This window comes from Butyrivibrio sp. AE2032, assembly GCF_000702965.1.
On record NZ_JNLF01000004.1, the window covers coordinates 634,384 to 692,054 of the forward strand.

Annotated in this window: 47 protein-coding genes and 1 tRNA gene (2 of these 48 only partly in view); 9 read left to right on the forward strand and 39 right to left on the reverse strand. The window is 48.7% G+C overall.

The annotated features are described in order from the left end of the window. From BO18_RS16895 to BO18_RS16905, 3 genes are all read right to left on the reverse strand, one after another. Positions 1–2,306: the 5' portion of a hypothetical protein gene (locus BO18_RS16895; protein ID WP_034448215.1), read on the reverse strand. It extends 1,000 nt beyond the left edge of the window; only the first 2,306 of its 3,306 coding nucleotides appear in the window; its start codon is at positions 2,304–2,306; its stop codon lies off the left edge, out of view. A 179-nt stretch (positions 2,307–2,485) separates the two neighbouring features. Continuing rightward, on the reverse strand, positions 2,486–4,513 hold the full coding sequence (locus tag BO18_RS16900) for a DUF885 family protein (RefSeq protein ID WP_034448216.1): 2,028 nt from the start codon (positions 4,511–4,513) through the stop codon (positions 2,486–2,488). A 90-nt stretch (positions 4,514–4,603) separates the two neighbouring features. Beyond that, complete coding sequence (locus tag BO18_RS16905) at positions 4,604–6,370, reverse strand: AMP-binding protein (protein WP_034448217.1); 1,767 nt, start codon at positions 6,368–6,370, stop codon at positions 4,604–4,606. Positions 6,371–6,582: 212 nt separating this feature from the next. Between BO18_RS16905 and BO18_RS16910 the strand changes: the two genes are divergently transcribed. From BO18_RS16910 to BO18_RS16920, 3 genes are all read left to right on the forward strand, one after another. Further along, positions 6,583–7,767: an LL-diaminopimelate aminotransferase gene (locus tag BO18_RS16910; protein WP_034448218.1), complete on the forward strand. Its 1,185-nt coding sequence runs from the start codon at positions 6,583–6,585 to the stop codon at positions 7,765–7,767. A gap of 72 nt (positions 7,768–7,839) precedes the next feature. After that, positions 7,840–9,258 (forward strand): DNA repair protein RadA, encoded by a 1,419-nt coding sequence (radA, locus tag BO18_RS16915; RefSeq protein ID WP_034448219.1) that lies wholly within the window; start codon positions 7,840–7,842, stop codon positions 9,256–9,258. Positions 9,259–9,276: 18 nt separating this feature from the next. Next, a complete protein-coding gene (locus BO18_RS16920) occupies positions 9,277–10,026 on the forward strand; it encodes an IspD/TarI family cytidylyltransferase (RefSeq protein ID WP_034448220.1) in 750 nt (249 codons plus the stop codon). Positions 10,027–10,029: 3 nt separating this feature from the next. On the opposite strand, the gene ispF is transcribed toward BO18_RS16920, so the two are convergent. From ispF to BO18_RS16955, 7 genes are all read right to left on the reverse strand, one after another. Then, positions 10,030–10,524 (reverse strand): 2-C-methyl-D-erythritol 2,4-cyclodiphosphate synthase, encoded by a 495-nt coding sequence (gene ispF, locus BO18_RS16925; protein WP_185752488.1) that lies wholly within the window; start codon positions 10,522–10,524, stop codon positions 10,030–10,032. 10 nt (positions 10,525–10,534) lie between these two features. Then, positions 10,535–11,056, reverse strand: coding sequence for a thioredoxin domain-containing protein (locus BO18_RS16930; protein WP_034448221.1), 522 nt, complete (start codon positions 11,054–11,056; stop codon positions 10,535–10,537). Next, positions 11,053–11,895: an Mrp/NBP35 family ATP-binding protein gene (locus BO18_RS16935; protein WP_034448222.1), complete on the reverse strand. Its 843-nt coding sequence runs from the start codon at positions 11,893–11,895 to the stop codon at positions 11,053–11,055. Before BO18_RS16935 ends, BO18_RS16930 begins: the two co-directional genes overlap by 4 nt. A 69-nt stretch (positions 11,896–11,964) precedes the next feature. Further along, positions 11,965–12,951 carry a putative ABC transporter permease gene (locus tag BO18_RS16940; RefSeq protein WP_051688871.1) on the reverse strand — a complete coding sequence of 329 codons (987 nt, stop codon included), beginning with the start codon at positions 12,949–12,951 and terminating at the stop codon, positions 11,965–11,967. Beyond that, the gene (locus tag BO18_RS16945; RefSeq protein ID WP_034448223.1) at positions 12,948–13,559 is read right to left on the reverse strand and encodes a class I SAM-dependent methyltransferase; all 612 of its coding nucleotides are present in this window, start codon (positions 13,557–13,559) and stop codon (positions 12,948–12,950) included. Before BO18_RS16945 ends, BO18_RS16940 begins: the two co-directional genes overlap by 4 nt. Next, on the reverse strand, positions 13,556–14,092 hold the full coding sequence (locus BO18_RS16950) for a QueT transporter family protein (protein ID WP_051688872.1): 537 nt from the start codon (positions 14,090–14,092) through the stop codon (positions 13,556–13,558). Before BO18_RS16950 ends, BO18_RS16945 begins: the two co-directional genes overlap by 4 nt. A gap of 2 nt (positions 14,093–14,094) precedes the next feature. Further along, positions 14,095–15,054, reverse strand: coding sequence for a Gfo/Idh/MocA family protein (locus BO18_RS16955; RefSeq protein WP_034448224.1), 960 nt, complete (start codon positions 15,052–15,054; stop codon positions 14,095–14,097). Positions 15,055–15,211: 157 nt separating this feature from the next. On the opposite strand from BO18_RS16955, the gene BO18_RS16960 reads away from it, so the two are divergent. Further along, positions 15,212–16,129: a DMT family transporter gene (locus BO18_RS16960; RefSeq protein WP_081861108.1), complete on the forward strand. Its 918-nt coding sequence runs from the start codon at positions 15,212–15,214 to the stop codon at positions 16,127–16,129. Here BO18_RS16960 and BO18_RS16965 read toward each other — a convergent pair. The 12 genes from BO18_RS16965 to BO18_RS17020 all read right to left on the reverse strand — a co-directional run bounded on the left by BO18_RS16965 (position 16,105) and on the right by BO18_RS17020 (position 34,821). Further along, on the reverse strand, positions 16,105–16,767 hold the full coding sequence (locus BO18_RS16965) for an HAD family hydrolase (protein ID WP_034448226.1): 663 nt from the start codon (positions 16,765–16,767) through the stop codon (positions 16,105–16,107). The genes BO18_RS16960 and BO18_RS16965 overlap by 25 nt on opposite strands. Continuing rightward, complete coding sequence (gene carB / locus BO18_RS16970) at positions 16,767–20,825, reverse strand: carbamoyl-phosphate synthase large subunit (RefSeq protein WP_081861109.1); 4,059 nt, start codon at positions 20,823–20,825, stop codon at positions 16,767–16,769. Before carB ends, BO18_RS16965 begins: the two co-directional genes overlap by 1 nt. Before the next feature lies 1 nt (position 20,826). Continuing rightward, entirely contained in the window at positions 20,827–21,906 is a 1,080-nt protein-coding gene (locus BO18_RS16975) for a carbamoyl phosphate synthase small subunit (protein ID WP_034448227.1), read from the reverse strand. Positions 21,907–21,968: 62 nt separating this feature from the next. Then, positions 21,969–23,474, reverse strand: coding sequence for a threonine synthase (thrC, locus tag BO18_RS16980; RefSeq protein ID WP_034448228.1), 1,506 nt, complete (start codon positions 23,472–23,474; stop codon positions 21,969–21,971). Beyond that, a complete protein-coding gene (locus BO18_RS16985) occupies positions 23,471–24,430 on the reverse strand; it encodes a hypothetical protein (protein ID WP_034448229.1) in 960 nt (319 codons plus the stop codon). The genes thrC and BO18_RS16985 overlap by 4 nt, the downstream gene beginning before the upstream one ends. Before the next feature lie 8 nt (positions 24,431–24,438). Further along, the gene (locus BO18_RS16990; RefSeq protein ID WP_034448231.1) at positions 24,439–25,830 is read right to left on the reverse strand and encodes a bifunctional folylpolyglutamate synthase/dihydrofolate synthase; all 1,392 of its coding nucleotides are present in this window, start codon (positions 25,828–25,830) and stop codon (positions 24,439–24,441) included. Next, entirely contained in the window at positions 25,823–26,428 is a 606-nt protein-coding gene (locus BO18_RS16995) for a GtrA family protein (protein WP_034448233.1), read from the reverse strand. The genes BO18_RS16990 and BO18_RS16995 overlap by 8 nt, the downstream gene beginning before the upstream one ends. Positions 26,429–26,433: 5 nt before the next feature. Further along, positions 26,434–27,915 carry a cadherin-like beta sandwich domain-containing protein gene (locus BO18_RS17000; RefSeq protein WP_034448235.1) on the reverse strand — a complete coding sequence of 494 codons (1,482 nt, stop codon included), beginning with the start codon at positions 27,913–27,915 and terminating at the stop codon, positions 26,434–26,436. Next, entirely contained in the window at positions 27,915–30,434 is a 2,520-nt protein-coding gene (locus BO18_RS17005; RefSeq protein ID WP_034448238.1) for an N-acetylglucosaminidase, read from the reverse strand. Before BO18_RS17005 ends, BO18_RS17000 begins: the two co-directional genes overlap by 1 nt. Then, positions 30,435–31,070, reverse strand: a complete 636-nt coding sequence (yfbR, locus tag BO18_RS17010; protein ID WP_034448240.1) for a 5'-deoxynucleotidase — start codon at positions 31,068–31,070, stop codon at positions 30,435–30,437. A gap of 13 nt (positions 31,071–31,083) precedes the next feature. Continuing rightward, positions 31,084–32,313 carry an HD domain-containing protein gene (locus BO18_RS17015; RefSeq protein WP_051688873.1) on the reverse strand — a complete coding sequence of 410 codons (1,230 nt, stop codon included), beginning with the start codon at positions 32,311–32,313 and terminating at the stop codon, positions 31,084–31,086. Positions 32,314–32,388: 75 nt separating this feature from the next. Further along, positions 32,389–34,821 (reverse strand): ATP-dependent helicase, encoded by a 2,433-nt coding sequence (locus BO18_RS17020; RefSeq protein WP_051688874.1) that lies wholly within the window; start codon positions 34,819–34,821, stop codon positions 32,389–32,391. A 118-nt stretch (positions 34,822–34,939) separates the two neighbouring features. On the opposite strand from BO18_RS17020, the gene BO18_RS17025 reads away from it, so the two are divergent. Both BO18_RS17025 and BO18_RS17030 read left to right on the forward strand, forming a co-directional pair. Next, positions 34,940–36,277 carry a TrkH family potassium uptake protein gene (locus BO18_RS17025; RefSeq protein WP_034448244.1) on the forward strand — a complete coding sequence of 446 codons (1,338 nt, stop codon included), beginning with the start codon at positions 34,940–34,942 and terminating at the stop codon, positions 36,275–36,277. A gap of 20 nt (positions 36,278–36,297) precedes the next feature. Beyond that, positions 36,298–36,951, forward strand: coding sequence for a potassium channel family protein (locus tag BO18_RS17030; RefSeq protein ID WP_034448246.1), 654 nt, complete (start codon positions 36,298–36,300; stop codon positions 36,949–36,951). Positions 36,952–37,030: 79 nt separating this feature from the next. On the opposite strand, the gene ltrA is transcribed toward BO18_RS17030, so the two are convergent. From ltrA to BO18_RS17055, 5 genes are all read right to left on the reverse strand, one after another. Next, the gene (gene ltrA, locus BO18_RS17035) at positions 37,031–38,314 is read right to left on the reverse strand and encodes a group II intron reverse transcriptase/maturase (protein ID WP_034448248.1); all 1,284 of its coding nucleotides are present in this window, start codon (positions 38,312–38,314) and stop codon (positions 37,031–37,033) included. A 555-nt stretch (positions 38,315–38,869) separates the two neighbouring features. Continuing rightward, positions 38,870–40,507, reverse strand: a complete 1,638-nt coding sequence (locus BO18_RS32995; protein WP_051688875.1) for an N-acetylmuramoyl-L-alanine amidase family protein — start codon at positions 40,505–40,507, stop codon at positions 38,870–38,872. A 177-nt stretch (positions 40,508–40,684) separates the two neighbouring features. Next, positions 40,685–41,881 (reverse strand): acetate/propionate family kinase, encoded by a 1,197-nt coding sequence (locus BO18_RS17045; protein WP_034448250.1) that lies wholly within the window; start codon positions 41,879–41,881, stop codon positions 40,685–40,687. 38 nt (positions 41,882–41,919) lie between these two features. Further along, complete coding sequence (gene pta, locus BO18_RS17050; protein ID WP_034448252.1) at positions 41,920–43,008, reverse strand: phosphate acetyltransferase; 1,089 nt, start codon at positions 43,006–43,008, stop codon at positions 41,920–41,922. A gap of 83 nt (positions 43,009–43,091) precedes the next feature. Then, positions 43,092–44,441 (reverse strand): hypothetical protein, encoded by a 1,350-nt coding sequence (locus BO18_RS17055; protein WP_034448255.1) that lies wholly within the window; start codon positions 44,439–44,441, stop codon positions 43,092–43,094. Positions 44,442–44,508: 67 nt separating this feature from the next. Here BO18_RS17055 and BO18_RS17060 point away from each other — a divergent pair, with 67 nt between their 5' ends. Beyond that, entirely contained in the window at positions 44,509–45,801 is a 1,293-nt protein-coding gene (locus BO18_RS17060) for a tRNA(Met) cytidine acetate ligase (protein ID WP_185752489.1), read from the forward strand. 70 nt (positions 45,802–45,871) lie between these two features. Here BO18_RS17060 and rpsT read toward each other — a convergent pair whose 3' ends face one another. Beyond that, positions 45,872–46,132, reverse strand: coding sequence for a 30S ribosomal protein S20 (gene rpsT / locus BO18_RS17065; RefSeq protein WP_034448259.1), 261 nt, complete (start codon positions 46,130–46,132; stop codon positions 45,872–45,874). 62 nt (positions 46,133–46,194) lie between these two features. Beyond that, the gene (locus BO18_RS17070) at positions 46,195–46,914 is read right to left on the reverse strand and encodes a TrmH family RNA methyltransferase (RefSeq protein WP_051688876.1); all 720 of its coding nucleotides are present in this window, start codon (positions 46,912–46,914) and stop codon (positions 46,195–46,197) included. A gap of 70 nt (positions 46,915–46,984) precedes the next feature. Between BO18_RS17070 and BO18_RS17075 the strand changes: the two genes are divergently transcribed. Further along, positions 46,985–47,353: a DUF4870 domain-containing protein gene (locus BO18_RS17075; protein WP_034448261.1), complete on the forward strand. Its 369-nt coding sequence runs from the start codon at positions 46,985–46,987 to the stop codon at positions 47,351–47,353. Positions 47,354–47,470: 117 nt separating this feature from the next. Beyond that, positions 47,471–47,546: transfer RNA gene (locus BO18_RS17080), tRNA-Pro, on the forward strand. 194 nt (positions 47,547–47,740) lie between these two features. Here the strand turns inward: BO18_RS17080 and BO18_RS17085 are convergent. The 10 genes from BO18_RS17085 to BO18_RS17130 all read right to left on the reverse strand — a co-directional run. After that, positions 47,741–49,285 carry an IS1182 family transposase gene (locus BO18_RS17085; protein ID WP_034448571.1) on the reverse strand — a complete coding sequence of 515 codons (1,545 nt, stop codon included), beginning with the start codon at positions 49,283–49,285 and terminating at the stop codon, positions 47,741–47,743. A gap of 156 nt (positions 49,286–49,441) precedes the next feature. Continuing rightward, a complete protein-coding gene (locus BO18_RS17090; RefSeq protein WP_034448263.1) occupies positions 49,442–50,548 on the reverse strand; it encodes an acyltransferase in 1,107 nt (368 codons plus the stop codon). Between the two features lie 36 nt (positions 50,549–50,584). Further along, positions 50,585–51,496: a Crp/Fnr family transcriptional regulator gene (locus tag BO18_RS17095; RefSeq protein WP_034448265.1), complete on the reverse strand. Its 912-nt coding sequence runs from the start codon at positions 51,494–51,496 to the stop codon at positions 50,585–50,587. Positions 51,497–51,625: 129 nt separating this feature from the next. After that, positions 51,626–52,489: a lysophospholipid acyltransferase family protein gene (locus tag BO18_RS17100; protein WP_051688877.1), complete on the reverse strand. Its 864-nt coding sequence runs from the start codon at positions 52,487–52,489 to the stop codon at positions 51,626–51,628. A 6-nt stretch (positions 52,490–52,495) separates the two neighbouring features. Continuing rightward, positions 52,496–53,914 (reverse strand): coproporphyrinogen dehydrogenase HemZ, encoded by a 1,419-nt coding sequence (hemZ, locus tag BO18_RS17105; protein ID WP_051688878.1) that lies wholly within the window; start codon positions 53,912–53,914, stop codon positions 52,496–52,498. Next, complete coding sequence (locus BO18_RS17110) at positions 53,907–55,094, reverse strand: DUF3810 family protein (RefSeq protein WP_034448267.1); 1,188 nt, start codon at positions 55,092–55,094, stop codon at positions 53,907–53,909. Before BO18_RS17110 ends, hemZ begins: the two co-directional genes overlap by 8 nt. Further along, the gene (locus BO18_RS17115; protein ID WP_034448269.1) at positions 55,091–55,876 is read right to left on the reverse strand and encodes a heparan-alpha-glucosaminide N-acetyltransferase; all 786 of its coding nucleotides are present in this window, start codon (positions 55,874–55,876) and stop codon (positions 55,091–55,093) included. The genes BO18_RS17110 and BO18_RS17115 overlap by 4 nt, the downstream gene beginning before the upstream one ends. Then, on the reverse strand, positions 55,873–56,700 hold the full coding sequence (gene coaW / locus BO18_RS17120) for a type II pantothenate kinase (protein WP_034448271.1): 828 nt from the start codon (positions 56,698–56,700) through the stop codon (positions 55,873–55,875). The genes BO18_RS17115 and coaW overlap by 4 nt, the downstream gene beginning before the upstream one ends. Positions 56,701–56,815: 115 nt before the next feature. Further along, positions 56,816–57,487, reverse strand: coding sequence for a type II secretion system protein (locus tag BO18_RS17125; protein WP_034448274.1), 672 nt, complete (start codon positions 57,485–57,487; stop codon positions 56,816–56,818). A gap of 26 nt (positions 57,488–57,513) precedes the next feature. Next, a protein-coding gene (locus tag BO18_RS17130) for a type IV pilus modification PilV family protein (protein ID WP_034448276.1) crosses the window boundary here: on the reverse strand, positions 57,514–57,671 show its final stretch. The gene runs 445 nt beyond the window's last position; the window shows 158 of its 603 coding nt (coding positions 446–603); its start codon lies off the right edge, out of view; its stop codon occupies positions 57,514–57,516.

Genomic DNA, 57,671 nt, shown 5'->3' on the forward strand with positions numbered 1-57,671 from the left:
CCACTGTCGTAAGCGGGATAACCGCTGTTATCCATAGGTGCACCTCCCTGCATATCTGCCTGGCTGCCGTATGAACCGAAACTGCTCTGTTCTGCAGTTGAGAAGGACTCTGCACCGTAAGGCTGATACGGAGGAACTGCCTGTCCTGCATCCACAGGTGCTTCCGCACCGGCATAATCGCCATAGAAAGACGTATTTTCTGCAGGCTGGGATACATTCTGCTCCGAACCTACTGCATTAACAGGATTGTTATAGTTATCAGAATCATAAAGCGGCATCTGAGGGATGTCCTCTGCCTTTGTCTGTGCCGCATCTTCTGCGCCGGTCGCATAGGCGGGACTGCCGAACGGGAGCATGATGTCATCCTGATCGGGAACCAGAGGTTCTTCCTGAGGAATGACGGGTGCTGCCGCGGGTGCTGCCGCAACTGCAGGCTCGGACTGTTTAGCCGTGAACGGGAAATCAACATTGAGTTTGTCTTCTTCCTTCAACTCAGGCTTTTCTTCCTTGAGTTCGTACTCGGGAACGGGAATCGAAGAAACTTCTTCTGAAGGAACAGGTTCTTCCCTGGGTGCAAGACCGTCATCTCCGAATACGAGCGGAGGAGTATTCTTGAGTTCCTGTGCACTTGTATTTCCGTAAGGATCGAAAACGTCCTCAGCCTTTGCCGCAACTTCTGAATCGCCTGAATCGGCCTTTACTTCGCCGGGTGCAAAAACTATCTCCTCGGGCTTGTTGACTACTGCGGGAGCAGGAGGAACAACCACGGGTGTTTCTGCAACAACGGGGATTACCGGAGCTGCGGGTACGACGGGAGCCGCCGGGACAACAGGTGCTGCGGGCACAACAGGTGCAACAACAGGGATCTCGGGAACGATGGGCTCCTCTTTAAGTTCTGAGATATCCGTCTCTTTTGCGGCTTCCTTATCTTTGGCTTCTGAGATAGCCTGTGCGAGTACTCCGCCGCCGGCCGTAAACAGAGAATTGATATCAGTAACAGGCTTTGTCGGAGAATCGTCAGTAGTATCGAAAGAAAACTCCGTCTTCGATACTGTCTCCATGACAGGTGCGGACCCCGTTACGAAAGGATTGGCGGGAGTCACCGGCGTTGCAGGTTCGCTGTCAACATTGAATACGAAAGGTGAATCGGCAACAGCGGCTTCCTCTGCCTTTGCAGCTGCCTCAGCATCATTCTGGGCGGATTCCTTCATCTCGCCGAATATCTTCTTCATGGCATCTTCAGCCGAAAGTTCTTCAACAGCTTCCGAACTGTCAGGGAATTCCAATGCGCCTTCAGGTATCTTCTGTGCTTCAGGCTGACCTGACTTGTCACCGAACTGGACGCTGCCGTCTGCAGGTGCCGCAGCTGCGGGAGGAACAACGACGGGAGCTTCGGGTGTAAGGCTAACAAAACCGGCATCTGCGATAGCCTTTGCAGCAGCACCGACCTCACCGCCTTCTACCGTGGACTCAACGAGTTCATGGCTCTCGTCTTCGTAATCCTTAGTCTTCTTCTTTTTGCCGAACAGGCCTCTCTTTTCTTCCTTTGTAACGCTCTCAACGAAAGAGATCGAGATCTGCATAGGAGTGTTGGGCATCCTTGCGGAAGCCTGTGTAAGGATGAGACCCGCAGCATCGCACTGGTCCTCGGCATCAGTAAGGATCCTGAGGATCTCTCTCTGACCCAGGGCATCGTAGATCGACTTGTTGCAGAGGATGATGCAGTCATCGGGGGTAAGCGTGAAGAAATTCGACCAGAGAGCATTGGCTGTCTTGGAAGAGCAGTAATACTGGAAGTCCCCTACTCTGTTGCCGTATGCATCGATGGGCTCCATCGGAATGCCTGCATCAGTCAGCGGGAACAGGGTATCGTCTCTGTAAAGGAATGCGAGACCGCCGCCGATGGTTACGGCAAAAGCCTCGGAATCTCTGACGATGACACCCGTAAAATAGGGATCTCTCGTCTCATTGTCCATGAGTTTGGTCGTTCCGGCTACTTCAACTGCAGTAGACAGGAACTTCTCGATCATTGCGTCGATCTCTTTGTGACCGTTCTTTACCTCGTTGCAAAGGCCGCGGAGCTGGGGCTCGAAAGGCGGGATAGTTCCGGGTTCAAAGCCTTCGATCGTAGGGTGTGTGAAGAGCGAGAAGAAGAATCCTCTCTCATCTTTGTCGATAGTGATATCGGCCTGTCTGGTCTCTCTTTTACCGCAAAGTCTTCCGTCAAGATAGAATGCGTCTGTAAGCGTACTGGAAGGGAAATAGCGCGCAGTCAGCGTGCTTGCAAGCCTTGTTAAGGTAGCCATGAGCCGTCCTCCGTATAAATATTCAGGTTAATTATAACACAACGTTATTTATCTCAAACAATTTATATTAAATTTAATTAAAAGGTAATTTTCGCGGAAACCCAATAAAATAAGGCCCTTCGGGATGCATCTTTATGCATGTTCCCTCAGGGCCTTTGGTGTATTTTTGTGGCAACGGATCAGTTAAGGAGACTGTCCGCCTTTGCTTCGATCTGTTCGAAGGTACCTGTGCCCGCATCAAGATAAGCCGTATGTATGGCTTTTTCCGACGCATTCGGATGACGATTGTGAAGGTTATCCATTATCTTTTGCGTCCAGAGATAACCCATGCCGTACTTGGCATAATAACCCGGATCCGTGACAACGAGTGTATAGATCTGTGCCAGATCATCCCCGGTAACACTCAGTCCGAAGCCGTTGAGATAGTCGACACACTCCTGTAGCGACCAGTTCTCGAGATGGATGCCGTAATCGATCCTTGTGCTTACGAGTAATGTAAAGACATCATTATCCTTAGCCAGTGTGAGAAGATCATCATTGCCCGGATCCACAAAGTACTTGGCGGAATAGTGCTCGACATACGTCGCCCAGCCCTCCATATAACCTATCGACCCGCCGAGATACATATACGGGTGATTGGTGTGCGAACGGGTATAGAGCGACTGGAACATATGCCCCGGGTATGCTTCATGGGCAACTGTCGTACCGAATTTGTCGTCAACATTCGAATTGTTCACGATGATGAGATTGTCATTGTAATCATCAAGGTGGAAACCCAGATATGCGGCGGGAGAAAAGTTCTCCTCAAACACTTCAGGCACATCCATGATGTAATACTCATGCGCGGGTATGTCCGGAAAGTCCGCCTTTACCGCCTGCCTTAAATAATCGAGATTCTCGTTTATGCCGCCTTTAGTTAACTTAAGTTTCAGGAAATCATAGTACAGTGTTATGTTCTTGGAGACAGTGGCGGTGAGTTCCGTGTAAGTATCATCTATGCTCCTGTCAAGCGCTGCGGCGCTTGCTTCCGGACTTGTGCTTTTGTTGGTCATCTGCCTCGTGATCATGGCGTAATAAGCATCTCCGCCCCTGTATTCGCAAAGACCCGCGTCGACACCGCCTGAACCCTTAAGAGCCCTCATGCGCTCGGCGCACTCTTCGAACTCCGGAAATACAACTTCCTTCATCGCCTTCTCGTGTTCCGAGATAAGTCTGGACCTGTCGGCAGAAGACAGTCCGGATATGTTATCGAGCCTTTCCTCAAAAGACTCATAAAGGAAACAATCATCCTTTTGCTTTACGAGATTATCGAAAGACTTGGCAGCTTCCTCGTAACTCGTGTCGGACGACGCAAATCCCAGAGATGCTCTTGTCTCCTCGTATTCGCACATCTCATCGTAATATCTGTCGATGTCTTTCATCAGCAGGATGTAATTTTCAGCATCCTTAACCGTATCAAACTGAATGACATCCATTATGAAAAGCACTTCGGACTGGGGACCGACAAGATAATTGAAGAGCATCGTATAGTAGTTGAATGCGGAATAAGAGCATGAATAAATGCTCTCCTCAAGGTCATATACGATCTTGTCATAGCAGAGCCTGTCATCACCTGTCAGCGACTCATAATCAATGGTCAGCAGCAGGTCAAGCTGTCCCTGATAGAACTCCCTGGTCTCATCGAGCTGATCCACGGAACCGATATCTCCCCAGGAAACTTCATCAATACTGAATCCGAAATCCTCGGGATGCTCAAAATAGATCACGATATCAACATAATCCGTTATATCGTGATGAATCAGCGTATATTCAACGTCCGAGAGAAGCTCCGCTGCTTCAGTTCCGCTCACGTTGCCCCTTGAGTGTGACGGATGCACCTCTTCATATGTTGCAACATGATCCGGATAGGTCAGCGTGTCAGACGTCGGAATGTAATTGCCGTAGCCTCCGGGGCCCGAAGTGGGATCCGTTGTCGGATCCGCAGTCGGATCCGCAGTCGGATCGGACGTGGGATCTGACGTGGGATCAGTTCCCGTCTCAAAAGTGTAAGTCGGGTCTGTACCCCGTCCTCCTTCAGGCTTTGTCCCGCTTTCGGTACGCCTTCCTCCGCCGGACGAACCGTGTCTGGAACCGCCGCACGCTGTCATTGATAATGCGACAGCCGCACAGCAGATCACTGCAAGCAATTTAGTCTTAAAATCTTTCATTTCACAAAATACCCCTTCTATCCACATCCTTATTCACTGTCTTATATTTCAAAGACGATTTGAATGATACCACGAAAACACCGAAAATGCTTATTCCCGGGCTTCAGGCTCATAGAGCATGTCATCATCCCATTCCTCATTCTCGATCATCTCTATCCGTTCCCTTACGGCATCATGATCCACCATTCCCTTTGAATCCCTGGGCAAGGAAACGAAGAATATGACCTCCGAAGGCCTCATGGCTTCATGGAGCATCGACTCACATTCGGACTTTATCCTGTCCCTGAGGTCCTCCATCAGGGAATTGTCATAGAAATATTCTTCCTCCGGCACTATTGCCGAGATGAGAACAGGACCTTCCGGCCTCTCTATGATGACCGAATAGGATTCGACAACGCCCTCCGTCATCTGGACGGTCTCATCGACCTTTTCGGGATAGACCGGATAACTGTTGATCCTCGCCTCTCTCGATTTGTTGCCGACAAGGTAGAACATCTTGTTTCCGTCCTGCTTGCCTATCATGCCTGTGAAGAACCAGTTTCTCCCGTCAGGCATTTTTCTGTAATCAGGGTCACCGGAAAGATCCGCACCTGATGCGACAGGCGTGCATACCGCGATCTCACCTTCCGCACCTTCAGGCATGTCAAGTCCCGTCGCACTGTCCGCCACGCGCATGATCACTCCCGGCAGAGGGAATCCGAGCAGTCTGTCACTCTCAAGATCTGACGGTCCGTAGGCAAATGTCAGTATCTCGTCACAGCCTGACACGGAGCATACCGACAGCTTTCTCTTCGAATTCCTTGCTATCTCAAAAAGCGTCGCCTTCTGGCTACTCGTGAGAAGTCCTCCTCCGACGATGATCCTGTCAACGCTCCTGAGTATATCCGTAATGCGTCCCGCCTTATTGATCGAAGCAACCGTGCTGTTATATCCGATGAGCACATCGGGTCTGTAACGCTTTATCGCGAAAAATATCTTTTCCGCGTCATACCACGTAAACAGCAGCACAGACTGTCCGCTGCACAGGACACTGTGTATTCCGACAACGAATCCGAAAGAGAAACAGCACTCGTTAAGACAGAGCATCCTCGCGGGTTTTCCCGTCAGATCCTCATTAGCCATAAATACCATGCGCGTCAGATTGGCGGATATGTTTATGCTCTTTGCCGTAAGCACGGTCGCGATCAGTTCCTGCCCGGCAACGCTCGGGAAAAGATATACCGCCGGTCTGGTATTGTCCCTGTCAACGCCCGCCTGGGATTCCGCAGGGATATCAGGCATGCCGGCAACATCTTTCCAGTATAGCAGTCTGATGCCTTCGGGGATATTGCGCGGCTTGGGTTTGTCATAACCCGACAGCGGATAGAACGGAAATGCCAGACGGTCTCTTCCGGTCACGGAATATTTGTATTTTCCGATTATCACGGTCGTGATCTTCGTATTCTTCAGACTTTGGGAATAATTAAGGAACTGGTTGCAGCTCATAAGGCAGAATTTTGCGCCGACGGAATCAGCAAAGTGCTCGAAATGCTCAGTCGAAAGATCCGGAACCGAAAGCACTGCAGAAGCGCCGATCTTATCAAGAGCATAGACGCTTATGATGCTTAGCGGGTTGTGACCCATCATAAGGATCACTTTGTCGCCTTTTCCGACACCGAGTTTTTTCCAGCACGCCGCAACTTCGTCGATCCTGCTCAAGAGCGAGGAATAAGTATATTTACGGGAGCCGTACTCAATAGCGGTCCTGCCCGGATATCTGGCGCTGACCCTCTTGATGCGCGTGTAGAGCGTATCATCTGAATCCGTCTCGGGATTTGCATATTTCCCTGGATAAAAAACGTTCCAAAGACTCTCCAAATCTTCTCTCCGTCAAATACTGAAGCAGCATAAAGCCGCGGTTTACGAAATATCCTGCTGAATATTATACACCGCATGCCCTTCCTCAAAAACTTTTAAACCGGAGCGCAGGATAACAGACATTCTTTTGTGCATATGTACGATAACTTTTTTGAATTGCTGTTTTTTGCGCGTGATAAAATGTTCGCAGATTATTTTCAGAGGTGAATGCTATGAATATCAAGCTTAACGAACATTTTCTCGACGTAAAGGAAACATACCTTTTTTCCGATATCGCAAAGCGCGTAAAGAAATTCCAGGAGGAGAATCCCGGCAGAGAGATCATCAGGATGGGCATAGGTGATGTTACACTCCCCCTCCCCGCTTCAGTTGCTTCAGCAATGGAAGATGCGGCCAAGCAGATGGCTGTCAAGGAATCATTCCGCGGATATCCGCCGGAATACGGGTACGATTTTCTGAGAAATGCCATAGCAGATCACTACAAAGCCATCGGAGCAGCATGCGTAACTCCCGACACGGTATATGTTTCTGACGGTGCCAAGAGCGATCTCGGAAACTTCCCCGATATCTTAGGCGACAATCCTGTCATCGTTCCCGACCCCGTTTACCCGGTATATGTGGATTCCAACCTCATGAACGGCAGAAAGATTTCTTTCGCCGGCGGAACAAAAGAAAACGGATTCCTGCCCGAGCCCCCTTCTGGCACGGACATCGAGCCTTCCGTCATCTACATCTGCTCACCAAACAACCCCACGGGCGCAGTCTACAGCCGCGAGGGACTGAAGGCATGGGTCGACTTCGCAATTAAGACAGGATCTCTCATAATCTTTGACGCAGCATACGAAGCATTCATATCCGAAGACAAGCCTCATACGATCTACGAGATCCCGGGTGCGGAATCATGCGCTGTCGAGATCTCTTCCTTCTCCAAATTCGCCGGCTTCACCGGTGTAAGATGCGGATGGACCGTAGTGCCCGATGCCATCGAAGCAAACGGCATCAAGCTCTCCAAGTTCTGGGCAAGGCGCCAGGCTACAAAGTTCAACGGCGTATCTTATGTCACACAGGCCGGCGCAGCCGCATCTTTGTCAGGCAAAGGCCTCGAGGACTGCATGGCAAATATCGCTTATTACAAGCGCAACGCAAAAGTGCTTGCCGAAGTATTCTCCGAAAAAGGCATATACTTCACTGGCGGAGTCAACTCCCCCTACATCTGGCTCGAGTGTCCTGACAATATGGGCGGTTGGGATTTCTTCGATTCCATCCTTAACAGGTTCGGGATCGTCGGAACTCCCGGCGAAGGCTTCGGCACGAACGGTACGGGGTTCTTCCGTCTCACTGCTTTCGGTTCTTACGAGAACACGCTTAAAGCTTGCGAATACTTCAAGTCTTTATAAACATTTTTTGTCCCATAATCGGTGTCCGCCTCTGATATAATCCAGGTAATAAAGTATCGGACGGACAAAGATATGGCTAAGAAGACTACTTTTTTCTGCAAGGAATGCGGTTACGAGACTTCGGGATGGATGGGCAGATGCCCCGGCTGCGGCATGTTCAACACATTCGTCGAAGCCCCGTCTTCGAAGGAACCCGCAAAGGCAAAGACTGATTCCCCGGCGCTTACCGCAAACCGTTATTCATGGACAGATTCCGCGGTAACGGTAAGACTTAAGGATGCGGGAAAAGAGACATACAAGAGGCACTCGACCGGCATGGCAAGCCTGGACAGGCTCTTCGGAGGCGGAGTCACCGAAGGCTCCGTTACACTCGTCGCCGGCGAACCCGGCATAGGAAAATCCACCATACTCATGCAGCTTGCCGACGCATATCAGGCTGACGGTGAAGTCCTCTACATCTCCGGAGAGGAATCACCAGCCCAGATAGGCATGCGCGCATCAAGACTCAAGATAAAAAGAGACATCCTCATTTGCGGAGAGACAAGGTTCGAAGCGATCGCCGAGCAGATAAAGATGCACAAGCCGTGCCTGGCCATCGTTGATTCCATACAGACTCTCTATTCCGAACAGGTGGCGGGAACGCCCGGCGGAGTCGCGCAGATACGCGAAGTCGCTGCAGGTCTCATCAGGATCGCAAAGACAAACAACATCACTGTCATAATGGTCGGACACATAGCCAAGGACGGCTCGATCGCGGGACCGAAAACCATAGAACACATGGTCGACACGGTATTGAGCTTTGAGGGTGATACCACAGGCGGATACAGGATAATCAGGTCCGCCAAGAACAGATTCGGCCGCAGCAACGAGATAAGCTTTTTCGAGATGGGTGAGACAGGTCTCATCCCGGTCGACAGTTCCAAGGCACTGCTTGTAGCGGGAAGACCTCTTAACAGCCCGGGCTCCGTGCTCACTTCAACGCTCGAGGGCAACGACGCCCTGACCATCGAAGTCCAGGCTCTCTGCACCGAGACTGTCTACCCCAATCCCCAGAGGATGACGTCAGGCCCTGAAAGAGGCCGCGTGCTCATGCTGCTTGCCGTATGTGAGAAGATACTTTCACTGGGACTTACATCCAAAGACTGCTTCATAAATGTCATTGGCGGACTGAAGGTTAGCGATCCTGCCACGGATCTTGCTGTCTGCATCGCGGCCGTATCTTCCGCGAGAGGGGTCAGCTGCCGTGCTGACACGCTGATTCTGGGTGAGGTAGGACTGTCAGGCGAGATCAGGCCTGTCAGCAGGATCCTGAAAAGGTGCCTTACCGCCGCAAAACTCGGCATAAAGACAGTCGTTCTTCCCGGAAGTTCGAAGGATGCTTTGGAGAAAGAACTCTCCGGTCTCTCGTCCGGTGCATTCGGAGATGATCCCGTGCCTGAATTCATTTATGCGGATAATCTTAAGGAAGCCGTCGATATCCTTTTTTCATGATCTGAGCGAGGTGCTGTTATGAACCGTAAATGCTTTTTTCTCATACCTGCCGCAGGAAGCGGAACCCGCATGGGCGCCGGTCAGCCGAAGCTCATGAGAAACGTTGAGGGCAGTCCTGTCATCCTGAGGACGCTCGGCGCTCTCGCCGGAGTAGCAAGAGAGGGCTATGCCGGATTTGAATACAGGATGGTGATCGTAACGACACCCGATCTCATCGGCATCCTTAAGGCAATGTGTGCGGAATATTTCCCCGACATCACCACGGTATTCACATTGGGAGGCGATACGAGAACAGGATCTGTCGCTCTCGGACTTGATGCGATCACAGATGCCGGGGAAGACGACCTGGTGCTGGTTCACGACGGCGCACGGTGCCTCGTTACATGCGAAGAGATCACCGCGTGCATCGACGGACTTAAGGATCACACGGTCTGCGCTTCCGCCGTTCCCGTCAAGAATACCCTGAAGGAAGTCGAGATCACTCCGTCAGGCGAAGTCAGGGTTACGGATACACCCGACAGATCGAGATTTTTCGAGATACTCACTCCCCAGGGATTCAGATACAAAGACATCCGCATGTGCTACACAAGAGCAACAGAGGACAATGTGACCGCGACCGATGATACCGCGCTTGCTGAAGCCTGCGGCCTTGATGTCTTTCTGACCAAAGGATTGTATTCAAATCTTAAGATCACGACGCCCGAAGATATCGCCATAGCATCAGAGATCGTAAGATCCAGGGGCGAGAGCGAGCCTTTCCACGACTGACGTTCAGATCTCTTTAGCGAATGTAAGGATGCAGAATACCTGTATTCCTTCACCGCGTCCGAAACCGGTCAGACCCTCACCGGTCGTAGCCGTAATGCCGACAGATGCTGCCGGGATATCAAGTATCTTTCCGACAGATTCCTTCATCTGAGGAATATGGGGCATGAGCTTGGGTTTAAGGCATTCGATGGTCAGAGAACAGTGGATGATCTTTCCGTCAGTCAGATACTCAAGCGCTTTCCTGAGATAAACGGAACTGTCCTTTATACCTTCTCCGAGACAGAGTTTGTCAGCTTCCCCGCCCAGGATGTTTACGCCCGTGAAACCGGAAACGGCATTCGTTATCGCATGATAGACGACATCACCGTCGCTGTTTGCGAGGATCGGTCTGTCAAACGGGATGTCGATCCCTCCGAGCCTTATGGAAGTCTCTCCGCAAGGCTCTCCGAATCTGTGGCTGTCCTGTCCTATCGTACTTACCGAAATGATATTTCCCATACTGTTCACCTTAAGCGATTCCGTAACTCTCAAGCCATGATAACACATCATTAACGGTCCAAAAACCGTGCGAACTGCTCTTGAATACCTGATCCTGCTGACCCGGTCTTATCAGGACATATTCGGGAACGGCTTCGATATCATACTTCTCCATCATATCACGGTATTCCATCGCATCGAGCATGAGCACCGTCATCTTGCCGCTGTACAGCTGGGCCACATCCTCCATCGATGCGGTAACTTCAGCACTTTCATTGGACATCGAACTGTAGAAGTAAATCAGGAACGTGCCGCCTGATTTCAGGAGACCTTCAAGATCCGTTATCTCGCGGTACTGGATGCCGTAGCAGGGATTGCCCTCATCATCGAGTTCATCTTCGACCTGTTCATAGACCATGCATACAGCAGGAGCGCTGTATGAATAATCGCCGAGAAAAGCGTTTAAGGCATTATTCTCCTGTTTGGAACAGGAGCACAGGAACATGGCCGCAAGAAGAACAGCGGTCAATGAAAGACGGACTTTGTATCTCACTTTCCGATCAGTCCGATCGCCATCTCTGTTGTTCCGGCGAGCAGGTCGTCACTTACCTTTTCGGCATTGCCGGAATCGACGAGCTTTGTAACCTCGGGATCAAGAGGCATCCTGTCAGTGACCTTTGAACCGATCTCGGCAGCAGACTTCTCAATAGAAGATCCGTCACCGTAGAGCCTTATCTCCTCACCGCAGTGAGGGCACTTAACATAACTCATGTTCTCGACCATTCCGAGGACGGGGACCTTCATCATGGAAGCCATGTTGCGGGCCTTGTTTACGATCATGGATACAAGATCCTGGCTTGTTGCGACAAGAACGATGCCGTCGAGCGGGATAGCCTGGAAGACCGTGAGCGGAACATCGCCGGTTCCCGGCGGCATGTCGATGAGAAGAACATCAAGAGGACCCCAGTTGACCTGTCCCCAGAACTGCTTTATGAGCGAGTTGAGAACAGGGCCTCTCCAGATAACGGGAGCTTCCTTGTCTTCAAGGACCAGGTTTACGCTTACCGTCTTGATGCCCGTGGAAGTCAGAGCAGGTTCGATGAGCTGCTCGTCATTGGCTCTGAGGTTTTCCGTAAGTCCGAAGGACTGCGGTATGGAAGGACCTGTTACGTCTGCATCCATGATGCCGACCTTATATCCCTTCCTTGCGAGCTGAACGGCAAGTACGGATGTGACAAATGACTTTCCGACACCGCCCTTTCCGCTGGCTATACCAATGACTGTCTTTATTGAAGAGCCTGCCGCAAGAGGATCTTTACCCAATGCGGAAGGACATGAATCCTGGGAAGTGCATCCGTTCTTTGACGGACATGAATCACATGCTGATGACATAGTTTTATCTCCTTGTATTATTCGCGTTCATTATAAGTAAATAAGCTATCTTTTTCAATTTCGTAGCCCTTAACCGGCATCCGTCTTATGAACAGGACCGGTAACTTCATCTTCTCCAATATCAAAGATCTCATCGTTCGCGTTCTCGGTCTTTCTCTTGATCAGTCTCATCACAGCGGCACCAGCATCACTCGATCTGACCATGACTACGCTGACGAGACGCTGCTCGTTCTTCTTAAACGATCTTATTAATGAGCCCATCGCGTTGGAAGCCTGTTCCCTGGCAAGCCTCAGGCTCTCCTTCTCCGCTTCGGTGAACTGGTTTGCAAAAGCCTTCTCCTCTGCCCTGTGCTGCGCCGCCAGTTCACGCTCCTGCTGACGGTTATCCGCCAGGAGCTTTCTGTATTGCTCGTAGTGATTTCTCGTAGGCTCGCTTACCGTGACCAGTGTGTCGACAGCTCCGTAGATCTGCGAACCGATCTTGTCGGATACAGCTTTGGTCCCGGTGACTACCTTCTCCATTGCTTCGAACTTCTTCTTGAAGCCGACAATGGTTATTATCGTCGTGACAAGGTCGGCAACAAGGATCAACGTAAAGAAGATGATCAGACCCACCATGACCGGATAATTGACGTGACCGATGAGCCACTTTACCGCGGGATGAAGCACATAGATACCGAGAGAGGCTGCGATACCCCAGTAGATAAAGAATCTCAGACAGATATAACCGCGGAAATTGAGCTTGTAATCCGAATAATCCCACCAGCGCATATGGAAGATATGGTAGAGGATAACGCCGGCGATGAGCTCAACTACGGTGCAGGCTGCAGCCATTCCGAAAAAAATGATCAGGAAGTTGTCCCTGAACGGTTCGAATATCCATATGGCCGCATAAAAGCCAAGACCGTAGACCGGACAGAGAGGACCTGCCAAAAATCCCCTGTTTATGAACTTTCCTTCGGTGATGCCGTAGTATACGACTTCAACAACCCATCCTACAAAACTGTATATGAAGAACATCATGTAGGATTCGATAAAAGGATAAGGTAAACTCATTCTTTCCTGGACCTCATTACCCTGTATCCGCCGTCTATGGACAGAGTCTCACAGTTGCCGAACAGTTCATTAAGTTTGTCCATCGTTGACGGAGCTCCCTGTTTACGCTGAAGAACGACATAAAGGTATCCGCCAGGATTGAGCTGGTCGTAAGCCTGTTCGTAAAAACCGAATACGGTCTGTTTTCCGGCTCTTACCGGAGGGTTCGTCGCGATTATGTCGAACCGCTCTTCCCTTACGGCAAATAAGATATCACTCGACATGAAACGGCAGTTTACGCCGTTGTTTATCGCATTCTCCCTTGCAAGTGCAACAGCCCTTGAATTGATATCAACACCCGTGACATCAAAAGCCATAAAGCATGACTTGATAACGATGCCGACTATGCCGACACCGCAGCCCAGGTCTGCGAAGCGCTCCATCTTGGGGCCTCTTTCCTTGATATCCTTCACGAGTGTCTCGATGAGGAGATTTGTGCCGAAGTCGACATTCTTCCTCGAGAAGACTGCCGAATCCGTAAAGAATTCGAAATTGATGCCGTTCATCCTGTAAGGGATCGTCTTACGGTCTGACGGAGTTATGGGGTTAGGGTCAAAATACTGTGTCATGGTAATCTTTTCTTTAATTCTGTTTTCTCCATTACAAATATAAGCGGTAAGCCTAATACCAGCAGCAGAACAGCTTCGCTGCCCGCTACTGAGAGCATACTTAAGAGCACGGCCTGAAGTGTGACCGAGCTTCCGCTGTCAACCAAAAGGAACGGAAGATATCCGCCGACGATAAGGCCGTTTACGGCGATCGGCGGGATAAGTCCGAGCCACTTATTCTTTTTTCCGATGAAATAAGACAAAACGCCTGCGATAAGCGTGGCCAGAGAGCCGCCTATGACATCCACCGGACCGAGATTTCCCGGATTGATGAGATTCGCGATAAAGCACCCGAGCGTAACACCGGGGATCATGCCCCACGAAAAGATCAGGAAGATGGCCATTACTTCGGCGATCCTCACCTGGATGGGGCCGTATGCGATATTTGCAAAAGGTGCCGTAAAAACAACATAAAGAGCAGCAACGATGCCGTTGAAGACAACGAATCTGATCTGCTTTCTGTTATCGGAACTTCTGGATGCGGTATCGGCCATATTTACATCATCGAGCGGATAGTGTCATTTATCTGGCAGATCCTTACTGTCCTTGCCCAGGGCATCTCGGGAGCCTGGATAAGGCCTGATGAAATGGCCTTGGCACAACTCTCAAACTCATAAACATATCCGTGGTCGTAATCGCCCTCAGCCTCGACCTCTTCGAGAAGAGTATCGTTCGGAGCATAGATGGCAACCTTGCGGTAATTATTGATGTTGCTGAGCTTTATCTTGCCGCGCTCACCGACGATGACGCCGTCCCTGTCAGTATCGGCACACATCGTAACGTAGAAATTACCGAGGATGTTTCCGTCTTCGGACTCCATGGAATATGTGGTATCCCTGTCTATTCCGGAGGAAAACTGTCTTGCAAATACTCTTGCAACCTTTATGTCGTCTCCCATAAACGAGAGCGCAAAGTTAGTCGTATAAACACCGAGATCCATATAGCTTCCGCCGCCGAGGACCGTGCTGTTGAGCCTCGGAACACTTGCGATGTCATAACCGAGATTTGCAGTCACATACTTGACTGCTCCGATCCTGCCTTTGCTTATCCATTCAAGAACCTGCTTATGCAGCGGCAGATAGGATGTCCACATTGCCTCAGCAACGAAAATACCCCTGTTCTTTGCTTCAAAGAAGATACTGTCCGCTTCGGCCCTGCTCATGGCAAAGGGCTTTTCGACGAGGATATTCTTGTATTCCTTGATGCACATGATCGCATGTTCATAGTGATATGTGTTCGGTGTCGCGATGTAGATAAGGTCGATCTCGTCAGACTTGGCGAGCTTTTCATATCCCGTGAACACTTTGGCATCGGGACAATGCGCAGCCGCAAATTTCTTTGCCTTGTTTCTTTCCCTGGAGGCAACGCCCGCTATAACGACGTTCTTATTGCGCTTCAGACTGTCTGCAACTTTAGCTGCTATGTTTCCGCAACCGAGAATACCAACTCTAAGCATATCCGGACCTCTTATATTTATATTAATAGAACGCTCTAATTGTATTTTGAGCAGTTCTTTGTGTCAATCTATGTTTTGAACAAGGCCATTATTATAGACAACAGCCTCTGCTTGCTATATTTTTATTCCTAAAGATTTTCGAAAAAGGAAAATAAACGTGTCGTTCAAATTCCTGGACAGGATGCCGCCCCGCAAGAGAGGCATTATCTATCTTCTGTTATCGTCATTCTCTTTCGCGTGCATGGCGCTGTTCATCAGCCTTGCCGGAGATATGCCCGTCTTTCAAAAGGCTTTCTTCAGAAATCTCGTGGCGATATTCATGTCTTACTTCATACTTGCAAGGTCACCCGAAAAGTTCAGGATAAAGAAAGGCTCCATGCCGGGACTCCTGATGCGCGCTTCATTCGGCACCATAGGCATCTTAGGAAACTTCTATGCCATCTCGCACACCAACATGTCCGATGCCATGATGCTAAACAAGCTCTCGCCCTTTTTCGCGATCCTCACTTCGATAATAGTGCTCAAGGAAGCTGCAGACAGTTTCCAGTGGGCTGCCATCCTTACCGCTCTCATAGGAGCGATCTTTGTCGTAAAACCTTCTTTCCTCTTCGGAAATCTCGGAGTAAGCGGAGATGACTTCTTCCCTCTGCTGGTGGCTCTTATCGGCGGCATCAGCGCAGGCATCGCTTATACGTTCTTAAGGAAAGTCACGCTCAACGGAGAACGTCCGATAATCGTAGTGGCCTTTTTCTCGACCTTTTCGTGCATCGCGCTCATTCCGTTCATTATATTCACCTATCAGCCTATAACCTTGCAGCAGCTGTTCTTCTGCTGCATGACAGGCGTATCCGCATGCTTCGGACAGATATTCATATCATCCGCATATGCAGCATGCCCCGCGAAAGAGATATCGATCTACGATTATTCGACGGTCATATTCACCGCGCTTCTGGGTCTGATCTTCCTGGGTGAAGTTCCTGACTGGCTCAGCATATTGGGATACGCGATAATCATCGGCGCATCCGTGATGAACTACATGTACAACAACGGTCACTTAAGGTTTAAGAAATCCTGAACAACCTTAAGCGAAGGCAGGATGATGTCTGCCAGACTCTTCATCTCATCATCTGGCTGAATGATATCAGGCACCATGACCGTAAAAAGTCCGGATGCCTTGCATGATCTTACCCCGTTGAATGAATCTTCAAGTCCTACGCCATCTTCAGGCTTTACGCCCAGAGCATCACAGGCAAGAAGGAATATCTCAGGATCAGGCTTAGATCTGGTTACCTGGTCTCCGCACACGCAGGTGTCGAAATACGGCAGGGCTCCGAGAGCTGCCATCTGTGAAGTGACTTCCTCTCTTGTCGAAGAAGAAGCTATGGCGATCTTCATGCCGGCATTTTTCATCGAACTCAGGAGTTCTATGGTATGGGGCTTTAACGGAACTTTACCCTCCGCGGCCAGACCGTTATAGATCTCACGGAGCTCACGTTCGTACCGTTCGCCCGGCTCTCCGTAGACTCTCTCAAACTCGTCTACCGTAGCCTTTTTATTCTTTCCGATAACGCTGATGCCATATGTCACGATATCAGCAAAGCCGTATTTCTCACCGATCATTTCCCAGCAATTCAGGACTGTCCTCTCTGAATCGAGGATCAGTCCGTCCATGTCGAAGACCGCTGCTTTGAACCATCTGTTTACGGGCTCCATCAGACCTCCATGGTTCCTTCAAAGACCTTGGCGCAGTTACCTGTCATGAATACCGCATCATCCGTATATCTGATGATGAGATCACCGCCCTTAAGGATAACCCTGATGTCTTCACCCTTCTTGCAGAAACCGTTCTCGCAGGCTGCAACTACGGTTGCGCATGCGCCTGTTCCGCATGCCATCGTCTCGCCTGAACCTCTCTCCCAGACTCTCATCTTAAGAGTGTGGTCGTCGATGACTTTGACGAACTCTGTGTTAACTCTCTCAGGGAAGATGTCAGTTGCATATTCGAACTTGGGACCGATGGTATTGAGATCCAGTACATCGACAAGCTCCGTGAATACAACGGCGTGGGGATTACCCATCGAAACAGCCGTAATGTTATATTCATCGCCGTCTATATTTACCGGAACGTTAATTGCCGTATCACCGGGGAGCGTGCACGGGATCTTGGGCGGATTGAGTTCTGCCTTGCCCATGTCTACCTTTACCCTGGCAACAACTCCGCCCAATGTCATGAGTTCAAGAGTCTTGATTCCGCTCTTTGTCTCGATCTTCATGTGTCTCTTCTTGTGACCGCGCTCATCGTACATGTACTTTGCAACGCATCTTATCGCGTTACCGCACATCATACCCTCCGAGCCGTCGAGATTGAACATGATCATCTTGCAGTCAGCGACCTTTGAAGGAGCGATAAGAACGATGCCGTCACCGCCGACACCGAAGTGTCTGTCACTCATGTAGACTGACAGCGACTCAGGTGAAGACACCATGCTTTCCATGCAGTCGATGTAAATGTAGTCGTTTCCTGCACCCTGCATCTTCGTGAAGTGGATCTTACGTCTCTTATCACGCATGTTGTTGATGTCAACGAGCTCTGTATTGATCTCGGAGAAGTGGCTCATGAGAGAGTCCGCAAGAGCGTCTGCGGTATCAATAGCCGTAAGGCAAGGAATGCCGAGCATGACTGCTCTTCTTCTGAGCTTAACAGAGTCTCTTGCAGGGAGTCTTCCCTTTGCGGATGTCGAGATGATGTAGTTGATATTGCCGCTCTCAATCAGAGACATTGTGTTGTTCTCATCGGATTCGTGGATCTTCGATACGGCTGTTACTTCCATTCCGGCCTGTCTCAGTGCCTCTGCCGTACCGTGTGTCGCATAGAGTTTGAAGCCCATGATGTCGAACTTCTTCGCGATCTCGACTATCTCCATCTTGTCTGAATTTCTTACAGTGATGAATACACCGCCGCGCTTGTACATCTTATAGCCTGCCGCTACAAGGCCCTTGTACAGAGCTTCCGAGAGGTTTCTGCCGACGCCTAATACCTCACCGGTGGATTTCATCTCAGGTCCGAGCTGGGTATCAACGTCAGTAAGTTTCTCGAAGGAGAACACAGGAACCTTAACCGCAGTGTAAGGTGACTGTCTGTAGAATCCGGTGCCGTAATCCATGTCAGCAAGCTTTGTTCCGAGGCTTACTTCGATGGCAACGTCTACCATCGGGATGCCCGTAACCTTGCTCATGTAAGGAACCGTTCTTGATGCTCTCGGATTGACCTCGATTACATAGATCCTGTTGTCCTTTACGATGTACTGGATGTTTACGATACCTGTTGACTTAAGTCCGTCGCAGAGAGCGATCGTAGTATCAGCGAGTTTTTTGTACATATCGTCGTAGATATGCTTTGCAGGATACATCGCGATCGAGTCGCCGGAGTGGATTCCCGCACGCTCAACGTGTTCCATGAGACCGGGGATAAGAACATCCTTTCCGTCGTAGATCGCATCCACTTCGATCTCCTTGCCCTGGATGTACTTGTCGATGAGGACAGGGTTTTCGATACCCTGTGCGAGGATGATCTTCATGTACTCGTTAACGTCCTCGTCGTTGAAGGCGATGATCATGTTCTGACCGCCAAGAACGTAGGAAGGTCTTAAGAGGACAGGGTATTCGAGTGTGTTTGCAGCCTTGAGCGCTTCCTCGAGTGTGAGTACAGAGAATCCCTTAGGTCTTGCGATCCCTAGGCGCTCCAAGAGCTCATCGAATCTCTCACGGTCTTCTGCCATGTCGATGGAATCGGCAGATGTACCGATGATGTTGATGTTATTCTCGGATAATGTTTTCGTGAGCTTGATGGCTGTCTGGCCGCCGAATGCAACGACTACGCCGAACGGATTTTCCTGATGAACGATGTTCATTACATCTTCAGGTGTCAAAGGCTCGAAATAAAGTCTGTCGCCCGTATCGAAGTCTGTCGATACCGTCTCGGGGTTGTTGTTTACGATGACGACCCTGTAGCCCAATGCTCTTAATGCGTGTACGCAGTGAACCGCGGCATAGTCAAACTCGATTCCCTGACCGATACGGATCGGGCCTGAACCGAATACGATTACGGTCTGCTTGTCCTTATCGCCTGCCTTCTCGAAATCAGCTTCGTTCTCGCCGCCTTCCTCAGGTCTGTTGAATGTCGCATAGAAGTAAGGCGTATGCGCTTCGAACTCGCCTGCGCAGGTATCGACCATCTTGAAAGTCGGCTTGAGTTCATATGTTACGGGCTTGCCTGTGATCCTTGCGATAGCCTTGTCTGTGAAGCCCAGTTTCTTAGCCTTTACGTATTCATCGAAAGAGATGTCTCTGCCGGAGATGTTCTTTTCGAATTCGACGAGGTTCCTGATCTTGGCAAGGAACCACATGTCGATCTTTGTCTCTTTGTTGATCTCAGCAATATCAACGCCTCTTCTGATCGCCTCAGCTACATAGAAGAGTCTCTCGTCCGTAGGTGTTACGCAACGCTCCATGAGGTCTTCGTCTGCGACTTCCTCCATCTTCTTGAGGTGGAGTGTGTCAGCAGAGATCTCTGCGCCTCTAACGGCCTTCATGAGAGCGCTCTCGAATGAGTCGGAGATCGCCATGACTTCGCCCGTTGCCTTCATCTGCGTGCCGAGATTTCTCTTGGCATATACGAACTTGTCAAAAGGCCACTTCGGATACTTGACTGCGACGTAGTCCAATGCAGGCTCGAAAGCTGCATATGTGTGGCCTGTAACGGCATTTACGATCTCGTGGAGTCTGTAACCTATCGCGATCTTTGTTGCAACCTTTGCGATCGGATAACCTGTTGCCTTTGAAGCAAGAGCCGATGATCTTGAAACTCTCGGGTTAACTTCGATTACAGCATACTCGAACGAGTTCGGATTGAGAGCGAACTGGCAGTTACAGCCGCCTTCTACTCCCAGTGCCTCGATTATGTTAAGTGATGCTGTTCTGAGCATCTGATACTCTTTGTCTGAGAGCGTTACCGCAGGAGCGATAACGATGGAATCGCCCGTGTGAACGCCGACGGGGTCTAAGTTCTCCATCGAGCAGACCGTGATGACGTTGCCGTCCTTATCTCTGATAACCTCGAACTCGATCTCTTTCCAGCCTGCGATTCCACGCTCGATGAGGACCTGTGTGATAGGAGACAAAGCAAGACCGTTTCTTGCGATCTCGTGGAGCTCAGCCTCATCGTTTGCGATACCGCCGCCTGTTCCGCCTAATGTGAATGCAGGTCTTACGATTACCGGGTAACCGATCTCTTTTGCGAAATCCATCGCATCTTCAACTGTCGTAACGACCTTTGAAGGAATGCAGGGCTGGCCGATGGCTTCCATTGTGTCCTTGAACATCTGACGGTCTTCAGCCTTGTCGATACACTCGGGAGATGAGCCGAGGAGCTTTACGCCGTGGGATTCAAGGAAGCCTTCCTTGGCGAGTTGCATGCAGAGCGTGAGCGCTGTCTGTCCGCCAAGTCCTGAGAGGATCGAGTCAGGCTTTTCAGTCTCGATGATCCTCTTTACTGTCGTAAGTGTAAGGGGTTCGATGTAGATCTTATCTGCCATCGACTTGTCGGTCATGATGGTGGCCGGGTTTGAGTTAAGGAGTACGATCTCGATGCCGTCTTCCCTCAGTGCTCTGCAGGCCTGTGTGCCTGCGTAGTCGAATTCAGCGGCCTGTCCGATTACGATAGGACCCGAACCGATAACAAGGACTTTACGTATTGTTTTATCGAGCGGCATATTATTTCTCCTCCTTGTTTTCCATCATGCTGATAAAGTTATCGAAAAGGAATTCCGTATCCTTGGGGCCTCCGCAGGCTTCCGGGTGGAACTGTACAGAGTAAGCGGGCTTATCAAGATACTTGATTCCTTCGTTTGTTCCGTCATTAACGTTAACGAAATATTCTTTCGCGATATTGGTATCGATCGAATTGCTCTCGACCTGATATCCGTGGTTCTGTGAAGTGATGTAGACTCTTCCCGTCTCAAGGTTCTTAACGGGGTGGTTAGCGCCTCTGTGGCCGTACTTGAGCTTGGATGTCTTAAAGCCGTGAGCAAGTGCAAGGATCTGGTGACCTAAACAGATCCCCATGATCGGGATTCCTGAATCCTTCAGGACCTTCATCGTCTCTATGGCTTTTGTATTGTCCTCAGGATCTCCGGGGCCGTTAGACAGGAAGATTCCGTCGGGCGCAAGCTCCATTACTTTTGCCGCACCGGTATCTGCGGGAAGGAGATGCACCTCGCAGGATCTTTTCGCGAGCTCCCTGGCGATATTGCTCTTGATGCCGAAGTCGAACATCGCGACCTTGAACTTAACCTCACCCTCGGGTGATACGATCGTCTCCTCAGGTGTCGTAACCTCTTCTACGGGATCCTTGATCTTATATGCTTTGATCTCATCTAAAGAAAATTCATCCGGGCGGTCGCAGATAGCGCCGTTCATCGTACCTGATTCTCTCAGGCACTTTGTAAGAGCTCTGGTGTCGATCCCCTTAAGACCGGGAATTCCCTGTTCCTTGAGGAATGTGTCCAGATCTGTCTCACATCTGAAATTGGAAGGAAGATCGCACACTTCCCTTACGATATAGCCCGATACATTTATCTTCGAACTCTCCATGTCAGAAGTTATTATTCCGTAGTTGCCTATCAGGGGAAATGTCTGGACAACTGCCTGTCCTTTGTAGCTCGGATCCGTGAGTGTCTCAAGGTATGCAGTCATTGCGGTGGTGAATACTATCTCGGAAATAACGCTTCCGCAGGCACCCATCGCCTCGCCTTCGTAAACATTGCCGTTCTCCAATACAAGATAACGTTTCATATGGTCTTCCCCCTTTTATAAAAAAGGCTTTTTCCTTGGGAGAAAAAGCCTTGAATTGCAAATCAGCCGAGCAGGATCTCGCGGACTTTTGACCCCATCTGTTCCTTCTCGATAACATCCTTATGTCTTACTTCCAGAGACGGCAGTTCGGCAATGGACTGCGGGATCTCGAGCCCGCTCTCTTCGGCAAGTTCGGCGATAATATCCGGTATAGGCTTTTCATCCGAATATCCGGCTCCCCTGAGCGCGTCCATTACGGCAGGAGCAAACTTGAACGGTGATGCCGTGGAAGCAAAGACTGTCTTGCTCTCGTCACCCGATCTTGTGTGATATCTGCCGTATATATTGAATCCGACTGCCGTGTGAGGATCGATGACATGATCCGTGCGGTCATATACCTCGAGGATCGTCTTCGATACTCCGGTCTCATCGGCGAAGCCGCCAACGAACAGTTTCTGCAGTGACTTTAATGTATCCTTGTCAACGCTGTATTTTCCGTCTTCGCTGAGCTGTCTCATCCAGCCCGTTACCGTCTCGGGGTTCTTACCCGCGATCTCGAAAAGGAGTCTCTCGAGATTTGAAGAGATAAGGATATCCATAGAAGGCGACGTGGTCTTGAAGAATTCCCTGTTGCGGTCGTAGGTGCCGCTTGAGAAGAAGTCGCACAGGACCTTGTTGCGGTTGGAAGCGCAGATAAGCTTATGGACCGGAATACCCATCTGCTTTGCAAACCATGCAGCAAGGATATTACCGAAGTTACCTGTCGGAACAACGATGTTGAATGATTCGGTAAGATCCATCTTACCTTTTCTTATAAGTTCAACATATGAATATACATAATATGCGATCTGCGGAGCGAGTCTTCCCCAGTTGATGGAGTTTGCAGAAGAGAGCATGATGTCATGCTCGTCAAGCGTGATGGCAAATTCCATGTCGCCGAAGATCCTCTTAACGCCGGTCTGCGCATCGTCAAAACAGCCGTTGACTGCAACGACATGCGTGTTGGATCCGCCTGTCGTGGTCATCTGGAGCTTCTGTGCCTCAGATACGCCGCCTGTCGGATAGAATACGATGATCTCCGTGCCGGGAAGATCCTTGAATCCTTCAAGAGCAGCCTTGCCCGTATCGCCTGATGTTGCCGTAAGGATGCAGATCTTCTTGTTAAGACCCGTCTTCTTAGCGGAAGCCGTCATGAGATGGGGAAGGAGCTGGAGGGCTACATCCTTAAATGCGCACGTGGGACCGTGCCAGAGCTCAAGGATGAACTCCCTTTCGTTATATTCGTTGAGCTGAACGAGAGGAACGGGATTCTCGCCCCATTTTTCCTCCGAATAAGCCTGTCTTGTATATTCAAGAAGCTCAGTTTCCGTAAAATCCGTAAGATACTTGGACAGAACGAAAGCGGACAACTGGTAGAACTCCATTGTCTGCATCGCTTCAAGATCTTCTTTTGTAAGCTGCGGGATAGACTCGGGTACAAAAAGACCTCCGTCGGGAGCGATGCCTCTTATTATCGCTTCGCTTGAAGAAAACGTTCCTTCATATCCTCTTGTACTTATATAGTTCATTCTGTTTCTCCCTGAGTATCGGATGCCGTGGTCGTCTCTGCCAGAATAGCCGCTAATTCCGTAGTGCTTTCCGTAGTCGTTTCCGTGGTCTCTGTCTCACTCTCAAATTCGATGGTATGGCTGACAGTGTCCTGGGCAGGCATACCCTCTGTGTTGATCGTTCCGTAGCTTGATTCGTAAGCGCTGACAAGTGCCGACACTTCCGGATCGTACCTGTTCCTGTGGAACTCCCTGTACAGGTACTCGAGCCTGTCCTGGGCGGCAGCTCCGGCTTCGATCTGTTTTATCAGAGGAATAATACCAAATATGATAAGCAGCGTCACTAGTAACATTGACAGAATTACGATGCCTGCGACGACTAAACTTTTCATCTTCTCTCTCGGAGATTTTATATCCTCAATATCTATTGAATCATCAGGCAGCTCATCGGCAACTCCGCCCGAGCGCATCATGATGTCTCTTCTCTCTTTTGCAGAGGCCATTTGAGGCGGTTCGGAACTCTTCTGTGCCTTCGTCAGGATCGGTGCCTGGAAGTTAGCGCGGGCCGCAGGCGACGAACCTGATGCCATCTGGGCATTCTTCAGTTTTCCGGCGATATCTGCAGGCGGAAGATCTTCCGGAGGATTCTTTATATCCTCCCTGACCATCCTCAGCGCCTCCTGGGCAATGGTCAGATACTGTTCAGTACCGAGGACTCCCTGAATGGCAAATGCCAGACTGCCCTCAGCCCTTTTGAACTGACCTTCCCTCGCAAGACAGAGTCCGAATAACAGTGCCGGATCTCCCCATTTCTGATACTGGGAGATCAACGGTTTTAAGAATATCTGAGCAACGTCAGTGCCGTCGCCCTGACTGTTCTGCAAAGCCCTGTTGTACTGGCGGACTATACGGGCCTTCTCTTCATTGCTGACATCGAAAAGAATGAGACTCGATTCATTGATAGGTTGTATCATCATGCATAAGCTCAGATAGTCGTGCATTTAATCAATCCTTTCAATTCGGCCCTTATCTGACCCGTAAGATAGAGCGATCCCGTGGCAAGAAGGATCATCCCGTCTTCAACGCACTTTGAATAAGCAAGCCTTGTTCCTTCAACGGGATCAGGGCATACCTCCAAATTGTCGCTGATATTATACACATAATTGATTTTCTGTGCGAGAACATCGGCAGGTTCGCTCCTGGGGTTATCAGGGGTCACCGCAACGGCGCTCTTTATGTTCAGACCGCACGTTTTATAGGCTTCGAGAACACCTGTTATCTCCTTGTCGGCCATCGCGCCCATGAGAAGTCTTACAGGTTTGCCTCTGAGTCTGCCTCCCAGGATATCGTTCATGGTCTCGCCAAGACTCATGGCGCCCTGAGGATTATGGCCGCCGTCCAGTATCACGGCAGGCTCAAGGCTCATTATCTCCGCCCTGCTCTTCCATCTGGCAAGCGCGATTCCCTCCTTTATGGCTTCAGAAGAGACACCGCACTTCTTCGCCGCTTCAATGGCCGTGATCGCATTTCCTATCTGATGCCTGCCGTTAAGAACCGTTCTGTAGATGGTGTCCTCATATGTAAATTCCATGTGGCCGTCTTCGGTAAAACGCGCGCCATCAAAGGCTTCTTTGCTGCCCGCAAAAGACAGCGGTATGCCTTTCTCTTCCGCTTTTGAGATCAGGGTCGCCCTTACATCCTGCTTCATCTCTTCCGGCAGGAGCATGAGATCCGGATCAAAACACACCGCAGGCGAACCTTCCTTGAAGATGCCTGCCTTTTCGCCCGTTATCTCAGAGATCGTATTGCCCAGAACGCCCGTGTGATCAAGGCCCATTGCGGTAATGACCGTCACCAGGGGATCTTTTATGATATTCGTTGAATCAAGCCTGCCGCCAAGTCCTACTTCAAGGACCGCCACATCGATCTTCTTCTCCGCGAAATACAGAAAGCAGATGGCCGTGATAAGTTCAAACTCCGTAGGCTCATCACACATGCCTCCGGCGATCATCTTCTCCCTGGCTTCTTTTACCCGGGCCGAATACTTTTCGAGATCTACGGAAGATATCTCTCCGTATGAATCGTCGGCTATATATTTATCCAATCCGGCTTTTCCGTCGATTATCCTGATACGCTCGGAGAACCTCTCAAGATAAGGCGATGTGAAAACACCGACCGTCTTATCTGAAGCAGCCATTATCGATGAAATGAATGTCGCAACGGAACCCTTGCCGTTTGTTCCCGCAATATGGACAGACTTAAAACTGTCCTGGGGATTGCCGAGAAGGTCCATCAAAGCGGTTATCCGCTCAAGGCCGGGTTTGATGCCGAATTTCAAAGCTCCTTTCAAAAGATCAGGCACCTTTGATTCAGGCATCGGCCGCTTCCTTTCCCGAAGAAGCTTCTTCAGACTTCTGCGCCGGCTGCGCATTGTAATCCACCATGTCCTTCTTCTTGAAGACCATGAGCTTGCTCAGTACGTAATTTGCAATGACAACAAAGACACAGTTGATCAGTTTAACAAGATAATCATATGTAAAAGCGAATGAGCCGATATAGGTCATTGGCGTTTCTACCGGAACCTTCGTGATCAGCTCGCAGATCCATACCATGAGATACATTACACCCAGTTCAAGAACTACAAACGATAATACTCTTGCGCCTGCAAAAGCCAGCAGTTCTCTTAAGATGCTTCCTTTGGATCTGAATACCGTAATTCTGTTAAGGAAATAGGCCACGATGACCGCAACAATCCAGCCGACGATCTGTTTGACCGCAATCTTAAGGGAAAACTCAAAACCAAAAACAGAGAGACTCATGTCTGACTTAACGAGCAGATCAAAAAGAATATAAACTATCCAGTTCGCAACCGTCGTAAGTCCGCCGCTCACAAGATACATGAAGAGTTTGCGCTTCTTTTCCTGACTCTCTGTAAAACTCGGATCACCGAATACGATCTTTTTAACAATTCCCATTTCCTTTATACCCGCTTCGGTCTCGGACTTGTCCTGTCGGAGACCATCCTTCTGATGATATATACTGTTATGGTAATAATAACCGCCTCAATAATAGCAATAACAAGGAAAACGTCAAACAGATAAGAATAGAGAAGTTCCGCCTTCTTGTCGGCAAACCTGTATGTGCTTACCGTTCCGTCGGTCTGGTTATATCTGTAGAAATCCTTAAAACCGTTCTCATCGGCCAGATAAAGGATAAAGTCCCCGTCATCGTTGAGATAGCCGTTTAAGAGCATGGTCCCGTTATCAAATATTGCCGGCTTGAACTCTTCAGGGATCATGACATCGTCAGGAACTTCGACAGACTTAAGTATCTGTGATGTCTCGATGATGGTATTCTCCGGTTCATATTTGATCACGGTCTTGGCGGTACTGTTATAGAAATAGAAACCGGGCGACTGCGTACCGTCATAAAGGTAGATCAGAACGCTCGTAACACCGTCCCTGATATATGCGGGAACACTGTATCCGTTGATGTATCTCGTGGTCTGTGAAAATCCTTCGGGGATGACTGCTTCTTCCGGAGCATCAAGGAATGTATAAGTATTACCGTCTACATCGACCAGCAAAGCGTTGTCGGGGATGTTACTCTCTCTTCGTACGACATGGATCGTATAGTGCATGCGGTTGATACCGTCCTGGGCCGTAACATCCACGGTGACCGTATTGTCACCGACATTGAGATACTGGTTTCCGTTGATGCTCACGGCAGCCCATGAGTTGCTCTCGATAACGCTGACCTGCACTTCCGTTACGGAAAGTTCGACCGAGCAGGTGTATTCGGTTATGTTCGGATTGAATTCGGGAGTGATCGACGCGCCCCTTACCTTGAGCGACGAGAGGGTTGCGTTGCTGGAAAGTCCGCCACGTTTTATCGGAAGAGTTACCCCGCTTCCGATGCTCACAGACACGCTCTCTTCAGGAGATGTAAAAGAACCGCATTCGCTGATCCAGCAGTTGATGTCACCGCTCCCGTTCGGATATATCCTGAGCGTAACGGTAAACAATACAACCTGTTCCTCGGAAGCAAATGATGCGGATATTGTCTCCTCGCCGTTCTCGTCAGTTCCGACGCTCATCATCTGGTCCATACCGCTTACAATGAGCTCACCTTTGGTCTGTGTCTCGGTATATGCGTAATTAGTAAGTTCCTTTCCCTGATCGAACGCGACAAACTCCGCCTGATCCGCATCGTAATTGAAACGGACAGGACCGAATTCCGTAATGCCGGGCATGTGATTTGCAACGACATCGACTATGATGATGTCCCCGGGACCGATATCGGAAGATCTCGTAACGGCTGATATCACCACCTGCGAATCGGCATTTACCCTGTCAGCCTTAAAAAACGCCATGCATACCGACGCAGCAAGCAGCAGTGCCAGGAAAGCGCATCCTGACTTTGCCGCAAACAAAACCGTCTTTTTGCCGATCAGATATCTCATTAAGGCAGGCTCCCGTATGACGCAGGCATATTCTCGTATACCGGAATTATAAATTCAAAACCGGCTTCCGTCATTCCTATCGAATCATAACTTCTGTAATATCTCATACCTTCAGAATACGCCATCTGGATATTCTGCGCATACTGATGGTTATACTTCTCCGTTCCGTCATCGAGCACGTCGAATTTCTGAAAGTAAAGAGTATTCTGTCCTTTGTCTATATAGCCCGTTGCTATCCATACGGCTCCGCCCTTAATCGCTTTCTCAACGGATGTCCACGGGAGCAGATACGACGCTTCGGTTTCAGTTATCTCCTGACCTTCCCAGTCTCTTCCCCACTGCGCGTATTTAGCACCGTTTATTACCGCGCCGCCGGGTTCTGTCGTCGCATATGCTCCGATATTATAGTAATTGTAATAGCCTTCAAAACCGGAAAGATCGCCCCTGGACAGAGCGGATTCACCGGAATAGCCCATCTCCTGGATTATCCTGCTCGCAAGAAAATAGGGCGATACGCCGGCATACTCTCCGGCCTCATAGATGATCTGCGCATAGTCGTAGTCTCCACCGTCCATGAACGAACCTTTGATTATCGATCTGACGCCTTCAACTGTATGGACCTGCGGATCAAACCCGAGCATCTCGAACATGAATATCCTCTCTGGTGTAAAGAAATTTCTCGGATCCAGATAGTAACTTACGACTTCCGTCTTGGCGGCCATCCAGTCGGGTTTGTCGTAGACCTGGCTGTTCGGCTTGACCCAGGACGGATCGGTGGAATTCTGGATGAGGCTCCTGCCCTTGCTGTCTTCTGCCGCAAGCGCGGTTTCAAAAGAAAGATTGGTATAGTAAGGCGTGAAGACATATGACGGCTTAAGATTATGCAAAAGCCACAATCCGCTGTAATAGCTCACGGGGAATCTCTGAAGCGTGTTCTCGTAGAAATCCCCGCTGTCATCACCGTTCAGGAGATAGAATCTGTATGAATCGGATGTTCCGTCAAAGCTCGTCACAGTACATGTGATGACGGTCTCTCCCTGTGGCAGCTCAAATATCTGTCCCTGGTCGAGCATAACCTCACTGCCATTAGAACCGGCTTTTATGGAAATGTCTGCCGAATAGCCTTCCAACGCCGTGCACCTGAAAGCGATGCTCTTCGGGTTCTTTGAATAATATGCATAATCACGCTTGAGGAACTCGAAATCAGGATAGATATCAACAGCTTCCTCGGTAGCCGCATCAGCGATATAAAGGCCCGAGAGAGCTCCGTTTATCGGAATGATCCCCGCCTTTTTCCTTTCGACCTCATAAGTGTTGTTTCCGCTGTCGGTAAGTTTAACCTTCGTATCCTCCGGTCCGCCCGACACTGCCATATAGGAACCGTCGAAATATGCGCATTCCCTTGACTGTATCATCGCATAAGAGATGTCCTTTTCGATATCCGAGCCGGAACCTGTACGGCTGACGCAAATATAATAGCAGTTGGACACGCCGGCAATACCGGTCTCCTCCTGAACTGCTGCCGTATCCTGCTTTCTTCCCCTCAGCATCAGATAAGGGATGCCGGGATTCTCATTCGATCCTATGAGGTCTCCCTTAAGGTCGTAAAGAGATACCCTGATGTCGTCGGAAAGACCGGCAAAATCTATGTAGCAGTCCTCTTCGCCGCAGTCGATCATGTACCACGATACCGCTTCACCGCCGGGGATAAAACCATAGGCAACAGAACCTGGTGTTACGGTCTGCTTCTCGGGGATAAGTATCTCGCCTCCGGAGATGACGGTTCCGCGCCCGTCGGAACTCCTGAGGAGCGCATATACCTCATGCCTTCCGGGAATGCAGTCCGCTGTATCCCATGAGAGGACAAATTCCCTGTAACCGTTGTTATTGCCGTCTGCATATTTAAGGTATCCGTAATAGAGTGAACCGTCGACGAAAAAGTCGGTCCTGACCTCGTCTCCCGTGGCAGTATATGAACCGGTGGCTTCCCTTATGCCGACAGTATACTGTTCCGCAGAATCAATGGCCGTCTCAAGGCTGACGCCTGAAATGACCGATCCTTTTCCGGAAGGCTTTCCGGAAGCCCTGAGTTCCCTGTCCTCAGCCGCGAGCGCATTGTCTATCGCGGCTATCCTCGAGCCTTTCTCCAGGTCTTCAAGAATGTATCCGATCTCATCCTGACGCTGCTCTCCATAGATAACATTACATAAGTCAGAAGCAAACTGCTGGTCTGATATACCGCCGAGCAGATACTCGGGAGAAGTCATGACCGAGATGACATAGTCACCACAGGACACGAGTCCGTCCTCCACATGCGATCTTGCGATCCTGACTTCCGTGTCGGATGAGGAAGTAAGCGCTGCCGCACGGACGACTATATCGTCCGCCTTTTTCATCGTCTTCCTGTCAGGTTCTTTGATGCCGGTATCAAGACAGACGGCTGTAATGACCGTTGCGGCGATCGCAAGGACTCCGCTCAGGGCCGCTACGGCAAAATACTCGGGGCGCCTGATAAACAATTAAGTGTCCCTCCCGGTGATCTTGTCTAACGTATAACCGTAGGAAGGAACGAAGTGTTCCATGTAATATCGCACCTCGGGCATATCCATTTCGCTGATGGTCTTGCCTGTCGCCTCCTTGGCGGCGGAGAACTCGGCGTTGCCGGTGCTTTCTTCCCTGAGGCACTTTATATATGCGGCTATCTTGTCAGCCGCCTTTACGAGTTTATGAATGAGGATCTGCTCTTCGCCGGTAATGTCGGGAGCCAAGAGTTCCATATATTCCGCTCTCATCTCTTCATCATCGGGAAGCAGTTCGACAAGGCTCGCAGCAGCCTCCTTCTCGACTTCCTTATAAGCCTTCGTGATCTCCTTGTTCCTGTACTTGATGGGTGTCGGGAGATCACCTGTCAGGATCTCGGTGCAGTCATGGTAAAGCGCATAGGCCTGAACCTTGTAAGGGTCCGGCAATATCGCGCCTTCCTTATCCTTCTCAAACTTGTTGTGGAGAAGAGTAAGACAATGTGCAATGACCGCTACGTCGAAGCTGTGCTCTTTGATGTTCTCGGTTCTGCTGTTGCGCATCAAAGCCCATCTTCCGATGTACTGCATGCGGTCCAGCATGGCAAAAAAGCCGTATTCTTCCTTATTATCCATATCTTTTCTTCCTTTAACTCTTATACATCTCGTTGAAGCACCCTGCCGCAAACGTATCTGTCATGCCGGCAATGTAGTCTGACACATAGATAGGCAGAGGCGTATTTTCTCCGGCTTTGTACTCCGGATGGTTGCAGACAAATTCTGCGAATTTTCTTATCGATGACGATCTTGATTCCGTCGCCTTTTCAACATTCTGAACAGCCTCGTAGAAAGCATCGAAAAGACCTTCTATCATGACTTCGCAGTACTTCTCGTAGGTTTGTACCCTGGGTGCCCTGTATATCTTCGCGACATTCTCGTTCAGAGTGTGTTCGAGCGCGTCGCCCGCATGATCGCTCATCATGATGCAGCCCTTGTCTATGCTGTTCTCGATAATATCCTGTACGAGGAAATTGATTATCTCGGAATTTGAGCTTCCCAATCCGTCTGCCACGACCGGAACATCAAACTCGCTCGCGATAACGCCGGTCCTCAAGGCATCCTCGATATCCCTTCCCACATACGCGATCTTGTCGGCAAATCTGACGACACATCCTTCCATGGTTGCGGGACCTTTGCGGTTCTTCTTGGGAATGAGATAAGACAGATCCTCCTCGGTCTTGTCCCTGCACGGTTCGAGCTTTCTTTCCGAATAGTACTCGCCGCAGTGGCTTATGATACCGTCCCTGACCTCAAATGTAAGATTCAGTCCGTTATCGCCGTTGTGCTTTTCGAGAATGTTCAGCACGCGGAGACCGTTTGATTCATGTTCGAAATAGAGTTTGTCGTCGACTTCCTTGAGTTTCCTGTTAAGGATCCTCTCGCCGCTGTGACCGAACGGTGTGTGTCCTACGTCATGCCCCAGAGCGATCGCCCTGATAAGGTCGACATTGAGGTTAAGCGCGCTTCCGATCGTGGAGGCAATATAGTCGACATAGATGACATGCTCGAGTCTGGAGCAGATGTGGTCGTTTGCGGGATTGAAGAAGACCTGTGTCTTGTGCTTTAGACGTCTGAACGCCTGGGAGTATATGATCCTGCCCATGTCACGCTCGAAACAGTTACGGATGTCGCCGTCTTTTTCCGGCTGGATCCTGCCTTTTGAATCGGAGCACCTGGTGGCATTGACACTCAGGATCTTGTCCTTCTGGGTCTGAAGCATCTTGATCTTTGCCCTGGTTGCTTCGGATATCTTGTCCGACTTTCCGATACTGGCGACGCTGTCCGCATAAAGATCCTGGAAACTCAGATTGTCTGTCATCTTTTTAGTCTCCTTATAAAAAGCATTAAATCATTATACTACAAATGATCTGCCCTCTTCTGCGGCAAAGCCTGTTTATCCCTTCTTAAGCCCGGCGGAGTTTGCCAGCATGTTCTTGCGCATCCCGTCGAAATCCACCGTGATAAGTGCATCGCCTCCGACAGGTTCGACCTTGAGTATGACGCCTTCGCCGAATCTTGGATGTATCACCTTCATGCCCTCGAAAAGATCTGACGGGCTCAGAGCGTCTTCTCGGCGCGCATTTGCCTTCTCAGCCGTAAACTGCGACTTGATCGCCGAAGCAATGGACTGTCTGGACTTCTCCCTGTTTGTCTTGCCTTCGGGAACATCCTTGGGAGCTTCTCTTTTCGAACCCATGAGATAGAGCAGTTCGGGATTTATCTCCCTGATGAATCTGGAAGGCTGGTTGCAGTTAGTCTGACCGAAAAGCATCCTCTGCTTGGAAAGAACTATGAAGAGATTCTTCTTCGCTCTTGTGATCGCAACGTACATGAGCCTTCTCTCTTCCTCGGTATCCTCTATGCTCTGTATCGACCTGTAGCTCGGGAAAACCCCCTCTTCCATTCCGATGATGAAGACCGCCCCGAACTCAAGTCCTTTGGCGCTGTGGATCGTCATGAGCTTAACGTAGTCGTCATTGTCGTTATAGTCATCTCCTTCAGTGAAAAGAGACGCATTCTCGAGATAAAGGCCCAGTATTCCCTCTGTCGTGTCCGAGGTTGCCGTGTCGAAGAAAAAGTCATCGTCGACCTCCACCGGAAGACCGTCGCCGTCGTCGATCTCGAGGGTGTCCATATCGACAGGTTCGGCACGGTGCGCCTTATCATATTCGGCTGCTTCTGAAAGGAGCTCTTTGAGGTTCTCGACCCTGTCGATTATCTCGCCCTTCTTTTCGCGCTGCTCCGTGATCTCCTCGATGATGCCGGATTCGTTCTCGACATAATCGACGAACTGCGCGAAATCAAGTTCACCCTCAACGAGTTTTTCCCTCATACTGTTTATGAGGTCGGTAAATGAGCAGATCTTCGAAGCAGACCTTACCAGTTCGGGATAATCCACCGCATGCATCGCGACATCGAACATGCTGGTGTCACCGCTCATGGCATACTGCCTGATCTTCTCTATGGTCGCATCTCCGATGCCCCTTTTAGGCACATTAATTATCCTCTCGAAAGCGATGTTGTCGTTCGTGTCGTTTATGAGCTTAAGATATGCGAGGATATCCTTGATCTCTTTTCTGTCATAGAAACGCATGCCGCCGTAGACCCTGAACGGGATGCCCATGTTGTGGAGGGAAGTCTCGATGTTACGTGACAGGGCGTTCATCCTGTACAGGACCGCGCAGTCCGAATACTTGAACTTGCCTTTGTCCGCCATCATCTTGATGGTCCTTGCGACAAAATCGGCCTCGCCGTTTCCGGTATCGGCATTCATGACGATTATCTTGTCGCCTTCAGCCCCTTCAGTCCTCAGATGCTTGCTCTTACGCTTTTTGTTGTTTGCGATGACACAGTTGGCGGCGTTGAGTATCGTCTTTGTAGAGCGGTAATTCTCTTCGAGCTTTATGACCTGTGATCCCGGGAAATCCTTCTCGAACTTCAGGATGAGTCTTACGTCAGCGCCTCTGAACGAATAGATCGACTGGTCATCATCGCCTACCACGCAGATGTTTCCGCTTCCCTGGGCCAGCTGCATCACGGCACGGTACTGAGGCATGTTGGTATCCTGGTACTCGTCCACCATTATGTAATTGAACTTGTTCCTGTAAAGTTCCCTTATGTCCGGATTGTTCTCCAGGAGTTTTACCATGTTGACGAGGATATCGTCGAAATCCATGGCGTTATTCGCCAGGAGCTTTTCCTGATATCTTTTGTAGACCCTTGCGACGACGCTCTGGAAATAATCCTTCCCCGCAAGTATCGAATACTCCTCGGTATCATGGAACTGGTTCTTTGCATTGGATATCTCATTCTGGATGGACCTCGGCTTGAACTGGCTGTCCGCAATGTCGAGTTCCTTCATCGAATCCTTGATGAGCTTTGCCTGATCGTCAGTGTCTATTATCGAGAAATTCTTCGTGTATCCCAGAAGCTCGGCATGGCGCCTTAAGATCCTGGCAAAGATACTGTGAAACGTACCGCACCATATGAACTTGGAACGGTCTCCTATAAGAGCCTCGATCCTCTGGCGCATCTCATTTGCAGCCTTGTTGGTAAACGTGATCGCAAGGATGGACGACGGGGCGACGTTGTGTTTTCTGATCATGTAAGCGATGCGGTAAGTGATGACCCTGGTCTTGCCCGAGCCTGCGCCCGCAAGGATAAGGAGCGGTCCGTTAAGATGCGTTACCGCCGCCTTCTGCTCAGCATTAAGGCCTTCGAGCAGCCGGTCCGCATCAGGGTCAGACAGCATCTCTTCGCCCTGGCCGTATATACTCTCCATGTCTCTGAAAAAGTCGTCTGAATTATTGAAAACACCGTCAGTCAAGATTAGGATTCTCCCTTAAAAACTTTATTTAGAGATTATATCAGTATTATCAAATAATGGTTTCCTGTTAATGGGACAATTTACTACTAAAAATTGGAAAAATATATATAATAGCAACATGAGTAATAAAGGACACAGACATTACAGACTGAGCGGATCCCAGAGCATCCTTTTGGGATTTGTTGTTCTTATACTTGCAGGAGCGCTTCTCCTGATGCTCCCCTTCTCAACTAAAACGGGCGAATGGACCAGCTTTACCGATGCGCTCTTCACCGCGACGTCCGCCAGCTGCGTTACCGGCCTCATCGTTTTCGATACCGCCACACACTGGTCCTGGTTCGGTAAGATCATAATCCTGTTCCTTATCCAGGTAGGCGGTATGGGCGTCGTCACCATGACGACCATCCTTACGGGACTCATCGGAAAGAAGATCGGTCTTCAGGCCCGTTCCACCCTCCAGGAAGCAGTATCCGCACCGAACCTCGGCGAGATCATGAAATACACAAGATTCATATGCATTGGGACCGTCATCTTCGAACTTGCGGGAGCCGTCGCAATGTCACCTGTCTTCATATCAGAATACGGCATCGCGAAAGGTCTTTGGGTATCCCTCTTTTCATCCATATCGGCATTCTGTAATGCGGGCTTCGATCTCAACGGATCTCACGGTCCCTTCTCCTCCATGATGCCCTACATGGATAATCCTGTCGTAGTCATTACGCTTGTATTCCTCATCCTTACGGGCGGCCTCGGCTTCCTCACATGGATGGATATCAGAAGATACGGACTTAAATTCACCAGATACAGCACACAGAGCAAGGTCATAATCGTAATGGAAGTGATCCTTGTACTGTTCCCGCTCATATATCTCTGGTTTGGCGAATATCAGGATATGCCTTACGGACAAAGATTCCTGGCTTCTCTCTTCCAGGCAGTCACTCCGAGAACTGCAGGTTTTAACACGACAGACTATAACGACTTCTCCGGTACGGGTGTTGTAATGACGATAATCCTGATGCTCATAGGCGGAGCTCCGGGATCGACAGCCGGAGGCATGAAGATCACGACCATCGCAGTCCTCTTCTTCACCATGATATCCGTCTTCAAGCGTGAGAAAGCCCCTGCCGTATTCAAGCGCAGGATAATGCCGGAAGCCATAAGCGGTGCCGTTGCAGTATTCATGCTCGACATACTGCTCACCGTTTTCGGCGCTATGGCCATTTCGAAGATCGAAAACATCGCATTCCTCAAGACTCTGTTTGAGAGTGCTTCAGCCGTTGCGACAGTAGGTCTGTCGATGGGTATCACTCCGGAACTCACAACTGTATCCAAGATCGTATTGATAATTTTGATGTACACAGGACGTGTGGGCGGCCTCACACTCGTCTTTGCTGCGATAACGCGCAAAGCCACGGGCAACAGGCAGTATCCCGCAGATAACATAGCGGTCGGTTGATCCGGCAGAAAGGACACTTTATGAAGAGCATACTCGTAGTTGGAATAGGAAGATTCGGTTACCACCTTATCGATCAGCTGAACAAGGCAGGAGACGAGATCCTGGCAGTCGATTCTTCAGAGGAACGTCTGGAACCGGTCCTCGGCATGGTCACCAGTTCCCTTATAGGTGATGCGACCAACGAGAGTTTTGTCAGATCATTGGGTGTCGAGAATTTCGACGTCTGCTTCGTTGCGATCGGAGATGACTTCCAGTCCTCACTCGAGGCTACGTCCCTCCTCAAGGAATGCGGCGCGAAGTATGTCGTAGCCAGGGCATCCCGCCTTGTCCATGAAAAATTCCTGCTGAGAAACGGAGCCGACTTTGTTGTTTTCCCCGAAAAGCAGCTCGCCGAATGGTCAGCCATACGCTGGTGCTCAGGCAGAGTCGTCGATTATCTTGATTTCCCCGGCGAATACTCGATCTTCGAGATCACGGTTCCCAAAGACTGGATAGGCAAGAGCCTTGCAGAACTCGGCATCAGGAATAAGCTCCATCTCAATGTCTTATCGATCAAGAGGGACGGAAAAGCCATTCTTGAATTCCCGGCCGACCTCGTTTTCGAGACCGGCGATACGGTTACCATTTTCGGTGCCGACAAGGATATCCAGAAGAGCCTGAAGATCAATTACTGATATCCGTAACATGAAATCGAGTAGGGGGAATTTAATCCCCCTCTCACACCACCGCACGTGCCGTTCGGCATACGGCGGTTCAACTTAACTTCAAAGCGTGACGCTCATTGTAATAATCAAGGCAACTGATAAGACCTGCCCTGCCAAGCACCTCTTTTGAGATTGCCCGTGTTACACAAGTCTTGGTCACGACCCATTGGTATCTGTCTCCACAATACGATGTCAGTCTTGCTAAGTCTTTGGATACTCCGAGTTTTTGGAGTCCCCATTGTCTCTTGCTCGGCACCTTCCATTGTTTCCAGATAATGGTTCTAAGCCTTGTCCTTAAATGTGCGTCAATGTCAGATATTGCCATCTTCATGTTTCCTAACGCAAAGTAATTTATCCAGCCTCTTGTTACTTGGTTAATCTTTTTAATCCTAATTCCCAATCTCATTGAGTTCTTTCTTTGCGTCAAGGCTTTGAGTCTGCGTTTGAACTTAGCAACCGAGTCCTGATGCGGTTTGCACTTCCATTCAAGTGTTTTGGGGTCTTTGTAGAATCCAAATCCAAGGTATTTTACTTTTGTCGGTCTGACTATCTTAGTCTTCTCCGCATTAACCTTGAGACCGAGTTTCCTTTCTATCCAAGACGTGATGGAGTACATCACACGCTTTGCACTTGCTTCGCTCTTTACTGCAATTATGCAGTCGTCAGCATATCTTGCGAAGTGCAGTCCTCTGTTTTCAAGTTCTTTGTCCAGTTCGTTCAGCATTATGTTGCTAAGTAATGGTGAGAGGTTGCCGCCCTGCGGTGTTCCCATTTCTGTTTGCTCGTATCCTTCCGGGGTCATTACACCTGCCTTGAGATATTTGCGTATCAGAGATTCCGTGTCTCCATCGTTAATCAGTATGTGAACGTAGCTCATTAGTCTGTCTTGTGGTACGTTGTCGAAGAATTTCTCCAAGTCTATATCCACAATCCACGTGTAGTCCTCATTTAAGTATTCAAGGACTTTTCTTATTGCCATCTCACAGCTTCTGTTCGGACGAAAGCCATAACTGAACTCCGAGAAATGCGGGTCGCATATCGGTCCTATCACTTGTACTATTGCCTGCTGGATTACTCTGTCCATTGCTGTAGGGATTCCAAGTTTTCTCTTTCCGCCATTAGGTTTGGGTATTTCTACTCGTCTGACGGGTTGAGGCTTGTATTCCCTTCGTAGTATCTGCTCTTTTATCGTAGGCCAATTTGCCTTGATATACTCACCAAGTTCCTCTGTACTGACACCGTCAACTCCGCCTGCACCCTTATTGGCACAGACCCTTTTGTAGGCTTCGTTCATATTGTCCTTGTGTAAGATTTTATCGAGCAGCTCCGACATTGCCTTGTGTGCTCTTCTCCTTTCCGCTCCCTCAGACTCAGCCTTATGTTGTGTGTTCAGATTTCATATACGTTTCATCCTACCACTGTCGGGCATATCCTCAGGACATACATTTGCGTCGCACGGTTAAATTGTTCCACCCTTCCCGATTACTCGGTACTATGGCTTCTGCTGACTTCTCACAGTTCGTTGTTACTACGGATCGTGCTCCGTCTGTGAGACCTCACGGGATAAGCCCCGAACCTTTCCCCGTTTACTCGCCTGATTTACGCATTGAGGTTACGGTTGCCTTTGGGACTTTGATGCCACTAGCCATCTCATCCGCTCAATGCGCCTTAATATCAGGTTTCTGTCCGTCGAGCCACGGTTTCGCTATTGCTTCTTCTCGCCTGTACCTCACGATACAAACCTTGCAAGTCGCTTTAAGGTTCGTCGGCAACTACGCCCCTCGGGACTTCCACCCGAGGTTCGGGACATGCCCGTCATACTAATAAAGTACCGTCTCAATTTGTCATGAGACGGTACTGTTTTTTCTGAAAAACTCAGTCTTTAAGATCAGGGATTGGTACAGCGTCCGCTTGCATCGAAATTATAGGTCTTTCCGCCGATCTTCTTTGATGTGTTTGCAAGCATGCGGCCTTCGTCAAAGTAATACCAGATGTTGCCGAGCTTCTTCCACCCGATGGTCATATGACCGTTATTCTCGAAATAATACCAGCTGCCGAGCTTTTTCCATCCGGTGCACATGACACCCGAGTTCTCAAAGTAGTACCAGACGCCGCTGATCTTCTGCCAGCCCGTGGCCATAACACCTGAAGACTGCAGGTAATACCACTTCCCGCCTGTCTGTACCCAGCCGGTCTTCATATAACCGCTGGCATCCATGTAGTACCAGCTGCCGTCGATCTTCTGCCAACCTGTCGTCATGCGCCCTGACTTTTCAAAATAGTACCAGTCGCAGTCGATAAGTTTCCATCCGGTTGCCATGATGCCTCTCAGATCAAAGTAATACCATACTCCCCCGATCTGCTTCCAGTCCGTCACCGGCTTGCCGGATTCAAAGTACATCCATTTTGCGCCTGTCTGAAGCCAGCCGTCATTTACCATCGGTTCAGCCTTGACGGAGACAACAAGTTTTCCTGCAGGCTGTGTAACTTTGTAGTCGGATCCGGATGCTTTAATGGTCTCTCCGTTTGCCTTGACGGAAACAAGCTTGTATCCGTCTTTAGGATTTACTGTGAAACTGTATTCGTCACCGTAACATGATGTCTTGATCGAGAAGATGCCGTCCACCTCTACCATTGAGGAATCGTAATCCACGGTCATTTCATAAAGGATGTCTTTGTACGTTGCTTTGAGGCTCACGTCTTCGTAAGGCATCGTAAATGTGGTCTTGGCAGCATTTGCATCTGCAAGCGTTATTTTACCTTTAGTAACAACCCACTTATCAAATTCCTTGCCGGTCGGACTATTATTCGCAGTTACCGTTACCTTATCTCCTGCCGTTGCAGTATCACTTGCTGTCTTACCGGATATTACGCTAACATTGAAAGAATCGTTGAGCCAGGTTACCGTAAATGTTTTGCTGTAAACATCCCCGTAGTTGAAAGCAGCAAATAACTTGAATGTCTCGGAATAATCATTGTGAAATCCGATATCGTATTTCTTTAATCCGGTCAGCTCTGCCTCGCTTGTCCAAAAGCCTCTGCTCTTATCGTATTTCAGGAGCTTGACATATCTTGGAGTCGCACCTAATGTCCAGGTGATGGTATAATCTTGCGATTTGTAGCGCGTAGTACTCTCGGGGGATGTCCAAAAACTGTAGGGATCCTTGCCCGTCCACTTTACGATAAACGGATCCGAATATATCTGTTTATAATTTTTGGAAGCCACAAGTCTGTATGAGGATACTCCCATGCTGTATCTGATCTGGTATGAAGATCCGTGGAAATCCACTCCCGCATACCAGGTAGGGTCATCGCCTCGCCGGTACTCAAGATTAACCCAGTCCGGTTCCTGATTTAATGCCCAAGTGATCGTAAAAGTATCCGCATAATCGCAGCTACCGCCCGTCGGCTGCTTGATAAAATATAGATCATCTGCGCTGACTGCTCCGCCCAAACTGAAAACGATACCAAGCACCGTTACCAGCGAAAGCAAAAGGCTCAGACCCTTCGTCTTTAAACTACCCATTTGATAACCTCCTTTTTCCTCCATAAAGCAACACATAACAAAAAGAGATTATAGTCAAAAATCCGTGACAATTCAATTTATCATTGATAAAAGAGTTTTCAGCACTAAAAATATAAGGGCTGCCTCCGGGTGACAGGTCCGGGAACAGCCCTTGGGTTTCTTATAATTCAGTCGGAATTATCTTACGAGACGCTCTGTCTCCTGAGCGATGGCAAGCTCTTCGTTCGTAGGGATAACGCAGACAGTAACCTTTGAAGAAGGCTTGGAGATGATGGCTTCCTTGCCTCTGAGGCCGGCGTTAACGGAGTCATCGAACTCAACTCCCATGAACTCAAGCCCTTCGCACATAGCTTTTCTCATATGGTCTGTGTTCTCGCCGATACCGGCTGTGAATACGATAACGTCAACACCGCCCATTGCAGCTGCATAAGAACCGATGATCTTCTTGCCCTGATATGCAAACATGTCGAGCGCGAGTCTTGCTCTGTCGTTGCCTTCATTAGCGGCCTTCTCAAGATCTCTGAAATCGGAAGATACACCTGAAACGCCCTGAACGCCGGACTGCTTGTTGAGGAGAGTATCCATCTCGTCAGGTGTGAATCTCTCATTCTTCATGAGGAAAGGAACGATGGCGGGATCGATGTCACCTGTTCTCGTACCCATGCAGATACCTGCAAGAGGCGTAAGGCCCATCGATGTATCCTGGCACTTGCCGTCCTTAACTGCCGCAAAGGAAGAACCGTTTCCGAGGTGACATGTGATGATTCTGAGATCCTCATACTTCTTACCGAGGAAATCAGCAACCCTGTGGCTTACATAACGGTGGGATGTTCCGTGGAAACCGTAACGGCGGATGTCATACTTCTCGGAAAGCTCATAAGGAAGAGCATATGTATATGCCTTCGGGGGCATTGTCTGATGGAAAGCCGTATCGAATACTGCAACTTGAGGTGTGCCCTCAGGGAGAACATCCTCGCATGCCTCGATACCGATGAGGTTTGCAGGATTGTGCAAAGGTCCTAACGGGAAACACTCTCTGATGACTTTCTTAACATCGTCATTAACGATAACAGACTCGCTGTAGTACTTACCGCCGTGGAGTACTCTGTGACCTACGGCTGCGATCTCGGATACGTCAGAAATTACGCCGTGCTCAGGATCAACCAGTGCATCGAGGATCATGCGGACAGCAACCTTGTGGTCAGGCATGGGCTCTGTGGAAACGAACTCATCCTTACCTGCGGGCTTATATGTGAGCTTACCGTCGATTCCGATCCTCTCGGCATTACCCTTTGCGAGGACATCGCCTGTATCGATGTCGAAAAGCTGGAACTTAGCGGAAGAGCTTCCGCAGTTGATAACTAAAATCTTCATTAGACTTATCTCCTGTCTTTAAAGTTAACTGTTTAATATCAGCCCTGTGCCTGAGCCTGGACTGCAGTGATGGCAACCGTTCCTACGATATCGTCGGCATTGCATCCTCTGGAAAGGTCATTTACCGGAAGAGCGAGGCCCTGGAGTACAGGACCGTATGCAGGAGCCTTTGCAAGTCTCTGAACGAGCTTGTAACCGATGTTGCCTGCTTCGAGTGAAGGGAATACCAATGTGTTAGCGTGGCCTGCAACCGGTGAACCGGGGGCCTTGAGCTGACCGACTTCCTCAACGAGAGCAGCATCGAGCTGGAGCTCACCGTCAACAACGAGGTCAGGATACTTTTCCTTGGCGATCTTAACTGCCTCAGCGACCTTTGTAACGTCATCGTGCTTTGCAGAACCATAAGAAGAATAAGAAAGCATGGCAACCTTTGCGGGAGCACCGATGAACTGCTCGAAAGACTCAGCGGAGAGCTTTGCGATCTCAGCAAGCTTAGCGGAATCAACGTCTGTGTTTACTGCGCAGTCAGCGAAGATGAAGAGACCATGCTCACCGAGGTCGCAGTCAGGTACGTCCATAAGGAAGAAACCGGATACGGAAGAAATGCCGGGCTTCATCTTGAGGAGCTGGAGAGCGGGACGGATCGTGTTGCCAGTGGAGTGGCAGGCACCGGATACGGCACCGTCAGCATCGCCGCACTTGCACATGAGGCATGCATAGTACATATAGTCAGACTCCATCTGGGCCTGAGCCTTCTCGGGAGTGATACCCTTCTTCTGTGCGTCAGCGATGAGAGCGTTTGTCTCTTCTTCGGAAAGACCCTTCTTCTCAGCCTTCTTCTTTGCTGCAGCTACCATGGTGTCAACACCGCGGAGCTCAATGAACTTATCAAGATACTTCTGCTTGTTGGGATCGTTGAAAGGATCAACGATGGTAGCACCTGTGATATCAAAACCTTCGGAGTTCTTAGCGATCTCTTCGGGTGTACCGATGATGATGATGTTTGCCATATCTGCCTTAATGATCTTCTCGGCAGCTTCGAATGTTCTCCTGTCCATTGACTCGGGAAGAACGATCGTCTTCTTGTCGGCTTTTGCTCTGGCCATGATGTCATCAATAAATGCCATATATATTAATCTCCTTTTTGGAATTTTTAGTCGTCAAAAGTATACTCGTAAACCTATGTTATTTCAAATAAGAAAATAGGCATTTATGAAGTTGCCAGACGGGTCGCGAAATTCTCCCCCGCATAGAATACATATCTGTCGTTTTCTTCCCTGAAGATCATATAGAGAGCAGGGCTCGTCGACTTGGTCGCAACTCTTTTTCCGAGCGTGTCCGAGAGTTTGTTGTAAAGATCGGTGTCGCCCCTGTAATATGCGAGCATCATCCCGTCGGTGTATGCGCCCACAGCTTCCGCTCCGGAATAATTCCCCGTCATGAAAACAAACTCCGAATAGATCCTTCCGCTGTTCATGACCATTTCCTTGAACTCCGCAAAAGCCATGCCGTCAAGCTCACCAACCTCAGCCAGATGCATCATTGTCCTGACGTTATGCGCAATGTCCACAGAACCGATGTTCCTGCCGCTGTAGATGTAATCACCGCAGTCCATAGCCCCCGAAGTCGCATATGCGTAGAAAGGATGATCCGAACTGGCAAAACCGTCTTTTACCGCCTTCAGCGCCCTGTCGTATGCCCCGGCCGGGATAAGCCCGTTGTTTTCGAGATCCCTTATAAGCCTCAGGTTGATGTTCGAGAGCAGGACTCCTTCGACGTTTTCCTCAGTCTCGCTGTTTTCGATATCGGCACTTTCCGTATCACCCGTGATGGTTCCGTATATCTGCTCGAGCGAACCCTCATCATCCTCCCCGATAGAACTCGTATCATCGAGTCCTACATAAAGAGACTCGGCATATTTTGCCACCGAAACGGATTCCGTCCTGAGATTTCCTTCGCTGTCGAAAAGAACGGCCGTCAGGGCAGTTATCTCGTTGTAATCATTATCATTTCCGTAAGTTACATAATATTCGGTCATGGCATCCAGCCAGTCGATCATGGCAGACATCAGGACGATCTCTTCTCCCGTAGTCCCTTCGGAATACACATAAGTCCTGTAAGTGCCGTCAGCCAGTTTATATCTGCTGATCACGTTTTCCTTGAGGGTGACTGCATTTGCCCTGTCACCTGCCCTTACATAGCATTTAAGGAGCAGTGCCTGATCAGACAGGCCGTATACGCCCGAATCTTCCGCTTCCTGGGTTACAAGCCGCCCGGCGATCGTATAAGAACTTGCCGCTAAGACACCGTCTCCGCCTTTTGCCACTATCAGTTTTTTGGAACGGCTGAAGAGATAGTCACTGACTATGTTGTTATCGGCAGCCAGATGGCTCCATTCATAACCTAAACGCGCGGGCGCCGTGATCTTGAGCTTGGATCCTCCGCCGAACCGTCCCGTATAGAACAGATAGAATATGGTCGCGCACAGCGCCAGCGCGACTACTACCGCACCGGTTATCAGCTTTCCTATACCGAGCCCCGCTATCTCCTTGCGTTGCATAAACTCCGCCTTATGAAATATAATCTTTACAATCAAAGATTATACCAATGAAGAGGACATACACAAATTGCGGGTCATAGGAATAATTGCGGAATTTAATCCATTTCATAACGGCCACAAATATCTGATCGAAAAAGCCCGCGAGTGCGTATCAGACCCGAGGGCCATCGTAATGCCCGTCATGTCCGGCTTCTTCACGCAACGCGGTCTTCCCGCGGTATGCCCTCCTCAAGTGCGCGCCAGACAGGCGCTGTTATGCGGCGCCGACGTGGTGCTGGAACTCCCCTTCAGTTTTGCATGCGCACCCTCCTCAAGGTTTGCGGAAGGCGCAGTTTCAGAACTCGTTTCCACGGGAGTAGTAACTGACATAGCATTCGGGATCGACACTGAAGATGCCGATCTGATAAAGGCTCTCGCGGACATTCAGTTTGAAGATGACAAGTCGTTCAATACCGGACTGAACGGGTATATGTCAGCAGGAATGAATTATCCTACTGCAAGGGCAATGGCGGTCAGGGACATGGCAGAAGCAAAAGGCATTACGGGAGACATCGATCAGGTCCTCTCATCACCCAACTCCATACTCGCCCTTGATTATCTGCTGGCACTGAAAAAGATCGATAAAAAAAGAAAGATCAACATCATCATGATAAAGCGCACGGGCGATGCATATCACGCGGAAGAACGCGGCAGCAGTACCGCCAGCGCCACGGCTATAAGAAAGCTTATCTTTGATACTGCTTCGGAAAACTACAGCAGGTCTGCCATTGCGTCTGCGCTTAACGGACTGATGCCTGATCTTTCACTCGGCACGATGCTGGCATCAAATTCTTCCGGCATTTTCAGATTTCCCGATCAGGTGTCATATATCAGGGAGTGCATGAATACGGCATTGAGTTCATCTTCACTTGATGACATAGCGTACATGAGCGATGACCTGGCGGGATACATCAGGAATTTCGCTTCCGGAATCAGGACCGGGACCATCCCCTGTGATGATTTCGATCTCAAGGTATTTGAGAAGAACATCTCAACAAAGAGATATACGCTTACCAGGATAGAACGCGCCCTCGCAAGTCTCATCACTGGTCAGGATACATCTTATCTCGACATCAAAAGGCCGCCTTACATCAGAGTGCTCGGTTTCAACAACGAAGGAAAATACTGTCTTAAGATCATGGGAAAATGCGCTAAGATCCCGGTCATAAACAGACCTTCGGACTGCCTGGAACTCCAGTCGGAAAATGAACCGCTTAAGAAGATCTTTGAACTTGATATGAGAGCGGCTTCAGCAGGCTGGAAACTCTACGGCAGAGATACCGCAACCGAATGGGGAGCCGTCCCCGTAATAACCAGATAGATCCGCGCACAACAAAGCCGTCCGCCGGAAAAACCGACAGACGGCTGTAATTACTTTTTCAAACGCTCAATTAAGCCTTGGCAGCGTTAGCAGCCTTAGCAAGTCTGGACTTTGTTCTGGAAGCTGCGTTCTTGCTCATGTGACCCTTAGCAGCAGCCTTGTCCAATGCCTTCTGAGTGTTCTTGATCGTAGCATCAAGATTCTCGCCGGAAGCAATATCAGCCTTTGCCTTCTTGACAGTTGTGCGGATAGCACTCTTCTTGCCCTTGTTGGCAACAGCTTTCTTCTCAGAAACCTTTACACGCTTGATAGCTGATTTGATATTAGGCATCTTTCTTCTCCTTTATAGAGTTATATCTTCAAATTACCGAAGAATTGTATCACGATTGTTTTTTATTCGCAAGACTTTGTTGCTTCATAAAGCCCGATACTTGCGGCAATTGTAATATTCAGGCTGTCAATATCACCGGAATGCTCTATTCTTATCGGCTTACCTATGTCTTTAAAAGCCGGATCCAGTCCCGTGGCCTCATTTCCCATTATGAGCGAAAAGGGTCTTTTTATCGTTGTTTCCTGCAGTTTTGTGCTTCCGTCCAGCATGAACGGATACAGATTGTTTGCAGGGAATCTCGACGCATAATCCCCGAATCGCTCAAATACTTCTATCCTTACGCTCGCGCAAGCGCCCATGGAAGCTCTTATGGTCTTCGGATCAAAAGGATCGGCGGACGTCTTCCCGACTATCGCAATGTCACGCACGCCAAAGCCGAGGCAGCTCCTTGTGATCGTTCCGAGGTTTCCGCAGTTCGAAGGATTCACGAGCACCATGTGATCACCAGCCCTGAGCGGAGTGGTCTTTTTCTCTATCACGCAGATAACGAAGCAGTTGTCCTTCTTTGACAGTATGTTGAACGGTTTTTCTTCCGTCGACACGGGAATATCCTTCCCGCAGATATCCCCGATCTTTTCTATCGTTTCCTCCGACCGGAAAGAAGGATGAAGTATCACTGCCCTGACGTCTTCCCTCTTCTTGAGAAGGTACTCCATCGCCACTGTGGCACCGAGCCCGTATGTGTATATATTGTTGCTTTTGTAGCTTGAAACTTTAATCAAAATGCATTCTCCCTGTCTGATATCTTATATGCTAATATACACGTATATTAAAAGTAAAGGAGCAATTACTATGGCAGAAAATCAAAACGCACAGGCTCAGGGTGGCCCTTACACAGAACAGCTTCCCTCAAATGCCAAGTTGTTTTCGATCCTTGCTTACATCGGACTTCTTTGGCTCTTGGGTCTTTTGATCTCACCTGAGAAGACTTCCCCATTCGTAAGAAATCACGTTAACAACGGCATACTTCTTCTCATCATGGAAGGTATCGCAGGTGTAGTAGGAACACTTATGGGATTAATCCCTTATGTAGGATGGCTCTTCGAGCTCGCACTCTGGGGATGCTGTGTAGCAGTTATGGTCATGGGTATCGTAGCAGCTGCAAAGACAAAGTACTTCTCCATTCCGGTCATCGGCGACAAGATCAAGATCGTTAAGTGATCTTTCAGACAACATGACTTCAAAGGGAGTTGTCTCAAAAGTGACTAGTTCACAGCGAGGCAACTCCTTTTATTTGCAGACAAACTGCAAAACATATATAATTATCGCCGTGAACTTCGAGGTGTAGCGCAGTTGGTAGCGTACGTGCTTTGGGAGCATGGGGTCGCAAGTTCGAGTCTTGTCACCTCGACCACAGGATAAAAAGGAGTTGTCTCAAAAGTGACTAGTTCACAGAGAGGCAACTCCTTTTAAATTGTTCAAAACCGAACGCAAAACACCTCTAGAATCGTTAAAAATCGAGTCTCAATGGCAGTTTTTGTAGATAACTTGTTTTTTGAGCATGCTAACGCCGGTTCAGGATGGTTTCCGAACTGTTTTTATGTTTTTCTAAGCTGATTCGGAAAGAGGAAACAGCGCTTGTCCGATCCGCCCGCTTTGTATTCGGTTGTGGAGTTTGTTGAGGTCAAATGCTATTGCTAACAATGTGTATTCAGTTGCAACATTTTCTTTGCCCCGCGTAAGAAACCTCTTGAATCCGTAATCCTGTTTGGTTATTCCAAAGACACCTTCGGCTTGTATGGATCTGTTGACTCTCAGTTGGATTCCTTTTTCCGAAGTGATATTGTTCCGGCTTTCCTGCCTGAATGCATCGAAGACCTCACTTACCTGAATGCTCTTTGTGTATTGTCCTTTGTAACACTTGCCGTAGTATGGGCAGTCTTCACAGGATTCGCATTTATAGATCTTAATAGTGCTCTCATAACCCATGAAACCTTTCTTGTGTTTGTTTCCGGATAACTTGAGGTTCCGTCCGCCTTTACAGGTGTATACATCCTTTTCCTTGTCGTAATCCATTGCAAGCCTGAATTCCATATCCTTCTGGAATTTCTTTGTTTTGGAATACTCGTAGTTGGATGGTTTTATATACGGCGTGATTCCATTGCGCTTGAGATAGTCGTAATTCTCTTCGCTCTCGTAGCCTGCATCGGCAATCAGATTGCCGAAGTTCCTGCCGTAGTTTCTGTTAAGCTTGTCCAGAAAAGGAATAAGAGTACGCATATCTGCTCGTTCAGCTGATACATCTATTCCAACTATGTATTCGCTCTCAACGGCTGCCTGGATATTATATCCCGGCTTTAACTGACCGTTACGCATATAGTCTTCTTTCATGTGCATAAAGGTTGCATCTTTATCTGTCTTGGAATAACTGTTTCTGCCTTTAAAGGTGGCCCGGGCAGTCTCGTACTTTTGTTGTCTGGTCTTAAAGTCTTCTATTGTTTCTATCTGTTTTTGTAATTCTGTCTTTCTCTTGCCTGAGCCATAAACAAATTCAGTTCCCTGGCAGTCTGCTATCAGCACAAGATCACTCAGCACTTTCTGAAGATACTGAGCCGTGATGTATTCGGGAACAACAGTGATGCCCAATTCTTCTTTGAGATATTTGGTTGCCTTTATCTGGAGCTTTGCTTCGCTCTTTTCAATAAAACCACGCCATACAAAGGAATACTTGTTGGCATTGGCTTCTATCTTTGTTCCGTCTATAAACAGGTTCTCAAATTGTATCTCGTCAGCTTCAGCCAACAGATTAACCAGCTGAGTAAGCAGGCCTTCTACACAATGCGTTAGATGCTTTTGGCGGAATCTTGCTATGGTATTGTGGTCAGGAACATTTTCTCCTCTGAGCAGATACATAAACGCCAGATTTAACTTACAGGCCTTTTCTATCTCTCGCGAAGAATAGATATGCTGCGAATATGCATATACCATTATCTTGAACAGAGTCTTCGGTTCGACTGCAGGATTTCGTCCTTCGGACGAGTAGGTCAGGTACAATTCTTTGTAATCTATCTCCTCTAAAACCTGATCTATGAGTCGCACTGAATCGTCTACGGGAATTAAACATTCGGTTTGAATTGGAAGTGACAGTTGAATATAGCTCCCGTTTTTGCTATAGTCAGACTGTAATGTTAGAGTTTTTTTCACAATTCAATTCTAACAATAAACGGGCCCTTCGGGACCCGTTTTCTTTTGAAATAGTTAGGGGCTATCTCGTTTTGTTTTGAGACAGCCCCTTTTTTGTTTATCGGATCAGAGCCTTTTTCCGATCGCTTCCACTATCTTTCCCGAAAGAACCCCAAGCAGTCCCGCAAGCTTATCCAGTCTGACCAGTTTGAATAAGAGCATCCTTACCTTGTCGATAAGGCAGGCACAGATAACAAACAAAACCGCGTAAACAACAATGCAGAGAATGGTCAGCAGGATATTAAGTTTTGTAAAAGGAACAAAGAGATCATACATGAATAAATAGACGACCGGGTGCGTGTTTATGAGATATGAAGCAAACACACACGGCGAAAGGAATCTGAGGATCTTCTTGAACCCTTCCCCGAACTTTATCCTCTTGAATAAGATCAGATAGCAGACTGCCATCGTGAGCATGGTCGGCGAGATGTATTTACTGAGGAGATAGTTATCCCAGTTCGAATTAACAAAACTGATCTCCTTCACCCAGATATACCAGCCAAAACTTATAAGCGTACAGATGACAATGCCGCATATCAGTTTTATGTTCGAGAGTTTTTCGAATAATCCGCATTTTTTGATGGATGCACCGAGGAAATACAGCACGAACACCCATGTAAAGGAAAACGGCTGAACTATTCCCAGGTTGTTCGCGAAAAGCGAGAAAAACGAGAATACCAGAACAACAACGACAACCGTTTTCCGGAGCGTTATCTCAGGAAGCGACCTGACCGCCATATTAATGAACGGCGACAGCAGGTATACCACGAAATACGCCGAGTAATACCAATACTCAAAACTGAAGAGCGGCAATACCGCACTGTAAAGATCATTTACAGTGACTCTGTCGGGAAGCACACAAAAGAAAACTGAAACGATGATCAGGCCGTAGAAAACTACCTGAAACCACAGACTGAAGATCCTCTCGCGGTTAAGCTTTTTGGGCCGGTCGGTATATGAGACATACCCGGTGGTAAGCGCGAAGATATTTACCGCGCATGAACACCAGAAGAAGAGGATCATGATAAGCAGATGGTTTCCGCCTTTGCTCGCAAAAACAACACCTCCCATTCCGAGAGCGTGCAGTATGACAACATAGATCATGGAAAGGATCTTCAGAGCATCTAATCCGTAATTGCGTTTATCTGTTATTGACGGCTGTATCTGTTCCAATGCTTACATCGATCCTTCCCGCTGATCATTTGGAGATCATTTTCTGTTGTAGATCTCGGTGATCTCCTTACATGTGCTGAGGAAATCGATGTTAAGGCGTCTTAAGCGGTAAGACAGCTGTCTGAGGATCATCTCTATCTTGGCAGGACAGGAACGGAATACAGTCTCGAGATCTTCGGGACAGATAAATTCAACGACCGTCTTATCCGCTTCAGCAACAGCAGTAGCGCTTCTCGGTTCCTCCGCGAGCATTCCCATCTCGCCGAAGAAAGTAACCGCTTCTATCTCGCCTGTCTTATTTTCATCTCTTGTACGGTAACCGGTATAAAAACATATGCGGCCGGAATGGAGTATATACATGCAGTTGTCGACCGCACCTTCTTTATGAACGATCATTCCCTTTCTGTATTCCTTAAGCTTTCCGGTACCGTCATCCTTAAAACCTTCGAATGCCTTGCGGCGCGATTCCTCGCTCGGCTCGTTCATCTTATTCTTGTTCGACTGATACATGTCGATATGTTTCTTTATCTTGGAAAATAATGACTGGTTCTTCTTTGCGGAATCGGAAGCACGCAGCTGCTCCAGCAGCACCTTTGATTCATTATAGTCAGTTTCCATCGCCTGAACCCTGTTAACGAGGTGCCTGATGAGCTCTATTATCATCTCCGGATGTTCCTCGAAAAAAGCATTCATCTCATCACCCGGGATCTCTACCGCGGTAACATTGCCTTTGGCAACGATCGTTGCGCTTCTGGGATACGCTTCAAGGATCGACATCTCCCCGAAGAATTCGCCTGCCTCAAGTACGGCAAGCTTTACCTGATCTTCCTTTCCCGAACCCGCGTAAACAAAAGCACTTCCTTCTTCGATAAGGAAAAAACTCTTGCCCGAGTCACCCTCTTTGATTATCACTTCACCATTTCTGAAAGTCTTCTCAACTAAACCCATATTGCGAACTTCCTTTCTGTATAGTCTTTATGTTTAATCAAATTGTATTTTCGGAAGGAATATCAACATCTCTGATACTTTATTGTATCAGAAAAACAGGGCTTCTTCATAGTAGGAGAAAGGTCCGGTTTACCTCGAACCGCGGTATCCGATACCATATTTATCGGTGTAATAATCTATCCTCTTCGAGTCATCGAAAACGGGGCCGTATATGTTATCCTCCGGAGATATCCCGACCAGTGAACAAACGGCTCTGTGTGCCCTTACGGTAAGATCTTTTTCGCGCTCTTTCGGCTTCAGATCCTTATCCGGAAATAAAGGTTCTCCGATGTGCAGTGTAAAAAGCGCAGTCTGGTGAAAGATGTTTTTCCTTATCCTTCCGGGCTCACGGTATGAGAATCCGAGCGGGATCACCGGTTTGTCATTGCTTACGGCTATAAAAGCCGCACCCCGTTTGAAAGGCCTGATAGGAGCATAGTATTCCCACATGCTTCCCTCTGCATAAATGTGAAGCCAGCCGTGTTCATTGAGAAGTCCGCTGAGAGCCTTAAGGTGTGCCTTTTGTCCTGCTATGTTATCCTCAGGAATCGGTATGCCTCCTACCAGACGGATCAGCGTTCCGTTCTCTCCGTTTATGTTCTTGTCCCAAGCCAGCAGATATGGTCTGTGCGGGCTTATGGCTTTCATTATCGCGATGTAGTCCCACATATGGACATGATTACACACGGATATCACTCCGTTATCAAGGATATCCCTGTGCTTCTTCAGATTATCCCGCCCCTCGATCCTGAGTCCGAGCCGTATCGCAGCCAGAGGGAAAACGACCAGTTTCAGAAGGATGCGCACCATTGTCTGTTTAAAACGGAACCATCCTGATTTGTCGATATAAGGATAAGATGCATCAAATACATATCCGCGGTCCTTCCGGATCTCAAGATAATGCCTGTCTGTTTCTTCCGGATACGGGAATCTGTTTGTCTTCGGATCGAACATTGCAAATCACTTAAGGCCGAAGAATGCAGCTTTCTTTTCCGCCATTTCTTCGACTCTTTCCATGTAGGTCAGCGCATCTTTTATTGTCGGACACCTCTCGACCCTGTGTTTGTGCTGCTCGCCTTCCTGGGCAAAACAACGCTTGCTCATGCCGCCTGCGCCGAATGACAGCACATCCCTGGCATCGCTCATCATCGCAACATTATAGAGATTTCCTGTTTCACCCTTTGCAAAACCCGTGTTCTCGAGACCGTGTCCCGTATCTTTTTGACGGTACATATAATACGGATGATATCCGGCTTCATAAAGCAGCCTGTAGCTCTCCGCAACGCTCTCATCAAGAGAGCCTCTGGTCATGTCAACATCCATGACCTGTTCTCTTGAGATCCTCGCGCGTCTCTTTTTATACAGTGTGTGGACTGTAATGTTGGCTGGAGCAAGTTCAATTACTCTTTTTGCGGATTCTATGTGGTCGTCGGCATTTTCATAAGGAAGACCCGCGATAAGATCCATGTTTATCAGGTCAAAACCCATATCACATGCCTTTCTGTAAACTCTGACCGTATCTTCGGCAGTATGTTTTCTGCCAAGCTTTAAGAGAGTGTCGGATCTCATCGTCTGCGGATTGATGCATATCCTGGTAATCCCGTGTTCTCTCATCGAGATGAGCTTTCCTTCCGTTATGGTGTCGGGTCTTCCCGCTTCAACGGTAACTTCACATCCTGAAGTAATATCAAATTCAGAGTACATGCAGTCAAGAAGCGAGGCAAACTCCTTTTCCTCAAGAACGGTCGGAGTACCGCCTCCGACATAGATCGCGGACAGAGGCCTTTTCACAGAGGGAGCCACTATGCTTATCTCGCGCTCGAGAGCCTTTTCATAACTCCTGAGTCTGTCCATATGGCATGAGATGTCTGACGATACAAATGAACAGTATTCACATCTTGAAGGACAGAAAGGAATGCCTATGTAGACACAGAGACTGTCCTCAGGAACCATCGAAAGGAGCCTCTGTTCCTCGCGTGATGTCTCGAAAGCAAGACGCGCCTTGTCGCTCCTTACAAAATACTTCTTCTCAAGTGCTTCCGGACTGTCCTCTTCACAGGCGACAAGCGTCGGCCTGATTCCGGTCAGACACCCCCAGGGCATGTTCATCGAGGTGATGTCTGCCAGAGCGACATACAGAGATCTTTTTATCTCACGCCCGGGTTCCAGTACCTCACCGTCACACCTGTAAGATTTCTCTTTTGAATACGTAACGGATCTTCCGTCATCCAGAAGCTCATTCACGAGCGTGATGTCCGGACCGTCCGGAGCAACGACCTTTCCCTCATCCTTCAGTTCTTCGGGCACTCCCGCGAACATCCTGACGACATCTGATACCCCGTAATATTTATCATGACCTTTAAGGATCACTTCAAGCATCTTCCACCTCTGCCACATGTGTCAGATAGAATCTGACATATACACTGTCCGGAACATGATAGGATTCAAGTCCCTTTTCACCGTTGCTCCTTAAGAAAGTATCATTTACCTTGTCGCTTGTCTCGGTGATATCAATTCCGAACTTCTCTTTGATAGCATCCACCTCATTGTCTATCTTTTTCCAGTAGATAATATCCGCACTCATATCCCTGTATACCGGATTCATCTCGGATGTTGACGCATACTGCGGAACCACCTCACCCGTTTTGTCCGCAATATCCTCTGCCATGGCATACAGGTTCCAAAAGATCTCATAGTATCCGGCATATCTGAAGTCAGGTCTTGAAGACGAGCAGCATGCCAATACCGCGATAGTATTGCAGTCGGTCTCACTCGCATAACCTTTTGCGTGGCAAAGTTCATGGCATAACGTGATCGGGTATTCGGTAATCCCCATATAGTCAGTATTGAGATTTACTTCTCCAAGAAACATATCATAAGCTCCGACTATATAGGTATAGCTCCAGTAGTGGCTCATTGATATGGGCTTTGCACGGACATAATTACCGCTAAGCGGTATGTCGTATTTTTCCGCGAAAGAATCCACGAGCGAATTTGCAAATGAAGCTGAATTCTCAAAGCTCTCATTCATGTGTGCGACACCGTTATAATCCTCGCCGAGTTTGCTCCTGGCCTCTATCATTCCGAGATATGCCCATCTGAGAGCTTCGCAGTAATCTTCAAATGTCAGTTCCTTTTCGATAAATTCCAATTCATCCGTCACATCGGTACGTCTGTAATTGAACCCGTGCATCGACTGAAAGATCAACGCACCGAGCAACGCGATTATCATGAGATTCCTGTAGGACTTGTAGATGTAAAGTGCAGCACCCGAAGTAAGCAGTTTTTTTACCAGTATCACAAGCCAGGCGACAAGACCAATAGCGAGCGCCGGCACCAGACAGATTATCAGATTCTCCGTCAATGAATAGTGGAAGAACATGTTGAAGGTCTGAAAAATGATGGAGACGTTCGGAAATATAACCGCACCGTACCAGTCGGCAAAACCTTCGGGAATAAACGCATTGCATACGGCCGCAGCCAAAAACAGTACGGTAAGTGCGATCACTGCCACGACGTGCAGGACTGTTCTCTTCCTTCCCTTCCTCGTTAACTTCATCTAAACGCTCTTATAGCCAGAAAGATCAGATAAAGGATACCGTATACAACAGGCTGATGGGCAAGATAAATGATCAGCGAATGTCTTCCGATGAATTCGATCGGTCTTGATACCGCCTTCACTACTTTCCCGCGTCCGGCGAACAATGTCTTTTTATCTTTGTAGCATACTCTGCCGATAACACATCCAATGAGAAAGACACCGAGCCACGGGAACAGCGGCATATAATCAGCCTGCCAGGGTGACCCCGCGATCTCAAATCCGACCGGCAGAAACGCCAGCGACTCAGTCGAATAATCCATATAGTGGATGTCGCATCCGCAGATGACTATGTAAAGACCAACAATCCCCATGATCACGTTTACGACAGCAGGCTTTGCTTTAGTCTTCTTCTCGATGAATGATATCAGGGCGTAGAGAAAGATACCGCATGTGAGGACCGCGAGCACGTTAAACAGGATCAGACAGTTCAGTCCGGCATAGTTTGTCACGATATATGTGACAACGGTAAGAAGAACCGTTGCGCCAAGGAGTTTTAAGCCTCTTTTTACGTTGTTGCGGGAGAATGTGCAGCAGATGCCTGACACGCTTACAAACAGTACGACTATGACCGGATGGACAAAAGACCAGAACCAGCCCTTTTCAAGATAAGAAAAAACATCCGCCCTGAATTCATATCGTACGTCCCATGACATATGCATGAAGAGCATCATCAGGAGAGCGATACCTCTCAGGAGATCCAGTTCCCACGCGCGGTCGGAAGCCAGCCTTTTCTTACTCACTTATCTTCCTGCCCTTCTGCCAGACAGCTTCCGAGAGCTGTTGCAAACACCGCATCTTCCGGAACAATCATGTTGACACCGTAAAGATCTTCAAACGGGATCAGATATTCCTGGCACTCCTTAAGTCCGGTCAGTTGTCCCGTAAATACAATGTCTTTAATGTTGTATTGTCTGGATGCCATGACAGCTACAGTTCCAATGGCCTGATATACCATATTGAACACGCCGGCCATCTTATCCTCCCTGGATAAGTCATCTGCCGCTTTTCCAAAATTGGATGCCGTGACATTCATAGGAAGTCCCGTGATAGCATTCTTGGTGATATCACCGATAGTGAGATCACATTTCAGGATATCGCCTTCAGTTGCCATATCAGAAAGCTTAACTGCATCAGATGTTCCGGTCAGAGCTAATCCGAGACCGACCAATGTGCCTCCGCCTACACCAGAACCGATTATGTGCTTTACAATACCCTTATTCGCTTCAAGGTATGCCGTACCGGTTCCCATACTGACGACTATTGCGTGTTCAAGTCCCGAAAGATATAATCCGCCTAATCCGGTTGCCTTGAATTCTTCAACATATATGGTCTTTATTCCGAAGATCGGCGACTGCGTAAATCCGGATCCGACTCCCGTAATATTTATCTGCTCGATATCATTTACTGAGAGTGAATGGTCATTTATGAGCTTGCCTACCGCTCCGAATGCCGATGTTACCGGATCTGCCGCCTTTACTATATCTCTGGCTATTATCCTGCCGTCATTCATTCCGACGATCTTAGTCGTACTTCCGCCGATATCCAACCCGACTTTTAATCTCATAATGCAGCTCATCCCTTTCTTTTAATTAGGTAATTCTATCAAATATACTGACAGTTATCCAACAAAAAGGCTCTGCAGGAGTTCTGCAGAGCCTTGAAGATATATTGATTAAAGATCAACCCCAGGTATATTCGATTACACTCTTATAATTCTTATTCATGTATTTCTTTATGATCTGGTACTGTTCGTCAGTATATCCGTAGATGTTCTTGAAAGTATTCTCTACCATCGGATCGCCGGAAACCTTGATCGAACGGCTGTCAGCACCTGCATATTCAGCACGCTCTTCAAAACGGGGAACCCAGAACTTACCGTCATACATATAGATATAATTTGTCTTGCTGTAATTATCCTTAAGGAAGATACGATAGTAAACTACCTTATTGGCCTCATCAAAGTAGTAGAACATACGGACAGACCACTTATAAGATGTGGTAGAATTTCCGATGAACTTAGGCTGGAAAACAGCGGAGTCAACGCCATCAGGTGTAACTACACGAAGTGTAGGAACTGAAGACTTACCGTCATGGGGATCATTAACATACCACATCCATTTTTTGCCGGTAGAACCGCTTCCCTGAGTATTGGCCAGGAATGAATTCTCAAAACCTCTTGCATATAACATAGCATAATCTGCTGAGTCATCGATATTGTAGGTTGTACCGAATGAACTGGAGATCTGTGCGCAGACACCGGCGATTACCGTACCCAAAAGGCAGATTATGGCAATAGCCAGGATCATTTCGACTAAGGTAAAACCTTTTCTGCTCTTAATTCGCTTCTTCATAAAAAGTCCTCCACAGTCCTATTTCATCAGGTAGAATGTATCGCTGTATTGGATACTTTCTTTGCACCTGCAAGATTTGAGGCACCGTTATCTACTACCCAATAATACTTATTCTCTGATTCTACATACATAACGATGATCTCACCCAAATGTGAACCGTCAGTATCTTCCCAATATTCAGGAT

Coding starts and splice junctions, on each gene's coding strand:
- BO18_RS16900 (WP_034448216.1), bottom strand. CDS start 4,513: ATGAAAGATTTTAAGACTAAATTGCTTGCAGTGATCTGCTGTGCGGCT.
- BO18_RS16910 (WP_034448218.1), top strand. CDS start 6,583: ATGAATATCAAGCTTAACGAACATTTTCTCGACGTAAAGGAAACATAC.
- radA (WP_034448219.1), top strand. CDS start 7,840: ATGGCTAAGAAGACTACTTTTTTCTGCAAGGAATGCGGTTACGAGACT.
- BO18_RS16920 (WP_034448220.1), top strand. CDS start 9,277: ATGAACCGTAAATGCTTTTTTCTCATACCTGCCGCAGGAAGCGGAACC.
- ispF (WP_185752488.1), bottom strand. CDS start 10,524: ATGGGAAATATCATTTCGGTAAGTACGATAGGACAGGACAGCCACAGA.
- BO18_RS16935 (WP_034448222.1), bottom strand. CDS start 11,895: ATGTCATCAGCATGTGATTCATGTCCGTCAAAGAACGGATGCACTTCC.
- BO18_RS16940 (WP_051688871.1), bottom strand. CDS start 12,951: ATGAGTTTACCTTATCCTTTTATCGAATCCTACATGATGTTCTTCATA.
- BO18_RS16945 (WP_034448223.1), bottom strand. CDS start 13,559: ATGACACAGTATTTTGACCCTAACCCCATAACTCCGTCAGACCGTAAG.
- BO18_RS16950 (WP_051688872.1), bottom strand. CDS start 14,092: ATGGCCGATACCGCATCCAGAAGTTCCGATAACAGAAAGCAGATCAGA.
- BO18_RS16955 (WP_034448224.1), bottom strand. CDS start 15,054: ATGCTTAGAGTTGGTATTCTCGGTTGCGGAAACATAGCAGCTAAAGTT.
- BO18_RS16965 (WP_034448226.1), bottom strand. CDS start 16,767: ATGGAGCCCGTAAACAGATGGTTCAAAGCAGCGGTCTTCGACATGGAC.
- carB (WP_081861109.1), bottom strand. CDS start 20,825: ATGCCGCTCGATAAAACAATACGTAAAGTCCTTGTTATCGGTTCGGGT.
- BO18_RS16975 (WP_034448227.1), bottom strand. CDS start 21,906: ATGAAACGTTATCTTGTATTGGAGAACGGCAATGTTTACGAAGGCGAG.
- thrC (WP_034448228.1), bottom strand. CDS start 23,474: ATGAACTATATAAGTACAAGAGGATATGAAGGAACGTTTTCTTCAAGC.
- BO18_RS16985 (WP_034448229.1), bottom strand. CDS start 24,430: ATGATGATACAACCTATCAATGAATCGAGTCTCATTCTTTTCGATGTC.
- BO18_RS16990 (WP_034448231.1), bottom strand. CDS start 25,830: ATGCCTGAATCAAAGGTGCCTGATCTTTTGAAAGGAGCTTTGAAATTC.
- BO18_RS16995 (WP_034448233.1), bottom strand. CDS start 26,428: ATGGGAATTGTTAAAAAGATCGTATTCGGTGATCCGAGTTTTACAGAG.
- BO18_RS17000 (WP_034448235.1), bottom strand. CDS start 27,915: ATGAGATATCTGATCGGCAAAAAGACGGTTTTGTTTGCGGCAAAGTCA.
- yfbR (WP_034448240.1), bottom strand. CDS start 31,070: ATGGATAATAAGGAAGAATACGGCTTTTTTGCCATGCTGGACCGCATG.
- BO18_RS17015 (WP_051688873.1), bottom strand. CDS start 32,313: ATGACAGACAATCTGAGTTTCCAGGATCTTTATGCGGACAGCGTCGCC.
- BO18_RS17025 (WP_034448244.1), top strand. CDS start 34,940: ATGAGTAATAAAGGACACAGACATTACAGACTGAGCGGATCCCAGAGC.
- BO18_RS17030 (WP_034448246.1), top strand. CDS start 36,298: ATGAAGAGCATACTCGTAGTTGGAATAGGAAGATTCGGTTACCACCTT.
- ltrA (WP_034448248.1), bottom strand. CDS start 38,314: ATGTCGGAGCTGCTCGATAAAATCTTACACAAGGACAATATGAACGAA.
- BO18_RS32995 (WP_051688875.1), bottom strand. CDS start 40,507: ATGGGTAGTTTAAAGACGAAGGGTCTGAGCCTTTTGCTTTCGCTGGTA.
- BO18_RS17045 (WP_034448250.1), bottom strand. CDS start 41,881: ATGAAGATTTTAGTTATCAACTGCGGAAGCTCTTCCGCTAAGTTCCAG.
- pta (WP_034448252.1), bottom strand. CDS start 43,008: ATGGCATTTATTGATGACATCATGGCCAGAGCAAAAGCCGACAAGAAG.
- BO18_RS17055 (WP_034448255.1), bottom strand. CDS start 44,441: ATGCAACGCAAGGAGATAGCGGGGCTCGGTATAGGAAAGCTGATAACC.
- rpsT (WP_034448259.1), bottom strand. CDS start 46,132: ATGCCTAATATCAAATCAGCTATCAAGCGTGTAAAGGTTTCTGAGAAG.
- BO18_RS17075 (WP_034448261.1), top strand. CDS start 46,985: ATGGCAGAAAATCAAAACGCACAGGCTCAGGGTGGCCCTTACACAGAA.
- BO18_RS17095 (WP_034448265.1), bottom strand. CDS start 51,496: ATGGGTTTAGTTGAGAAGACTTTCAGAAATGGTGAAGTGATAATCAAA.
- BO18_RS17100 (WP_051688877.1), bottom strand. CDS start 52,489: ATGTTCGATCCGAAGACAAACAGATTCCCGTATCCGGAAGAAACAGAC.
- hemZ (WP_051688878.1), bottom strand. CDS start 53,914: ATGCTTGAAGTGATCCTTAAAGGTCATGATAAATATTACGGGGTATCA.
- BO18_RS17110 (WP_034448267.1), bottom strand. CDS start 55,094: ATGAAGTTAACGAGGAAGGGAAGGAAGAGAACAGTCCTGCACGTCGTG.
- coaW (WP_034448271.1), bottom strand. CDS start 56,700: ATGAGATTAAAAGTCGGGTTGGATATCGGCGGAAGTACGACTAAGATC.
- BO18_RS17125 (WP_034448274.1), bottom strand. CDS start 57,487: ATGAAGAAGCGAATTAAGAGCAGAAAAGGTTTTACCTTAGTCGAAATG.